Origin of the sequence: Halomonas ventosae, assembly GCF_004361885.1 — a bacterium.
GTDB lineage: Bacteria > Pseudomonadota > Gammaproteobacteria > Pseudomonadales > Halomonadaceae > Halomonas > Halomonas ventosae_C.
Genome location: NZ_SNWH01000010.1, coordinates 1 through 53,896, shown reverse-complemented (window position 1 = coordinate 53,896; position 53,896 = coordinate 1). Strand labels below are relative to the sequence as shown.

Annotated in this window: 53 protein-coding genes and 1 other RNA gene (1 of these 54 cut by a window edge); 24 read left to right on the top strand and 30 right to left on the bottom strand. The window is 66.9% G+C overall.

Features of this window, described 5'->3' with window-relative positions; translation table 11 throughout:
* On the bottom strand, positions 1-2,136 hold the 5' portion of the coding sequence (locus tag DFO68_RS09255) for a malate synthase G (protein WP_133483379.1). It extends 51 nt beyond the left edge of the window; the window shows 2,136 of its 2,187 coding nt (coding positions 1-2,136); it begins with the start codon at positions 2,134-2,136; its stop codon lies off the left edge, out of view.
* 232 nt (positions 2,137-2,368) lie between these two features.
* Between DFO68_RS09255 and DFO68_RS09250 the strand changes: the two genes are divergently transcribed.
* Entirely contained in the window at positions 2,369-3,343 is a 975-nt protein-coding gene (locus tag DFO68_RS09250; protein WP_133483378.1) for an alpha/beta hydrolase, read from the top strand.
* Entirely contained in the window at positions 3,340-3,822 is a 483-nt protein-coding gene (locus DFO68_RS09245) for a hypothetical protein (protein WP_133483377.1), read from the top strand. Before DFO68_RS09250 ends, DFO68_RS09245 begins: the two co-directional genes overlap by 4 nt.
* 10 nt (positions 3,823-3,832) lie before the next feature.
* Here the strand turns inward: DFO68_RS09245 and DFO68_RS09240 are convergent, their stop codons facing one another.
* Positions 3,833-5,335, bottom strand: a complete 1,503-nt coding sequence (locus tag DFO68_RS09240) for a YifB family Mg chelatase-like AAA ATPase (RefSeq protein ID WP_133483376.1) — start codon at positions 5,333-5,335, stop codon at positions 3,833-3,835.
* 71 nt (positions 5,336-5,406) lie between these two features.
* Entirely contained in the window at positions 5,407-5,754 is a 348-nt protein-coding gene (locus tag DFO68_RS09235; protein ID WP_133483375.1) for an accessory factor UbiK family protein, read from the bottom strand.
* A gap of 293 nt (positions 5,755-6,047) precedes the next feature.
* Here DFO68_RS09235 and DFO68_RS09230 point away from each other — a divergent pair, with 293 nt between their 5' ends.
* The 3 genes from DFO68_RS09230 (at position 6,048) to glnK (ending at position 8,176) form a co-directional block, all read left to right on the top strand.
* On the top strand, positions 6,048-6,386 hold the full coding sequence (locus tag DFO68_RS09230; protein WP_133483374.1) for a P-II family nitrogen regulator: 339 nt from the start codon (positions 6,048-6,050) through the stop codon (positions 6,384-6,386).
* A 51-nt stretch (positions 6,387-6,437) separates the two neighbouring features.
* On the top strand, positions 6,438-7,688 hold the full coding sequence (locus DFO68_RS09225) for an ammonium transporter (RefSeq protein ID WP_133483373.1): 1,251 nt from the start codon (positions 6,438-6,440) through the stop codon (positions 7,686-7,688).
* A 149-nt stretch (positions 7,689-7,837) separates the two neighbouring features.
* Entirely contained in the window at positions 7,838-8,176 is a 339-nt protein-coding gene (gene glnK, locus DFO68_RS09220) for a P-II family nitrogen regulator (RefSeq protein ID WP_133483372.1), read from the top strand.
* Positions 8,177-8,237: 61 nt separating this feature from the next.
* On the opposite strand, the gene DFO68_RS09215 is transcribed toward glnK, so the two are convergent.
* The gene (locus tag DFO68_RS09215) at positions 8,238-9,014 is read right to left on the bottom strand and encodes a ferredoxin--NADP reductase (protein ID WP_133483371.1); all 777 of its coding nucleotides are present in this window, start codon (positions 9,012-9,014) and stop codon (positions 8,238-8,240) included.
* 158 nt (positions 9,015-9,172) lie between these two features.
* Here DFO68_RS09215 and DFO68_RS09210 point away from each other — a divergent pair, with 158 nt between their 5' ends.
* The gene (locus DFO68_RS09210; RefSeq protein WP_133483370.1) at positions 9,173-10,099 is read left to right on the top strand and encodes a LysR family transcriptional regulator; all 927 of its coding nucleotides are present in this window, start codon (positions 9,173-9,175) and stop codon (positions 10,097-10,099) included.
* Between the two features lie 59 nt (positions 10,100-10,158).
* On the opposite strand, the gene DFO68_RS09205 is transcribed toward DFO68_RS09210, so the two are convergent.
* The 3 genes from DFO68_RS09205 to hemE all read right to left on the bottom strand — a co-directional run bounded on the left by DFO68_RS09205 (position 10,159) and on the right by hemE (position 12,214).
* Positions 10,159-10,587 carry a host attachment protein gene (locus DFO68_RS09205; protein ID WP_133483369.1) on the bottom strand — a complete coding sequence of 143 codons (429 nt, stop codon included), beginning with the start codon at positions 10,585-10,587 and terminating at the stop codon, positions 10,159-10,161.
* 150 nt (positions 10,588-10,737) lie between these two features.
* Positions 10,738-11,145 (bottom strand): VanZ family protein, encoded by a 408-nt coding sequence (locus tag DFO68_RS09200; protein ID WP_133483368.1) that lies wholly within the window; start codon positions 11,143-11,145, stop codon positions 10,738-10,740.
* Complete coding sequence (gene hemE, locus DFO68_RS09195; protein ID WP_133483367.1) at positions 11,138-12,214, bottom strand: uroporphyrinogen decarboxylase; 1,077 nt, start codon at positions 12,212-12,214, stop codon at positions 11,138-11,140. The genes DFO68_RS09200 and hemE overlap by 8 nt, the downstream gene beginning before the upstream one ends.
* A 154-nt stretch (positions 12,215-12,368) precedes the next feature.
* Here hemE and ribA point away from each other — a divergent pair, with 154 nt between their 5' ends.
* The gene (gene ribA, locus DFO68_RS09190) at positions 12,369-13,004 is read left to right on the top strand and encodes a GTP cyclohydrolase II (protein ID WP_133483366.1); all 636 of its coding nucleotides are present in this window, start codon (positions 12,369-12,371) and stop codon (positions 13,002-13,004) included.
* Positions 13,005-13,052: 48 nt separating this feature from the next.
* On the top strand, positions 13,053-13,724 hold the full coding sequence (gene trhA / locus DFO68_RS09185; RefSeq protein ID WP_133483365.1) for a PAQR family membrane homeostasis protein TrhA: 672 nt from the start codon (positions 13,053-13,055) through the stop codon (positions 13,722-13,724).
* 8 nt (positions 13,725-13,732) lie between these two features.
* On the opposite strand, the gene djlA is transcribed toward trhA, so the two are convergent.
* Genes djlA through DFO68_RS09165 form a run of 4 tightly spaced genes read right to left on the bottom strand, consistent with a single transcriptional unit; the run spans position 13,733 to position 17,614 of the window.
* Positions 13,733-14,491: a co-chaperone DjlA gene (djlA, locus tag DFO68_RS09180; RefSeq protein ID WP_133483364.1), complete on the bottom strand. Its 759-nt coding sequence runs from the start codon at positions 14,489-14,491 to the stop codon at positions 13,733-13,735.
* A gap of 29 nt (positions 14,492-14,520) precedes the next feature.
* Complete coding sequence (dxs, locus tag DFO68_RS09175) at positions 14,521-16,440, bottom strand: 1-deoxy-D-xylulose-5-phosphate synthase (protein WP_133483363.1); 1,920 nt, start codon at positions 16,438-16,440, stop codon at positions 14,521-14,523.
* Between the two features lie 15 nt (positions 16,441-16,455).
* Positions 16,456-17,343 carry a farnesyl diphosphate synthase gene (locus DFO68_RS09170; RefSeq protein ID WP_373190757.1) on the bottom strand — a complete coding sequence of 296 codons (888 nt, stop codon included), beginning with the start codon at positions 17,341-17,343 and terminating at the stop codon, positions 16,456-16,458.
* The gene (locus tag DFO68_RS09165; RefSeq protein WP_133483361.1) at positions 17,330-17,614 is read right to left on the bottom strand and encodes an exodeoxyribonuclease VII small subunit; all 285 of its coding nucleotides are present in this window, start codon (positions 17,612-17,614) and stop codon (positions 17,330-17,332) included. The genes DFO68_RS09170 and DFO68_RS09165 overlap by 14 nt, the downstream gene beginning before the upstream one ends.
* A gap of 272 nt (positions 17,615-17,886) precedes the next feature.
* On the opposite strand from DFO68_RS09165, the gene serA reads away from it, so the two are divergent.
* From serA to pyrB, 3 genes are all read left to right on the top strand, one after another.
* Positions 17,887-19,137, top strand: a complete 1,251-nt coding sequence (serA, locus tag DFO68_RS09160; RefSeq protein ID WP_133483360.1) for a phosphoglycerate dehydrogenase — start codon at positions 17,887-17,889, stop codon at positions 19,135-19,137.
* A 203-nt stretch (positions 19,138-19,340) separates the two neighbouring features.
* Positions 19,341-20,165, top strand: coding sequence for an HTH-type transcriptional regulator BhcR (bhcR, locus tag DFO68_RS09155; protein ID WP_133483359.1), 825 nt, complete (start codon positions 19,341-19,343; stop codon positions 20,163-20,165).
* A 139-nt stretch (positions 20,166-20,304) separates the two neighbouring features.
* On the top strand, positions 20,305-21,333 hold the full coding sequence (pyrB, locus tag DFO68_RS09150) for an aspartate carbamoyltransferase (protein ID WP_133483358.1): 1,029 nt from the start codon (positions 20,305-20,307) through the stop codon (positions 21,331-21,333).
* 139 nt (positions 21,334-21,472) lie between these two features.
* Here the strand turns inward: pyrB and ruvX are convergent, their stop codons facing one another.
* From ruvX to DFO68_RS09110, 8 genes are all read right to left on the bottom strand, one after another.
* Positions 21,473-21,916 (bottom strand): Holliday junction resolvase RuvX, encoded by a 444-nt coding sequence (gene ruvX, locus DFO68_RS09145; RefSeq protein ID WP_133483432.1) that lies wholly within the window; start codon positions 21,914-21,916, stop codon positions 21,473-21,475.
* A gap of 34 nt (positions 21,917-21,950) precedes the next feature.
* Complete coding sequence (locus DFO68_RS09140) at positions 21,951-22,523, bottom strand: YqgE/AlgH family protein (RefSeq protein ID WP_133483357.1); 573 nt, start codon at positions 22,521-22,523, stop codon at positions 21,951-21,953.
* A 17-nt stretch (positions 22,524-22,540) separates the two neighbouring features.
* On the bottom strand, positions 22,541-23,422 hold the full coding sequence (locus tag DFO68_RS09135) for an energy transducer TonB (protein WP_133483356.1): 882 nt from the start codon (positions 23,420-23,422) through the stop codon (positions 22,541-22,543).
* Positions 23,423-23,441: 19 nt separating this feature from the next.
* Complete coding sequence (gshB, locus tag DFO68_RS09130; protein WP_133483355.1) at positions 23,442-24,407, bottom strand: glutathione synthase; 966 nt, start codon at positions 24,405-24,407, stop codon at positions 23,442-23,444.
* A 71-nt stretch (positions 24,408-24,478) separates the two neighbouring features.
* On the bottom strand, positions 24,479-25,216 hold the full coding sequence (locus DFO68_RS09125; protein WP_133483354.1) for a CvfB family protein: 738 nt from the start codon (positions 25,214-25,216) through the stop codon (positions 24,479-24,481).
* Positions 25,217-25,266: 50 nt separating this feature from the next.
* Positions 25,267-25,992, bottom strand: a complete 726-nt coding sequence (locus DFO68_RS09120; protein WP_133483353.1) for a 16S rRNA (uracil(1498)-N(3))-methyltransferase — start codon at positions 25,990-25,992, stop codon at positions 25,267-25,269.
* A 33-nt stretch (positions 25,993-26,025) separates the two neighbouring features.
* Positions 26,026-26,550: a protein-export chaperone SecB gene (gene secB, locus DFO68_RS09115; RefSeq protein ID WP_133483352.1), complete on the bottom strand. Its 525-nt coding sequence runs from the start codon at positions 26,548-26,550 to the stop codon at positions 26,026-26,028.
* 31 nt (positions 26,551-26,581) lie between these two features.
* The gene (locus tag DFO68_RS09110) at positions 26,582-27,004 is read right to left on the bottom strand and encodes a rhodanese-like domain-containing protein (RefSeq protein ID WP_133483351.1); all 423 of its coding nucleotides are present in this window, start codon (positions 27,002-27,004) and stop codon (positions 26,582-26,584) included.
* Between the two features lie 299 nt (positions 27,005-27,303).
* Here DFO68_RS09110 and gpmI point away from each other — a divergent pair, with 299 nt between their 5' ends.
* From gpmI to DFO68_RS09095, 3 genes are all read left to right on the top strand, one after another.
* Positions 27,304-28,878 carry a 2,3-bisphosphoglycerate-independent phosphoglycerate mutase gene (gene gpmI, locus DFO68_RS09105; protein WP_133483350.1) on the top strand — a complete coding sequence of 525 codons (1,575 nt, stop codon included), beginning with the start codon at positions 27,304-27,306 and terminating at the stop codon, positions 28,876-28,878.
* 21 nt (positions 28,879-28,899) lie between these two features.
* The gene (locus tag DFO68_RS09100) at positions 28,900-30,057 is read left to right on the top strand and encodes a murein hydrolase activator EnvC family protein (RefSeq protein WP_133483349.1); all 1,158 of its coding nucleotides are present in this window, start codon (positions 28,900-28,902) and stop codon (positions 30,055-30,057) included.
* A 72-nt stretch (positions 30,058-30,129) separates the two neighbouring features.
* Positions 30,130-31,446 (top strand): S41 family peptidase, encoded by a 1,317-nt coding sequence (locus DFO68_RS09095; RefSeq protein ID WP_133483348.1) that lies wholly within the window; start codon positions 30,130-30,132, stop codon positions 31,444-31,446.
* Here DFO68_RS09095 and DFO68_RS09090 read toward each other — a convergent pair.
* The 4 genes from DFO68_RS09090 to DFO68_RS09075 all read right to left on the bottom strand — a co-directional run bounded on the left by DFO68_RS09090 (position 31,424) and on the right by DFO68_RS09075 (position 36,046).
* Entirely contained in the window at positions 31,424-32,692 is a 1,269-nt protein-coding gene (locus DFO68_RS09090) for a UbiH/UbiF/VisC/COQ6 family ubiquinone biosynthesis hydroxylase (protein ID WP_133483347.1), read from the bottom strand. The genes DFO68_RS09095 and DFO68_RS09090 overlap by 23 nt on opposite strands.
* Before the next feature lie 128 nt (positions 32,693-32,820).
* On the bottom strand, positions 32,821-34,029 hold the full coding sequence (gene ubiH, locus DFO68_RS09085; RefSeq protein WP_133483346.1) for a 2-octaprenyl-6-methoxyphenyl hydroxylase: 1,209 nt from the start codon (positions 34,027-34,029) through the stop codon (positions 32,821-32,823).
* Positions 34,030-34,094: 65 nt separating this feature from the next.
* Complete coding sequence (gene pepP / locus DFO68_RS09080) at positions 34,095-35,432, bottom strand: Xaa-Pro aminopeptidase (protein WP_133483345.1); 1,338 nt, start codon at positions 35,430-35,432, stop codon at positions 34,095-34,097.
* A 35-nt stretch (positions 35,433-35,467) separates the two neighbouring features.
* Entirely contained in the window at positions 35,468-36,046 is a 579-nt protein-coding gene (locus DFO68_RS09075; RefSeq protein ID WP_133483344.1) for a UPF0149 family protein, read from the bottom strand.
* A 159-nt stretch (positions 36,047-36,205) separates the two neighbouring features.
* Between DFO68_RS09075 and DFO68_RS09070 the strand changes: the two genes are divergently transcribed.
* The 3 genes from DFO68_RS09070 (at position 36,206) to DFO68_RS09060 (ending at position 37,380) form a co-directional block, all read left to right on the top strand.
* Positions 36,206-36,505, top strand: a complete 300-nt coding sequence (locus DFO68_RS09070) for a cell division protein ZapA (protein WP_133483343.1) — start codon at positions 36,206-36,208, stop codon at positions 36,503-36,505.
* A gap of 48 nt (positions 36,506-36,553) precedes the next feature.
* A non-coding RNA gene (ssrS, locus tag DFO68_RS09065) (6S RNA) lies at positions 36,554-36,738 on the top strand.
* Between the two features lie 9 nt (positions 36,739-36,747).
* Entirely contained in the window at positions 36,748-37,380 is a 633-nt protein-coding gene (locus DFO68_RS09060) for a 5-formyltetrahydrofolate cyclo-ligase (RefSeq protein WP_133483342.1), read from the top strand.
* A 398-nt stretch (positions 37,381-37,778) separates the two neighbouring features.
* Here DFO68_RS09060 and ilvA read toward each other — a convergent pair whose 3' ends face one another.
* Complete coding sequence (ilvA, locus tag DFO68_RS09055; RefSeq protein WP_133483341.1) at positions 37,779-39,293, bottom strand: threonine ammonia-lyase, biosynthetic; 1,515 nt, start codon at positions 39,291-39,293, stop codon at positions 37,779-37,781.
* Positions 39,294-39,453: 160 nt separating this feature from the next.
* Here ilvA and rpiA point away from each other — a divergent pair, with 160 nt between their 5' ends.
* Complete coding sequence (gene rpiA / locus DFO68_RS09050) at positions 39,454-40,128, top strand: ribose-5-phosphate isomerase RpiA (RefSeq protein ID WP_133483340.1); 675 nt, start codon at positions 39,454-39,456, stop codon at positions 40,126-40,128.
* A gap of 21 nt (positions 40,129-40,149) precedes the next feature.
* Here rpiA and waaA read toward each other — a convergent pair whose 3' ends face one another.
* The 3 genes from waaA to DFO68_RS09035 are packed head-to-tail and all read right to left on the bottom strand — an operon-like array spanning position 40,150 to position 43,968.
* Complete coding sequence (gene waaA, locus DFO68_RS09045) at positions 40,150-41,451, bottom strand: lipid IV(A) 3-deoxy-D-manno-octulosonic acid transferase (RefSeq protein WP_133483339.1); 1,302 nt, start codon at positions 41,449-41,451, stop codon at positions 40,150-40,152.
* Positions 41,451-42,881 carry a bifunctional D-glycero-beta-D-manno-heptose-7-phosphate kinase/D-glycero-beta-D-manno-heptose 1-phosphate adenylyltransferase HldE gene (hldE, locus tag DFO68_RS09040; protein WP_133483338.1) on the bottom strand — a complete coding sequence of 477 codons (1,431 nt, stop codon included), beginning with the start codon at positions 42,879-42,881 and terminating at the stop codon, positions 41,451-41,453. The genes waaA and hldE overlap by 1 nt, the downstream gene beginning before the upstream one ends.
* Positions 42,871-43,968, bottom strand: a complete 1,098-nt coding sequence (locus tag DFO68_RS09035) for a glycosyltransferase family 9 protein (protein ID WP_133483337.1) — start codon at positions 43,966-43,968, stop codon at positions 42,871-42,873. The genes hldE and DFO68_RS09035 overlap by 11 nt, the downstream gene beginning before the upstream one ends.
* Here DFO68_RS09035 and DFO68_RS09030 point away from each other — a divergent pair.
* On the top strand, positions 43,967-44,713 hold the full coding sequence (locus DFO68_RS09030) for a 3-deoxy-D-manno-octulosonic acid kinase (RefSeq protein ID WP_133483336.1): 747 nt from the start codon (positions 43,967-43,969) through the stop codon (positions 44,711-44,713). The two genes, DFO68_RS09035 and DFO68_RS09030, sit on opposite strands and share 2 nt — an antisense overlap.
* On the opposite strand, the gene DFO68_RS09025 is transcribed toward DFO68_RS09030, so the two are convergent.
* Entirely contained in the window at positions 44,683-45,822 is a 1,140-nt protein-coding gene (locus tag DFO68_RS09025; RefSeq protein ID WP_243726473.1) for a glycosyltransferase family 4 protein, read from the bottom strand. The two genes, DFO68_RS09030 and DFO68_RS09025, sit on opposite strands and share 31 nt — an antisense overlap.
* A gap of 41 nt (positions 45,823-45,863) precedes the next feature.
* Between DFO68_RS09025 and DFO68_RS09020 the strand changes: the two genes are divergently transcribed.
* Together DFO68_RS09020 and DFO68_RS09015 are read left to right on the top strand one after the other, a co-directional pair.
* Positions 45,864-46,961, top strand: a complete 1,098-nt coding sequence (locus tag DFO68_RS09020; protein ID WP_133483335.1) for a glycosyltransferase family 9 protein — start codon at positions 45,864-45,866, stop codon at positions 46,959-46,961.
* The gene (locus tag DFO68_RS09015; RefSeq protein WP_133483334.1) at positions 46,958-47,728 is read left to right on the top strand and encodes a glycosyltransferase family 2 protein; all 771 of its coding nucleotides are present in this window, start codon (positions 46,958-46,960) and stop codon (positions 47,726-47,728) included. The genes DFO68_RS09020 and DFO68_RS09015 overlap by 4 nt, the downstream gene beginning before the upstream one ends.
* 152 nt (positions 47,729-47,880) lie before the next feature.
* On the opposite strand, the gene waaF is transcribed toward DFO68_RS09015, so the two are convergent.
* On the bottom strand, positions 47,881-48,921 hold the full coding sequence (gene waaF / locus DFO68_RS09010; RefSeq protein ID WP_133483333.1) for a lipopolysaccharide heptosyltransferase II: 1,041 nt from the start codon (positions 48,919-48,921) through the stop codon (positions 47,881-47,883).
* Positions 48,908-49,870, bottom strand: a complete 963-nt coding sequence (gene rfaD, locus DFO68_RS09005) for an ADP-glyceromanno-heptose 6-epimerase (RefSeq protein ID WP_133483332.1) — start codon at positions 49,868-49,870, stop codon at positions 48,908-48,910. Before rfaD ends, waaF begins: the two co-directional genes overlap by 14 nt.
* Before the next feature lie 96 nt (positions 49,871-49,966).
* On the opposite strand from rfaD, the gene glyQ reads away from it, so the two are divergent.
* From glyQ to gmhB, 3 genes are all read left to right on the top strand, one after another.
* Positions 49,967-50,926 (top strand): glycine--tRNA ligase subunit alpha, encoded by a 960-nt coding sequence (glyQ, locus tag DFO68_RS09000; RefSeq protein ID WP_133483331.1) that lies wholly within the window; start codon positions 49,967-49,969, stop codon positions 50,924-50,926.
* On the top strand, positions 50,926-52,992 hold the full coding sequence (glyS, locus tag DFO68_RS08995; RefSeq protein ID WP_133483330.1) for a glycine--tRNA ligase subunit beta: 2,067 nt from the start codon (positions 50,926-50,928) through the stop codon (positions 52,990-52,992). The genes glyQ and glyS overlap by 1 nt, the downstream gene beginning before the upstream one ends.
* A gap of 197 nt (positions 52,993-53,189) precedes the next feature.
* A complete protein-coding gene (gene gmhB / locus DFO68_RS08990; RefSeq protein WP_133483329.1) occupies positions 53,190-53,801 on the top strand; it encodes a D-glycero-beta-D-manno-heptose 1,7-bisphosphate 7-phosphatase in 612 nt (203 codons plus the stop codon).
* Positions 53,802-53,896: the final 95 nt, after the last annotated feature.

The following is a 53,896-nucleotide window of genomic DNA, read 5'->3' as shown; positions in this document are numbered from 1 at the left end:
GCCGGCCGGTTGCTCGCGGCCCTTGAAGATCAGGTCGCTTGCTGCCTGAAAGGCCGTCGAGGCCTCGAAGTCGGCGCTCATCGGCGTGTAGTCCGGGTCACCGGCGTTCTGCTGATCGACCACCTTGGCCATGCGCTGCAGGGTCTCCTTGACGCGGTCGGCATCGACCACGCCATGGTACAGCCAGTTGGTGATGTGCTGGCTGGAGATCCGCAGGGTGGCGCGATCCTCCATCAGCGCGACGTCATGGATATCGGGCACCTTGGAACAGCCCACGCCATGCTCGACCCAGCGCACCACGTAGCCGAGGATGCCTTGGCAGTTGTTGTCCAGTTCCTGCTGGATCTCCTCGTCGCTCCACTGCGGCGACTCGGCCACCGGCACGGTGAGCAGGTCATCGAGCAGGCCTTCACCAAGCTCGCGTTCGCCGTGCCCTTCCAGCTCGCGCTGGACGTCCGCCACATCCACCTGGTGATAATGCAGGGCGTGAAGGGTGGCGGCGGTGGGCGACGGCACCCAAGCGGTGTTGGCGCCGGCCTTGGGATGGCCGATCTTCTGCTCGAGCATGGCGGCCATCAGGTCCGGCATGGCCCACATGCCCTTGCCGATCTGAGCGCGGCCGCGCAGGCCGCAGGCCAGGCCGACCTGGACATTGTTCTTTTCGTAGGCCTGGATCCAGGCGGAGCTCTTCATGTCGCCCTTGCGGATCATCGGACCCGCCTCCATGGCGGTATGCATCTCGTCGCCGGTGCGGTCGAGGAAGCCGGTATTGATGAATACTACCCGCGAGCTCGCCTCCGCAATGCAGGCCTTGAGGTTGACCGAGGTGCGACGCTCCTCGTCCATGATGCCCATCTTCAGGGTATCGCGGGCCATGCCGAGGATGTCCTCGATGCGCCCGAACAGCGCATTGGAGAAGGCGACCTCCTTGGGGCCGTGCATCTTCGGCTTGACGATGTACATGGAGCCCGTGCGCGAGTTACGCGGCTCGTGCTCGTCCTTTTTCAGGTCATGCAGGGCGATCAGGCTGGTGACGATACCGTCGAGGATGCCCTCCGGCAGCTCGTTGCCCTCGGCATCCAGCACCGCGGGGGTGGTCATCAGGTGGCCGACGTTGCGCACGAACATCAGCGAGCGGCCGGGCAGGGTGAGCGTGCCGCCGTCGGTGTTGTGCCAGGTTCGGTCGGCATGCAGGCGGCGAGTGAGGGTCTTGCCCCCTTTCTCGACCTGCTCCTCCAGGTCGCCCTTCATCAGGCCCAGCCAGCTGGCATACACCCCGACCTTGTCCTCGGCATCCACCGCGGCCACGGAGTCCTCGCAGTCCATGATGGTGGTCAGCGCCGCCTCGACCACCACGTCCTTGACGCCGGCCGGGTCGGTCTTGCCGATCGGGTGGCTCGGGTCGATCTGGATCTCCAGGTGCAGGCCGTGGTTGACCAGCAGCACCGACTCTGGACTCTCGGTCGGGCCGTTGAAGCCCACCAGCTTGTCCGGATCTTTGAGACCGGTCTCGCGACCGCCCTCCAGGGAGACCACTAGGTGGCCGTCACGCAGCGCGTACTTGACGGCATCGTGGTGGGAACCGATGGCCAGCGGCGCAGCGCGGTCGAGCACGCCGCGGGCATAGCCGATCACCTTCTCGCCACGCTTGGGATTGAAGCTAGTGCCCTTCTCGGCGCCGCCCTCCTCGGAAATGACATCGGTACCGTAGAGGGCATCGTAGAGGCTGCCCCAGCGCGCATTACCGGCGTTCAGCGCATAGCGCGGGTTGTTGACCGGCACCACCAGCTGCGGGCCGGCCTGAACGGCGATCTCGCTATCGACATTGACGGTGGTCACGCTGACCTTGGCCGGGGCCTTGACCAGGTAGCCAATCTCCTCGAGGAAGGCCCGATAGGCAGCCACGTCGCGAACGGGGCCGGGGTGCTCGCGATGCCAGGCATCGAGTCTTTCCTGCAGACGATCGCGTTCGGCGAGCAATTCGCGGTTCTGGGGGGTCAGATCATGAAAGAGGGTATCGACGCCGGCCCAAAAGGCCTCGGGGTCGACACCAGTGCCCGGCAGGGCCTGTTCGTTGATGAAGCGGTCCAGCTCGGCGGCCACCTGAAGGCGATGGCGTGTGATGCGATGGGTCATGGGTCGTGCTCCTCATGCTTGGCTGCTCGGTGCCCCTGGCACCGACCGGCCGGACAGGGAATGATAATGGGGGTAAGTTCAATTTTGTGGAAAATTATTCCACATGTAAACCCGTGGCGGCGGCTTGCCGCCCGGCGCTAGACCAAATGATGAGGCCAAGGCCGGCCGCCGAGGCATCGCTGGCCGAGCCGGCGACTGGGCACTAGCATGTACGGGCATTGCGGAGGAACCGATGAGCGACTTCACCCCCCTGCAGGCGCTGGGCCCCCTGGCGCCGGCTGACCTGTCCGGCCACGAGCTCAAGCGCTACTTGGGCCACTACGGCCTGGCGACGCTGCTTGCCGAGCATGTGAGGCTCCATGTGGGATACCTCGAGGCCGGCAACTTCCGTCTTTGGACTCAGGTCTGGCGGCCCCAGGCGCCCATCGGCACGGTCTTCGTCGTACATGGCTACTTCGATCATCTCGGCCTCTACCGCCATCTTCTCGAATGCCTGCTGGCGAGAAAGTGGCAAGTGGTGCTCTGGGATCTGCCCGGCCACGGCCTCTCCAGCGGCCGCCGTGCCTCCATCGACGACTTCAGTGACTATGGCAGTTGCCTGCACCACCTGCAGCAGCAACTCGAGGAAGCGGGGCTGGCCCCCCGCCCTTGGCTGGGGGTCGGCCAGAGCACCGGGGCGGCGATTCTCGCCACCGATGCCCTGACCCGCGGCGATGGCGGCGCCTGGTCTGGCCTGGCGCTGCTGGCGCCGCTGGTGCGCCCTTGGGGCTGGAAGCAGTCGAGCTGGCTGCATCGCCTGGTGGGCCCCTTCGTAGAGTCGATCCCGCGCACATTTCGCGCCAATTCCACGGATGCCGACTTCGCCGACTTCCTGCGCGAAGGCGACCCGCTCCAGGACAACCGCCTGGCGATGGACTGGGTGGACGCCATGCGCCGCTGGATGCCGCAGCTGCTGGCGCTACCACCGAGCCCGGTGCCCACCCTGATCCTGCAGGGGGAGCAGGATCTGACCGTGGACTGGGAATGGAACCTCGAAGTGCTGGCGCGCAAGTTTCCCGCTGCCCAGATTCATCGCCACCCCGAGGCCCGCCATCACCTGGTCAACGAAGCCAAGCCGATTCGCCGCGAGCTCTTCACGGTTCTCGAGCGGTTCATTGCCGGACTGGAACCGACCGATACCCCGCCGCGGGAGACCCTCTCATCATGAAGCGCCGTCTGACCCTGCTGCTGACGAGCCTGGTGCTCGCCGGTTGTGCCGCTGCGCCGCAGGAGTCGACCACACTGCACGAGGCCCTGCTCGGGCTGAGCGAACGCGCCGCCGAGCAGCTCACCGCATCGCCGCCACTGCCTCAGCCCGCGGTCGACCAGGTCCTGCTGCTGGACACGCCGGAGGTCGACCGCCGCTTGGGGGTCGACGAGGAGCGCCTGCTCGAGAGCCTGACCCGTGCCCTACTGGCGGTGCCCGACGGCCCCCAAGTGCTGGGATGGCGATTGGCCATGGCCGAAGGGGGCAGCGACAACCATTGGCGCCTGGCGAGCCGGCTCGAGGCCAACGGGCCTCCGCTGCAGCTCTCCGACCGCGAGCTGCTGCCCTATCGGCTGAGCCTGGAGCTGCGACGCCCAGGGAACGGCGAGCCGGCGTGGCGCAGCGAGATCAGCGGGGCCCTGGATGCCACCGCCCTCTGAGCGGACACCTTCATCCCTTGAGCAGGCGATCGAGCTGTCGATAGCCGATCGCCTCGATTAACTGATCACGTCCGGGACGCGTCTCGCCGGCCAGATCCGCCAGGGTCAGGGCCACCCGCAGCACCCGGTGGTAGGCCCGGGCCGACAGCTTGAGGCGCTCCAGCACACCGGCCAACCAGGCGCGATCCGCCGCCTGCAGGGCGCAGGCCTCCTCCAGCGCCTGCCCGGCCAAGCGCGCATTCAGTGCGCCGCGGCTGGCCTGACGAGCCCGCGCCGCCAGCACCCGCTCGCGGACCACCGCCGATGATTCGCCCGCTTGCCGAGAGGTGAGCTGCTCCGGCGCCAGCGCCGGCACTTCCACCTGCAGGTCGATGCGATCGAGCAGCGGGCCCGAGAGGCGCGCCTGGTAGCGCTGGATCTGGGCTGCCGTGCAGTGACAGGCCTGGCGCGGGTCGCCCAGATGGCCGCAGGGGCAGGGATTCATGGCTGCCACCAGCTGGAAGCCCGCCGGGTAGCGCCGCTCGTGGCTGGCCCGGGCGATATGGATCTGCCCCGACTCCATGGGCTCGCGCATCACCTCGAGAACGTGTCGCGAGAACTCCGGCAGCTCGTCGAGAAACAGCACCCCGTGGTGGGCCAGGGAGATCTCACCGGGCCGCGGCTTCGAACCACCGCCTACCAGGGCCACGGCGCTGGCGGTATGGTGCGGGGCACGGAAGGGACGCACGCCCCACTGCTCGGTATGCGAAAGCCCACTGACCGAGCGGATCGCCGCCACCTCAAGGGCCTCTTCCTCGGAAAGCGGCGGCAGGATCCCCGGCAGGCGGCTGGCCAGCATGGTCTTGCCGGTGCCGGGCGGGCCGGCAAACAGCAGGTTGTGCCCGCCGGCGGCGGCCACCTCCAGGGCGCGCCGGGCCTGGTGCTGGCCTCGCACCTCCGCCAGGTCGGGACCCGCCTCGGGGGTCAGAACGGCAACCGGCGCGCGGTGAGGCGAAATGGACGCCTGGCCCAGCAGGTGGGCCACCACCTCCAGCAGGTGATCCGCCGGCAGCACCTCGAGATCGCCAGCCAGTGCCGCCTCGTCGGCGTTGGCCAACGGCACGATCAATCGCCGGCCGGCGCGACGCGTCGCCATGGCCAGCGGCAGGACGCCAGTCACCGGGCGCAGCCGACCATCCAGGGCCAGTTCGCCGGCGCACTCGACGCCCGCCAGCGCCTCGGGCGGCACCTGGCCGGAGGCCACCAGCAGGCCCAGGGCGATGGGCAGATCGAAGCGCCCCCCCTCCTTGGGCAAGTCAGCAGGCGCCAGGTTGAGGGTGATGCGTCGCAGCGGGAAGTCAAAGCCGGCGTTCACCAGGGCACTGCGCACCCGCTCGCGACTCTCCTTGACAGCGGCTTCCGGCAGCCCCACCAGGGTCATGCCGGGCAGTCCATTGGCCAGGTGTACCTCGACCAACACCTCGGGCGCCTCGAGCCCGAGGCCGGCCCGGGTGTGGATGATTGCCAGTGTCATGCGCGCTCCCTCGCGTGAACGTCATTTCAGGCTAGCCCAGGCCAGCCGGATGCGCCCGGCACCGGCCGGGCTCAGCGGTCGGTCTCACCGGCGCCGGCACCCTCCTCGGGGCCAGGCTCCTCTGGCTCCGGCAGCGCGGCGGGAGGCTCGCTAGGCGTCGCCTCCCGCGAGGCGTTACCGTCCAGCGCCGCCTCCAGGGCCGCCACCTGGGTCTCCAGCGCTTCGACTCGCGCCCGGGTGCGCTGCATGACGTCCATGAGGATGTCGAAATCCTCCCGGGAGACCAGCTCCAGGCGATCGAAGGCGCCCTTTACCACCTGCTGGATGCCCTTCTGCACTTCTTCCGGGGCCTGGGAAGCGCCCTGCAGGCGCTCACCGATCTGCTGGGCCAGGCGACTGATGCGATCATGGCTCACCATGGTGTCTCTCTCCTCAATCGTGATGGGGGCCTCCCCACAGGATACGCAAGGCCCTCGCCCGGTGCATTCTTCAGCGCCGCCCTGTTGTGGGATCTGCGCACCACAACGGTGCGCCACTCCGGGGCAGACCCAGCGCCAGCACCGTTGCCAATGACGAAAAGCCGCCCCCATCCTTTCCTCATGACGCTGATAGCAAAGATTTATTCAGAAAGATGGCACGATTTTCGCTTAATCAAAACAGCCGTCATATCGCGCGGCATCATGCCGTCGAGATCCAGCAGGGGAGAACTGGAATGAAGCTGATCACTGCCATCATCAAGCCGTTCAAGCTCGACGACGTGCGCGAGGCACTCGCCGACAACGGCGTCCAGGGCATCACCGTAACCGAGGTCAAGGGCTTCGGGCGCCAGAAGGGTCACACCGAGCTCTACCGTGGCGCCGAATACATCGTCGATTTCCTGCCCAAGGTCAAGCTCGAGGTCGCGGTGGACGACACGCGGCTGGAGACGGTGCTCGATGCCATCTGCAGTTCCGCCAACAGCGGCAAGATCGGCGATGGCAAGGTCTTTGTCACGCCGCTGGAGGACGTCATCCGTATCCGTACCGGTGAGCGCGGCACCGATGCCGTCTGACCGACACCCTCCTGCTTATTTCCGATCCATTCCTAACGTGGAGAGACCCCCATGGTCGAATTACTGGAGCTGAGTTACGCACTCGATACCTTCTACTTCCTGATCTGCGGCGCCCTGGTGATGTGGATGGCCGCCGGCTTCTCGATGCTCGAGGCGGGCCTGGTGCGCTCCAAGAATACCGCCGAGATCCTGACCAAGAACATCGCGCTGTTCACCATCGCCTGCACCATGTACCTGCTGGTGGGCTACTACCTGATGTACTCCAGCGGCGCGGGCGGCGTCCTGCCGAGTCTCGGCATGCTGATCGGCAGCGAAAACAGTGTCGACGCGGTGTTGGCCGGGGGTGATGACGCCCCCTACTACTCGATGCGCTCGGACTTCTTCTTCCAGGTGGTGTTCGTGGCCACCGCCATGTCGATCGTCTCGGGAGCCGTGGCCGAGCGCATGAAGCTATGGGCCTTCCTGGCCTTCGCGGTGGTCATGACCGGCTTCATCTACCCGGTATCGGGCTACTGGACCTGGGGCGGCGGCTGGCTGGCCGAGGTTGGCTACTCCGACTATGCCGGTTCAGGCATCGTACACCTGGCCGGTGCCTCCGCGGCGATGGCTGGCGTACTGGTGCTCGGCCCCCGCAAGGGCAAGTACGGCAAGGATGGCAGCATCTTCGCCATCCCCGGCGCCAACCTGCCGCTGGCCACCCTGGGCACCTTCATCCTGTGGATGGGCTGGTTCGGCTTCAATGGCGGCTCCGAACTGAAACTGTCCGACGTCGCCTCCGCCAACAACGTGGCCCAGGTGTTCGTCAACACCAACGCGGCCGCCGCCGGGGGCGTGATCGCCGCCCTGGTCCTGGCCAAGCTATGGTTCCGCAAGGCCGACTTGACCATGACCCTCAACGGCGCCCTTGCTGGCCTGGTGGCCATCACCGCCGACCCGCTGTCGCCCAGCGCCTTGGGCTCGGTGCTGATCGGTGCCGTAGGCGGCCTGCTGGTGGTCATCGCCATCGTCACCCTGGACAAGCTGAAGCTGGATGACCCGGTGGGTGCCATCTCCGTGCATGGCGTGGTGGGTATCTGGGGCGTGCTGGCGGTCCCGTTTACCAACGCCGAGGCGGGCTTCGGCCCCCAGATCATCGGCATCCTTGGCATCTTTGGCTGGGTGTTCGTGGCCAGCCTGGTCGTGTGGCTGATCCTCAAGGCCGTGATGGGCATCCGGGTCTCCGAGGAAGAAGAGTACGAAGGCGTCGACCTCACCGAATGCGGCCTGGAGGCTTACCCCGAGTTCAGCGCGTCCAAGAAGTGAGCTTCGCCAAGCGCACTGATGAGTGAGGCTTGGCCCCCTGCAGGGGGCCTTTTTCATTCCTCCCGCACCGGGTGTATGCTCTGGCACAATAAACCCCGCAGGGGTGGCGGCCAACGCCACCGACCAGGCACAGGACGAGGATCAGGATCATGAAACTGGTGAGCGCCATCATCAAGCCGTTCAAGCTCGACGACGTTCGGGAGTCGCTCTCCGAGATCGGCGTCCAGGGCATCACCGTGACCGAGGTCAAGGGCTTCGGGCGCCAGAAGGGCCACACAGAGCTCTATCGCGGCGCCGAGTACGTGGTCGACTTCCTGCCCAAGGTCAAGCTCGAGGTGGCCGTGGATGACGAGATGGCCGAGAAGGTGATCGACGCCATCACCCAGGTCGCCAACACCGGCAAAATCGGTGACGGCAAGATCTTCGTCACCGCCCTGGAGCAGGTGCTCCGTATTCGTACCGGCGAGACGGGAAAGGATGCTGTCTAGAAAAGACGCGGTCTAAAGCTCGAGCTTCCAGGCACGTAGCGGCGCTCTTACCGCTTCTCGCTTACTTTTCGACGAAGGCCCGCTCGATGACGTAGTCCCCCGGCTCGCCCATGCGCGGCGAGATATTGAAGCCGAGCTCGTCGAGCAGAGTGCTGGTGTCATCGAGCATCGCCGGGCTGCCGCAGATCATGGCGCGATCCTGCTTGGGATCGATGGCCGGCAGGCCGGTGTCCTCGGTCAGCTTGCCGCTGCGGATATGGTCGGTCAGACGCCCCATGGTGTGGAAGGTCTCACGGGTCACGGTGGGATAATAGATCAGCTTCTCGCTGATCTCCTCGCCAAGATACTCGTGGACCGGCAGCTCCTTCTGAATGAAGTCGGCATAGGCCAGCTCGCTGACCTTGCGCACGCCATGCACCAGCACCACCTTCTCGAAGCGCTCGTAAACCTCCGGGTCCTGGATCAGGCTCATGAACGGGGCCAGGCCGGTACCGGTGGAGAGCAGGTAGAGGTTGCGCCCCGGCAGTAGATCGTCGATGACCAGGGTGCCGGTGGGCTTGCGGCTAACCATGATCTGGTCGCCCACCTGGAGATGCTGAAGACGTGAGGTCAGGGGGCCATCGGGCACCTTGATGCTGAGGAACTCCAAGTGGTCCTCGTAATTGGGGCTGGCGATAGAGTACGCCCGCATCAGCGGCTTGCCGTTCACCTCGAGGCCGATCATCACGAACTGGCCGTTCTTGAAGCGCAGGCTACGCTCACGGGTGGTCCGGAAACTGAACAGGGTATCGTTCCAGTGGTACACACTCAGAACGTCCTCTAGCGCAAACTTGCTCATGCCGGCTCCTTGATATTCAAAGATAGAATAGATCGGACAGCCAATCTTTGAGTGAAATTCTAAGAGCCAGGAGGGTTATCTGTTAAATGGATTGTACGGATAACCCTTATCTATAATGTAGATATCAACTCTAGATATCAAACCCGTCGAGGAGCGTCATGCGTTACACCCTGCGCCAGCTGGAAGTCTTCGTCGCCGTGGCCCAGCACGAGAGCGTCTCGCGGGCGGCGCGTGCCCTGGCGCTCTCGCAGTCGGCGACCAGCACCGCTCTGGCCGAGCTGGAACGCCAGTTCGACTGCCGGTTGCTCGACCGTATCGGCAAGCGCCTCAAGCTCAATGCCCTGGGCTTCCAGCTGCTGCCCAAGGCGGTGGCCCTGCTCGACCGCGCCGAAGAGGTGGAGGAGTTGCTGCGCGGCCAACAGGGCATCGGCAGCCTGAACGTGGGTGCCACCCTGACCATCGGCAACTACCTGGCGACACTGCTGATCAGCGATTTCATGCAGCGTCACCCGGGCAGCCGGGTGCGTCTCTCGGTGCGCAACACCCGCACCATCATCGATAGCGTTCGTCAGCACGCGCTCGACCTGGGCCTGATCGAGGGACAGTGCGAGGTAGAGGACGTGATCACCCAGCCCTGGGTGGAGGACGAACTGGCGGTATTCTGCTCGCCCCGCCATCCGCTCGCCAGATCCGGCCCGGTGGAACTGGACCGCCTGCTGCGCGAGGCCTGGATCATGCGCGAGCAGGGCTCAGGCACCCGGCTGACCCTGGAACAGGCGGCCCGTCACCGCCGCGGGCGCTTCAACATCCTGCTGGAGCTGGAACATACCGAGGGCATCAAGCGGGCGGTGGAGTCGGGGCTCGGCATCGGCTGCGTCTCCAAGCTGGCGCTTCGCGATGCCTTCCGCCGCGGGAGCCTGGTGCCCATCGCCACTCCAGAGCTGGACCTGAGCCGCCAGTTCACCTTCATCTGGCATCGCCACAAGTACCTGGCCACCGGCATGCGCGAGTTCCTCAAGCTGTGCCGACAGATGACCGAGGGCATCCGACGCAGCGACCAGATTGACCTGCCCCAGGTGCCCTGACGCAACGCGGCCCGGCAACGGGCCGGGGCCGTCGGATTGCGCGGAAACGTCAACGGGCCCTAGCGGAGGTCGCTGACGGCCTCCTGAATATCGGCGCGGGAGGCCTTGGTGAGATCCTTGGCCAAAGTGTGGATCACCAGCTTGGCGGTGGGGCCATCGAGCTTGTCGCGCAGCCGTCCGAGGAAGCGCGGGGGGGCGACCAGGATCAGCTTATCTAGGGTATTATCGACGCGGGCGCGATAGAGCCGCTCGGCGACCTCGCGGGCGAAGATCTCCTCGTGGTGCTGGGTCGCGACATCCTCCCCGCCGGCGCTGCGCGCCGTTGTCGAGGTCGATTCGTGGACATCGCCACCGCGGTCCGTCACCAGGTCCCCCTCGTGCATGCGACCCTCGGCATGGAGGAGGCTGTCCTTCTCGCTGACCTTGAGTCCATTGCGGGTGAACAGCCGAGCCCGCGCCGCATCAGCCACCACGATATAGGTTGTCATAGCCGCTCCTTGATGCTGGTGAGTTGGCGGAAGTCCTCCCGACGGGACAGCCACTTCCGCCTCTCGTTCCACATTGGCAAGCCCGCCCCCATTGGTCAACCTGGCGATACGCGGGCGGACGGAGCCCGACGCCAGCCGGGAGCCGCGCCTCTAGTGGCGCGGCATGCCCCGAGACGGACGGCGCAGGCAGACCCGACGGAAGGCATGCAGCCCCAGTGCCGCCGAAGCGGCGCCCAGGCCGTTGGCCAGGATGTCACGCCAGTCGCCGCCGCTGCGGCCGGGCACCGGAAGCTGGGCAAACTCAATGACGATGCCCAGCAGCAGCGCGGCCAGGAAGGCCAGCGGCAGACGGACGCCGGCGAGCCCGATCAGGCCCGCCAGGCCGGCATAGCCGATGAAGTGACTGGCTTTGTCCCAGGGAAGCCGTGAAGGTAGCTCGCTGGCGGGCGTCAGGCTGCCCCAGGCGACCACCAGCACCGCCAGACAGGCCAGCACCGCCCAGCGGCGGCGCCACTGCCTGTCCTCCCCGGCGGCCAGCCGGTAGAGCCAGTCAGCCATGGGTGATACTGCGATGGTAGGCAGGGCTCAGGTCATGCAGGGCCTCCATGAAGGCCGTGACATGGCCCGGGTCGGTGAATTGATTGATGCCATGCCCCAGGTTGAAGACATGGCCGGGCCCGTGACCGAAGCTGTCCAGGGTGCGCGCCACCTCGGCTCGAATCGCCGAGGGGCGGGCAAACAGCACATTGGGGTCGAGGTTGCCCTGCAGGGCAACGCGATGGCCGACCCGCGCCCGGGCATCGGCAAGCTCGGTGGTCCAGTCCAGGCCCACCGCATCGGCCCCTGTCGCCGCAATATCCTCGAGCCACTGGCCGCCATTCTTGGTGAACAGGATCACCGGCACCCGGCGCCCCTCATGCTCGCGGATCAGGCCGGCGACGATCTGCTCCATGTAGCGCAACGAGAACTCCAGATAGGCCGGGGTGGAGAGCGCGCCTCCCCAGGTATCGAAGATCTGCACCGCCTGGGCACCGGCGCGGATCTGGGCATTGAGGTAGTCGGTGACCGCATGGGCCAGGGTGTCGAGCAGCCGATGCATGGTGTCCGGGGCGTCATAGAGCATCGTCTTGACGTGACGGAAGTCCTTGCTGGAGGCCCCCTCCACCATGTAGGTGGCCAGCGTCCAGGGGCTGCCGGAGAAGCCGATCAGTGGCACCCGACCGTTGAGTTCGCGGCGGATGGTCGCGACCGCCCGCATCACGTAGTCCAGGTCGCGCTCGGCGTCCGGTGCCTGCAGGGCTTCCACCTCGGTTGATGTGCGCACCGGCTTGCGGAATTTCGGGCCCTCGCCGGTCTCGAAGTAGAGCCCCAGCCCCATGGCATCGGGGATGGTCAAGATATCCGAAAAGAGGATGGCCGCATCCAGCGGATAACGCTCCAGCGGCTGCAGGGTGACCTCGCAGGCCAGCTCCTGGTTGCGGCACAGGTCCATGAAGCTGCCGGCATGACCACGCACCTCGCGATACTCCGGCAGATAGCGGCCGGCCTGGCGCATCATCCACACCGGGGTGCGATCGACAGATTGACGCGCCAGCGCGCGCAGAAGACGGTCGTTCTTGAGTTCCATGCGCTCGCTCGTCCACGGAAAATGTGAGCACTATTGTACCCTATCGAGCGGTTCGGGGATGAGCCCAGCGACACAACAATGAGCCGGCTCGGCCTTCCTGATAGAATGGCTCTCTAACCGTCGGCTACGCCGTGGTCTTCCACTGAGGTACACCGTGACGATTCGATTCATCGCCGCCTCCCGGCTACCCACCCCCTGGGCTACCTTCACCATGCATGGCTTCGAGGACGACGCTACCGGCAAGGACCACATTGCCCTGACGCTGGGCGATGTGAGCGATGGAGAGCCGATGCTGGGAAGGGTCCACTCCGAGTGCCTGACCGGCGATGCGCTGTTTTCCATGCGCTGCGACTGCGGCTTCCAGTTGCAGGAAGCGCTCAAGCGCATCGCCGAGCAGGGATGCGGCGTGCTGCTCTACCTGCGTCAGGAAGGCCGTGGCATCGGCCTGCTCAACAAGATCCGCGCCTACCACCTGCAAGACGCCGGTGCCGATACCGTGGAAGCCAACGAACAGCTGGGCTTCGCCGCCGACCTGCGCCGCTACGACCTCTGCGTGCCGATACTCGACCACCTGGGGATCACGGCACTGCGCCTGATGACCAACAACCCGCGCAAGGTCGATGCCCTGACAGAGGCTGGCATAGTGGTGACGGAACGTGTTCCATTGACCACGGGTCTAAACGCTCACAACGAGCAATATCTTACCACCAAGGCCGGCAAGCTGGGCCACATGATGGCGCTGGACGATTTCACCCATGCCAGCGATGTAGATATTGAACGCAAGTCCTGAGCCACCGCCTTCGATCAGTAGGCGGGCTCCCCGGCGTGAGGCGCCCGAATGACCGACCACCGCGCTGATGACCAGACGCCCTTCAGTGATGTTGAAGAATGGCTGCATAGCATCAGCCATGGCATCGGCGCAGCACTCAGCCTCGCCGGGATGGTGGTGCTGCTGGTGCTGGCCAGCCTGGCCACCCGGGTCGATCCCTGGAAGCTGGTCGGGATCAGCCTCTACGGTGCCAGCCTGGTGCTGCTCTACACCGCCTCCACCCTCTACCATGGCGTGCGCCAGCCGCACCTGAAGCGGCTATTCCAGTTACTCGATCATTGCGCGATCTACCTGCTGATCGCCGGCACCTATACCCCCTTCCTGCTGGTCAATCTGCGCGGCCCGACGGGCTGGACGCTGTTCGCTATCGTCTGGACGCTGACCCTGGTCGGCATCGCCTGCAAGCTGATCTGGCCTCAGCGCTTCACCGCACTGCGTATCGCCATCTACCTAGTGATGGGCTGGCTGATCGTCTTCGCCGGCGACGCATTGACGACACGCCTCTCCACGATCGGCCTCGTCCTGCTGATCGCCGGCGGCGTCACCTACACCCTGGGTGTGGCCTTCTATGCCATCAGCGCCATTCCCTTCAACCACGCGATCTGGCACCTGTTCGTCATGGGCGGCAGCATCTGCCACTTCCTGGCGGTCTACACCGCGGTGCTGCCCTTTACGGCCTGAGCGCGGTATCAGGCGGCGCGAGCCTTGCGGATGCGCTCATAGGCGTTGCCGATTTCGCTGGTGCGCTCCTTGGCGACCTCGCGCATACTCTCGGGCAGGCCCTTGGCGGCGAGCTTGTCGGGATGGTTCTCGCTCATCAGTCGGCGGTAGGCCTTCTTGATCTCGGCATCGCTGGCACCCTGGTCGACACCCAGCACCCGATAGGCATCCTCCAGCGAGAGCCCCGGCTCCCCTGCACCCCGTGGGCCACCACGCAACATGGCTTCGACCTGGGCGATCTCGGCCTCGCTGCAGCCCAGGCCCCGTACCACTTGCATCAACATCTCATGCTCAGCGGGATGCAATTCGCCATCGGCGGCGACAGCGGCCAGCTGCACCTGCACGAAGACCTGACGCAGCGCAGGCTGGCGGGCCGCCATGTGGCGAATCCTGGCCAGTTCGGCGTCCAGGTCGAAGTCAGGGTGCTTGCCGCGAGTGAAATCGGCGCGGGCCTGGGCACGCTGGGCTTCGCTGAGCCGCAGTCGTTCCCACAACTGCCGCGAGGCTTCCAGCTCGTCCTCGGAGACTCGGCCATCGGCCTTGCACAGGCAGCCCATCACGGCAAAGGTCGATGCCAGGAACTGCGACTGGACACCGACCAGCTTGTTCAGCAGGCGCTTACGCAGGTATCTGCCCAGCCAGTAGCCCCCGCCACCCCCCACCAGCAGGCCGATAGGGCCGCCGATGGCCAGCCCCAGCAGGGCACCGATCAATATCAGGAACAGCATCACAACCTCGCGGTGAATAATGTCATTTGTCAGGCCAGCCGGGCGCGGATCGAGGCCTCGATGCCATCCGCGTCCAGGCCACACTCGGCGAGCAGTTCGGCAGGCTTGCCGTGCTCGACGAAGGCATCGGGCAGGCCCAGGTTGAGCACCTCCACCTGCACCCCCTCGGCCATCAGCAGCTCGTTGACCCCACTGCCGGCCCCGCCGGCGACCACATTCTCCTCCAGGGTCACCAGCAGATCGTGCTCCTCGGCCGCGGCCAACACGGCGTCACGGTCCAGCGGCTTGATCGAGCGCATGTTGAGATGACTGGCATCGAGGCGCTCGGCCACCTCGGCCGTGGGGCCATTGAGGCTGCCAAAGGCCAGCAGGGCCACCCGCGTCGCCTCGCCGCCGCGCCGCCGCCACTCGGCACGACCGATCGGCAGCGGCTCGAGGTGCTCGGGCGTGGCGACGCCCGGCCCGGTACCACGCGGATAGCGCACCGCCGCGGGGCCAGGGTGGTGATAGGCGGCGCTGAGCATCGCCCGACACTCGGCCTCGTCGGCGGGGGCCAGCACCACCAGCCCCGGCACGCAACGCAGATAGGAGAGATCCAGGCTGCCGTGGTGGGTGGGGCCGTCCTCGCCTACCAGACCGGCGCGGTCAATGGCGAAGGTGACATCGAGCTGCTGCACTGCCACGTCGTGAATCAGCTGGTCATAGCCGCGCTGCAGGAAGGTGGAATAGATCGCCACCACTGGCTTCATGGCCTCACAGGCCAGGCCGGCAGCCAGGGTCACGGCGTGCTGCTCGGCGATAGCCACGTCGTAGTAGCGCTCCGGGAACTCCCGGGAAAAACGCACCAGGTCCGAGCCCTCGCGCATGGCCGGGGTGATGCCGATCAGCCGGGCATCGATGGCGGCCATGTCACACAGCCAGTCGCCGAAAACATTGCAGTACTTCTTTTTCTTGACGACCGGCCCAGCCGGCTTGAGCGGCAGCGGGCTGGCGCCGTTCTTTTTCAGCTCGTTCTTTTCCAGCTTGGTGATGGCGTGGTAACCGATGGGGTCAGCCTCGGCGGGCAAAAAGCCCTTGCCCTTGCAGGTCTTCACATGCAGGAACTGCGGCCCCTCCAGGTCGCGCATGTTGCGCAGGGTCTGCACCAGCAGCGGCAGATCATGACCGTCGATGGGCCCGATGTAGTTGAAGCCCAGCTCCTCGAACAGCGTGGCTGGGCTGATCATGCCCTTCATGTGTTCTTCTGTGCGCCGCGCCAGCTCCAGGGCTCCGGGCAGATGGGAGAGCACCCGCTTGCCGCCCTCGCGCATGCTGGTGTAGGGCTTGCTGGTAAGGATATGCGCCAGGTAGCTGGCCATGCCACCGACATTCTCGGAGATCGACATCTCGTTGTCGTTGAGCACCACCAACAGGTTGGCGTCCACATGGCCGGCATGGGTCAGCGCCTCGAAGGCCATCCCGGCGGTCAGGGCACCGTCGCCGATCACCGCGCAGACCCGGCGCTGCTCGCCGCGGGTGCGCGCGGCCAGGGCCATGCCCAGGGCCGCCGACAGCGAGGTGCTCGAATGGCCTACCCCGAAGGTGTCGTACTCCGACTCGCTGCGGCGCGGGAAGGCGGCCAGGCCGCCATACTGGCGGATGCTGGTCATCGCCTCGCGACGCCCGGTGAGGATCTTGTGGGGATAGGCCTGATGGCCGACGTCCCAGACCAGCCGATCGAAGGGCGTTTCCAACGCCTGGTGCAGGGCCACGGTGAGCTCCACCACCCCCAGGCCGGCGCCGAAATGGCCACCGGAGACGCCCACGCTGTAGAGCAGGTAGGCGCGCAACTCGTCGGCCACCTGCGACAGCTGGCCAGCGTTCATGGCGCGCAGCGCGGCGGGGGTGTCCAGGGTGTCGAGCAGCGGCGTGGCCGGACGCCCGACGGGAATGTCATCGAACAGCTTCATGAGGGCCTTGTCGTGTCAATGGTCACGCTCGATCATGTAGTGGGCCAGGTGGGTCAGCGGCGTTGCGGCCTCGCCCAGCGGCGCCAGGGCTGCCACGGCGGTCTCGACCAGGGCGTCGGCCCGTCGGCGGGCCCCCTCGAGCCCCAGCAGGCTGGGGTAGGTGGGCTTGGCCCGGTCGGCGTCGGCCCCGGAGGTCTTGCCCAGGGTGGCGGTATCACCGGTCACGTCGAGGATATCGTCGTGGATCTGGAAGGCCAGGCCGATGGCGTCGGCGTAGGCGTCCAGGGCGGCCAGCCGGGGGTCGGCCTCGTCGACGGCGATCAGTCCGCCAAGGCGCACCGCGGCACGGATCAGCGCACCGGTCTTGTGGCCATGCATGGCCGCCAGCGCCGCCACATCTGGCTGACTGCCAACGGCGGCGAGGTCCAGCGCCTGGCCGGCGACCATGCCATCGCGCCCGGCCGCCCCGGCCAGGCCGGCGACCAGAGACGCCAGCCGTGGGTGAGCGGCACGCGCCAGCACCTCGAAGGCCAGCGCCTGGAGAGCGTCACCGGCGAGAATCGCGGTGGCCTCGTCATAGGCTCGGTGCAGCGTGGGCTGGCCGCGTCGCAAGTCATCGTCGTCCATCGCCGGCAGGTCATCATGAACCAGCGAGTAGGCGTGGATCAGCTCCAGCGCCATGGCCGGCGCATCCAGATCCTCGTCCGCCGCACCCAGGGCACGACCGGCCGCATAGACCAGCACCGGCCGCAGCCGCTTGCCGCCCACCAGCAGGGCATGGCGCATGGCCGCCTCGAGGCGCGCCGCAGGGGCCTGGCGCACGGCGAAGAGTGCTTCGAGGCGAGCATCGACCCGGGCGCGATCCGCCGCCAGCCGCTCGGCCAGGGCATCAGCGCTCACCATCATCCTCTGCGGGTGTTGCAGTGAAGGGTTGCAGATCGATACCACCGGCCTCGCCCTCGGTCAGGGTGCGCACCCGGAGCTGTGCCTCGTCGAGCCGGCGCTGGGCATCGCGGGTCAGACGAACCCCCTGTTCGAAGGCGGCCAGCGACCCTTCCAGCGACAGCTCGCCGGACTCAAGTCGCTCGACGAGCTGCTCGAGCCGCTCGACGGTGGCGGCGAAGTCGGTCGGTGCCGGCAGATCGTCACTGTCTGGGCTATCGTATTCCGCCATCGCCTCTCTCGCTGGTGGCTGGTTCATGGGCAAACAGTATACACGCTCGCCCCGGGGGGGCGTCTGCCCCATGCCGCCCCGTTCAAGATGATGGCTATTGGATCATGTCGCAGGGCATTTTCATCCTCGCTCATAGCGGCTGTGGTACGCTATGCGCCCTGTTTCGAGCCTGTCCTTGCCCCGGGCGAAGCGTCACCGGCGGGCTCCAGGCTCTTGAGCATCCTCACCGACACATGCATGCGGCACGCGCCGACCAAGGGGTTGAATCGACCATGGCCAAAACGTCCCTGGACAAGAGCAAGATCAAGATCCTGCTGCTCGAGGGCATTCACCAGAGTGCGGTGGACAACCTGCTCAATGCCGGTTACACCAACATCGAGCACCTGCCGACCTCGCTCGACGAGGCGACACTGATCGAGAAGATCCGCGACGTCCACTTCATCGGCATCCGCTCACGCACCCGGCTCGACGAGCGGGTCTTCGACGCGGCCAAGAAACTGGTGGCCGTGGGCTGCTTCTGTATCGGCACCAACCAGGTGGATCTCGATGCTGCCCTGGTGCGCGGTATCCCGGTCTTCAACGCGCCCTTCTCCAATACTCGCTCGGTGGCCGAGCTGGTGTTGGCCGAGGCGATCATGCTGCTGCGCGGCATCCCCGAGAAGAGCGCCCGTGCCCACCAGGGAGGCTGGCTGAAGTCGGCGAAGAATGCCCATGAGGCGCGCGGCAAGACGCTGGGCATCATCGGCTACGGCAGCATCGGTTCCCAGCTCTCGGTGCTCGCCGAGTCGCTGGGCTTCGATGTCATCTACTACGATGTGGTGACCAAGCTGGCGATGGGCAATGCTCGCCAGGTGGCCAGCCTCGAGGAGTTGCTGGCCCGCGCCGACGTCGTCAGCCTGCACGTGCCGGACCTGCCCTCCACCCGCTGGATGATCGGCGAGGCCGAGATCGCCCTGATGAAGCCGGGCAGTATCCTGATCAACGCCTCCCGCGGCAGTGTGGTGGTGATCGACGCCCTGGCTGAGGCACTCGAGGCTGGTCGCCTCAACGGCGCCGCCATCGATGTCTTCCCGGTGGAGCCCAAGAGCAATGATGAGGTATTCGAGAGTCCGCTGCGCGGCCTGACCAACGTCATCCTCACCCCGCACATCGGGGGTTCCACCCTTGAGGCCCAGCAGAATATTGGCATTGAGGTCTCCGAGAAACTCATCACCTACTCCGACAACGGCACCACCGTCAGCTCGGTCAACTTCCCCGAGGTGGCGCTGCCGGCCCACCCGGACAAGCATCGCCTGCTGCATATCCACAAGAACGTGCCCGGCGTCCTCTCCGAGATCAACCGCGTGCTCACCGAGAACGACATCAACATCCTCGGTCAGTATCTGCAGACCAACGAGCGTATCGGCTACGTGGTCATCGACGTGGACAAGGCCTACAGCTCACGGGCCTTAGAAGCCCTTCGCCAGGTGAAGCACACCCTGCGCGTGCGCGTGCTCTACTCGGAGAGCAACTACGCTGACTGAGCCACTGCGCCGTCGGCCATCGCCGTCGTGTCATTGGTGCCGGAGATGTCGGGGTCGCGCATTGCCTGCTGGGGTCAGGGCGGCTAGCCGGCCGATCCCGGGGCACTAGCGAGTTAGATGGAAGCCATTTCCGAAACCGCGACACTGCCCGACCGACACGCTATCCTGGGGCCTCCAGAGACCGTGGCAGGAGGATCATCCGGGTGAGCGAAGGCAAGCGCAGGACAGCGGGGCGGCCCGCCGGGTCGGGCAAGGGTACCAGCGGTCACAGTCAGTCGCTGGTTCGCGGGCTCAATTTGCTCGAACGCCTGGCGGCCAATCCCGGCGGCCTGAGCCTTTCCGAGGTGGCCGAGCAGGCGGAGCTTGCCCCCTCCACCACCCACCGGCTGCTGCAGGCCCTGCAAAGCCAGGGATTCGTCACCCAGGACACCGAGCTAGGCGTATGGAAGATCGACGTCAAGACCTTCCGTATCGGCAACAGCTTCCTCGAGGCTCGCGACTTCGTCGCCACCAGCCGACCTTTCCTGCGTCACCTCACCGCCCAGACCGGCGAAACGGCCAACCTTGGCGTGCGCGACGATGGCACGGCGGTGTTCCTGGCCCAGAGCGAGTCGCCGCAGATGATGCGCATGATCACCCGGCTCGGCTCCCGGGCGCCGCTGCACGCCTCGGGCGTCGGCAAGGCGCTGATGGCCTGGCTGCCGGAAGATGAGCTCCAGCGCATCCTTGACGAACGAGGCCTGGCACGCGTCACCGAGAATACCCTGCATACTCCTGCCTTACTGCGCGAGGGGCTGGCCGAGATCCGCTGGCAGGGCTTCGCCTGTGACCGGGAGGAGCACGCCATCGGCCTGCACTGTGTGGCCGCCTGCATCCACGACGAGCATGGCACCCCGCTGGCCGCCATCTCGGTCTCCGGCCCCAAGGCGCGCATCCCCGAGGCGCGACTGACCGAACTGGGCGCGCTGGTGCGCGATACCGCCGCCGAGATCACCGCGCGGCTGGGCGGCAAGGTGCCGGCGCGCTGACCGTCACGTCTCCCGGCCCCACCTAAACCATCGCCCGGGCCATGGCCGGAAGCTGGCCATTGCGGGGATTGTGCCGTGAAGGCCCTCCTCGGGAGGGTTACACTAGCGCCCGTTCCCCAGCCACCCGCCGAGGCCTGTGATGAGTTCCCACCTGCTCTCCATCGACTCCCTGTCCCGCGACGACATCGATCACCTGGTGCGCGTTGCCGCACGCATGGAACCCATCGCAAGCCGCCGCAAAATCACCCGGGTGCTGGAGGGCGCGGTGCTCGGCAACCTCTTCTTCGAGGCCAGCACCCGCACCCGAGTCAGCTTCCATGCCGCCTTCTCGCGGCTCGGCGGCAGCGTCTGCGACACCACCGGCTTCACCTTCTCCTCCATGGCCAAGGGCGAGTCGCTCTACGACACAAGCCGGGTGATGAGCGGCTACTGCGATGCCATCGTCATGCGCCACCCCGACCAGGGCTCGGTGGCGGAGTTCGCCGCCGCGACGAATGTGCCGGTGATCAACGCCGGTGACGGCCCCGGCGAACACCCCAGCCAGGCGCTGCTGGACTTCTACACCATCGACAAGGAGTTCGCGCTACAAGGCAAGACGCTCAGGGACGCCCACGTGCTGATGACAGGCGATCTGAAATATGGCCGTACCGTGCACTCCCTGATCAAGCTGCTGTCGCGCTATGCGCCGATGCGCATCACCCTGGTGGCGCCGCCCGGCCTCGAGATGCCGAACCAGCTGATCGAGCGAGTCAGCCGCCAGGGACTCGACGTGGCGGTCCGCGAGAGCCTGGCCGGCGACTTCTCCGACGTCGACGTGGTCTACACCACCCGTATCCAGAAGGAACGCTTCACCGCCGAGATGAGCGAGGGCTTCAACCTCTCCCGGGACTTCACCGTGGATCGTGCCTTCCTGGACAGCCGCTGTGGCCCTGCCACCCTCGTCATGCACCCACTGCCCCGCGATAGCCGCCCCGCGGCCAACGACCTCGACATCGACCTCAACGGTGACCCGCGACTGGCGATCTTCCGCCAGACCGACAACGGCATCCCGGTGCGCATGGCGATCTTCGCCACCCTGCTGGGGGTCGAGGAACGCATCGACCAGGACCTGCGCGACGTGCCCTGGTTCGTTCCCGACCGCCTGGGCGTTGACGACGCCAGCTTCTGAGCGCAATGCAGGTCGCGGCCGATCGCCGCTGCTGGAGGGAAACGACAAAAACGATAAGAGAAACGCTTCCGCTGCCCGGCGGATCCTGGCGTTCTTCATCGACCTGGCGTTCTTTATCGAGAGTTCATCTGCCTTCTGCTCAGCGCGACGGCAGGCCCTCGCCCCGCGCGAACCAGCCCTCCAGAATCAGCACCGCGGCGATGCCGTCCACGCCCTGGTCGCGGTAGTTGCCGCGGTGCCCAGCCTCCCGGGCGATCGACTTGGCCTCGCGAGTGGAGCCGCGCTCGTCGACCATCTCGCAGGGGATACCGTAGCGGCCGTAGAGGCGCTTACCGAACTTGCGCGCTCGAGTGCTCATGACCGACTCGCTGCCGTCCATGTTGAGCGGCAGCCCCACCACGAACAGGTCCGGGCGCCATTCGTCCACCCGCCGCGCTACCTGCGCCCAATCGGGGATGCCGTCGCGGGCCGGCAAGGGCGCCAGCTCCCGGGCGCTGGCGAGCAGCTCGTTGCCCACCGCCACACCGATGCGCCGGGTGCCGAAGTCGAAGGCCAGGATCAGTCGTGAGCCGGCATCGACCATCACGCCAGCTCCGTGATCGCCTGCAGCCCCCTCATCAGGAGTGGCCCGCCTCGCGGGTCATCAGGTTCAGGTCGACGCCCAGGATGCCCGCGGCGGCGCCCAGGCGCTGCTCGGGTGGCACCGTGAAGAGGATGTCGGCGCGCCCCTCTACCGTGAGCCAGGCGTTCTCCTTGAGCTCGGCCTCGAGCTGACCCGACTCCCAGCCGGCACAGCCCAGGCAGACCAGGAACTGCTCGGGCCCCTTGCCGTTCGCCAGCGCCTGGAGGATGTCCATCGAGGTGGTCAGGGCGATGTCATCAGCGACCTGGATGCTGGAATCCCAGGCATCGCTGGCCCCGCGATGCAGGATGAAGCCACGATCCTTGTGGGTCGGGCCGCCATAATAGACCGGTGCGTGGCGATGGGGGCTCTCGTCGGCGTCGAGTTCGAGCTGCTCGAAGAGGGCGTTCAGGGTCAGCTCCAGGGGGCGGTTGACGATCACGCCCATAGTGCCCTTCTCGTCATGGTCGCAGAGGTAGCTGAGGCTGCCGGCGAAATTGGGGTCTTCCAGGTGCGGCATCGCCAGCAGGAAGTGGTTTTTCAAGCCGAAGTGTTGCACGGATTGCATGAGACTCCCCGGCGAACCTATTGCACGCCGTAATGATTGCCTTGGCCGAACCGCCAGACCCGGGTGATGGACAGGCTATCCAGATTGCCCATGCCCCGGTCGAAGGGGCGATAGGGCGCGGCACCATGCACGGTATCCAGGGCCGCCTGGTCGAGTTCGGCATGTCCCGAGGATTGTACCACCTCTGCCTGGCGAACCTGACCGTCGCGACCGATCACCACCCGGATGCGCAGCTGACCTTCGAGGTCACGCGGCGCCGGGTGCATCCGATTGCCATAATCCTCAACTCGGCGGGTCCAGTCGTCGATGTAGCGTGCCTCGGCGGCCTGCTGAGCGGCCTGGCGGTCCTCCCCCGGCTGCTTGCCGGCGAACGCCGGGGAGAACCCCCGCTCGCGAATGCTGGAGGTGGCCTGGGCGAGCAGCTCGCGCCCCGAGGCGGAAAGAGCCGCGGCGGTGGGCGTCTCGACCGACTGGGGGGCACTGTCGCGCGGCTCGGGGGTCACCTCGGTCTGGCGGCGGACCTCGGCCGCCGGGGGCTCGGGGGTCGCCGCCGGGGCTTCGTTGGGTTGGTCGGGCTCGGCTGCCTGGCGCTCCGGCGGCAACTCGTCCATGGGCGCGGCTCGGGCCTCTGCCGGGGCCTGCTCCTGGGGCGTGCCGATGGCGCGCTGGGCTACCTCGGCGATGGCCTTGGCCTGCACGGCCTGCGCTGATGGTCTGCTAACCAGCACCACGTCGATGCTGGTGCGCTCGACGGGCGCCGGTGCGAACTGGTGGCTGGCCACCACCACCCCGATGACTCCCAGATGCAGCAGCAGCGCTAGCGACCAGGCCAGCCAGTGCCGATACGCTCGGGTGACCGGGGCATACTGGATGGGGTCGCTGATCGGGCCGCGCGTCATGGGCTCAAGGCCTCCCGCCTCAGCGCCGTTCGTCGAGACGCCGCTGGATGGCGTCCATCAGCTCACCGGCGATATCGGTGCCGCGCTGGTTGTCGATCTCGCGCACGCAAGTGGGGCTCGTGACGTTGATCTCGGTGATGTAGTCGCCGATCACGTCGAGGCCGACGAACATCAGCCCCTTCTCGCGGATCGTCGGCTGGACCTGCTCGATCAGCCAGTGGTCGCGAGCGGTGAGTTCGCGACTAACCCCGGTACCCCCGGCGGCCAGGTTGCCGCGAGTCTCGCCGGCCATGGGCACCCGGGCCAAGCCGAAGGGAATCGGCTCGCCGTCCACCAGCAGGATGCGGGTATCGCCCTCGCTGATCTCGGGGATATAGCGCTGGGCCATGATCTGGCGCCGGCCGCGCTCGCTAAGCGTCTCGATGATGGCACCTAGGTTGCGGCCTTCGGGGCGCACGTGAAAGATCCCGCTGCCGCCCATGCCATCGAGCGGCTTGAAGATCACCTCACCATGCTCGGCATGGAAGGCACGCAACACGGCATCGTTGCAGGAGACCAGGGTCGGCGTGCAGCACTGCGGAAACTGCTGGGCAAAGAGTTTCTCGTTGCACTCCAGCAGTGCCTGGGTGGGGTTGACCACCAGCACGCCCTCGCGTTCGGCAAAGCCCAGCAGGTAGACGGCATTGAGGAAGTAGCCATCGACCGGCGGATCCTTGCGCATCAAGATCACGTCGAGCTCGGCCAGGGGCGCCACCTCGGGCTCACCCAGATCGAACCAGTGGCCGGGGTCGCGATGCACCTCGAGTGGGCGCATATTGCCGAAGGCGCGTCCCTCGCGCAGGAAGAGGTCCTCCTGCTCCAGGTAGTGCAGCGAGGCGCCGCGGTCTCTGGCGGCCCACAGCATGGCCAGGCTGGTGTCCTTCTTGTAGGTAAGGTCGGCGATGGGGTCCATCACCACGCCGATCTTCAGTGCGCGTTCGCTCATGGCGTCGGGTTTCCGGTCGGGGGAGTGAGTGCGGTCAGTATGCCGCAGGCCCCGGGCAACACCAAGGGCGCTCAGCGCTCGGCCGATGCCTCTCCACTCGCCGGCGCAAGCCGGATGCCGCCCGGCTCCAGGAGGATGCGCTGGTGCTTGTAGAGTCGCCCGATGGCCTGCTTGAAGGCGTTCTTGCTCACCCCGAGTCGCGCCTTGATCTCCGCCGCCTCGCTCTTGTCGCCCAGCGGCAGGTAGCCGCCGCTCTCGCGCAGCGCCTTGAGCACCCGCTCGCCCACCACATCGAGCCGCGCTTCTCCCGGAGGCAGCAGCGAAAGATCCAGTCGGCCATCATCACGCAGGCGCTTCACGTAGCCGGTGAGGCGCTGGCCGCGGCGCAGCGGGCGGTTGGCGTCGTCGCGGTAGAGCAAGCCCCAGAAGCGGTGATTCACCACCGCCTTGACCCCCAGGTCGGTCGTCTCGGCGATCACCAGCGACACCGCCTCGCCTGCTTGCAGGCCCGAGGCCTCGTCGGCGATGAAGCGCTCGAGCTTCTGGGAGGCGACCGGCCGGCCCTGCTGGTCCTCGTAGATGATCACCAGCACCCGCTTGCCCACGCTGGGGCGGAAACGCTGCTCGCCGTAGGGCAGCAGCAGGTCGCGAGGGTGGCCCCAGTCGAGGAAGGCGCCGGTGTCATTGACGGTCACCACCTCGAGGTAGGCCACGTCGCCGACTGCCGCCCTGGGGGCGCGATAGTGGCGCTTGCCGGCGGAGCGAGACGCGGGGGACGGCGGTGGGCGACGGTCACGGGAATCGGGCATGAGAACCTCCAGCGAGAGGAGAGGCGCAAGGCGTCAGGGTGAGTCAGCGCTCACAGATCTCCGAAGCGGAATTGCAACAGCGACAGCGCCACCACCGGCGCAGTCTCAGTGCGCAGCACGCGCGGCCCGAGGGCAAGAGGCGTGAAGCCGACGCCCCGGGCCGCCTCGACCTCGGCCTCGGCGAGGCCCCCTTCGGGGCCGATCAGCAGGGCGACCGAGGCCGGCGCCTCCCGCGGCTCCAGGGCCCCGGCCGCGCCGGGATGCAGCACCAGGCGTAGCGCCTCGTCGCGGTCCGTCAGCCAGTCAGCCAGACCGACAGGGGGGTAAACGGGCGGCAGGGTGGCGCGGCCGCACTGCTCACAGGCGCTGACCACCACGGCTTGCCAGTGAGCGAGCTTTCTGGCCGCGCGTTCGCCCTTGAGGCGCACGTCGCCACGCTCGGTGTAGAGCGGGGTGATCGCTGCCACACCGAGTTCGACCGCTTTCTGGATGGCGTAGTCCATGCGCTCACCCTTGGAAATCGCCTGCCCCAGATGCACCGCGAGCGGCGACTCGCCAGAGCCGGCAGCCACGGCCTCGATACACACCACCACCCGCTTGCGGGAAGCCTCGGTGATCACCGCCCGCGCCTCCCGACCGACGCCGTCGAAAAGCTCCAGCGACGCGCCCTCGGCCAGGCGCAGTACCCGGGCCACATGGTGGGCCGGCCCCTCAGACAGAACGACATCGTCGCCGACGGCATAGTCGGCGGCGACATGGATGCGCGGAGCCTTCATGGCAGAACCGTCACTGGCATGGGCTACTCACCCTTACTGGGTCGCCTGCTCGCCCGACTGCTGGGCCTGTTCGGCCTCGCGCTTCTTCTTCTGAGCGTAGATCGCCTCGAAATTGACCGGCGCCAGCATCAGCGGCGGGAAGCCACCCCGGTTGACCAGGTTGTCGATGCACTCGCGGGCATAGGGAAAAAGCATGTTGGGGCAGAAGGCCCCCAGGGTGTGGTCGAGTTGCTGGCCCTCGATGCCGCTGATGCGGAACAGGCCGGCCTGTTCGACCTCGGCCAGGAAGGAGGTGGTGCCCTCCTCGCTGTGGGTGACCTGGGCGGTGACCTTGACGACCACCTCGTAGAGCCCCTCCCCGACCTGATGGCTGGTGGTGTTCAAGTCCAGGCCGACCTTGGGCTTGAACGGCTGCTGGAAGACCGTCGGTGAATTGGGCGCCTCGAAGGAGATGTCCTTGACGTAGATACGCTGCAGGGCGAACTGCAGCTGGGGCTTGTCCTGCTGGCCGGCCGCTTGACCGTTGGCGCCGGCGTTCTGGTTGTTGTCTTCCGCCATAGGAAAGGTCCTTTGATTCGATGAACTAAATTTACTTCTTGACGACCGGCAGGCCATCGGCCTGCCACTGGGTCATGCCGCCCTTGAGCTTGAACACTCGCTCGAAGCCTGCCTTGGCCAGCTTGGCCTGGGCGACACCGGCACTCTGACCATGCTTGCAGGCCACGATGATCGGCTTGCCCTTGACCTTGTCGAGCTCGCGCATGCGCTCGTCGAGCTTGCTCTGGGGAATGTTGCGAGCCCCGGCGATATGACCGGACTTGTACTCGCCGGCCTCGCGCAAATCCACCACCACGGCGTCCTCGCGATTGATCAGCTGGGTCGCCTCGCTGGAGCTCACGCCTGAGCTGCCGCTGCTGCGGATCTCGTAGGCAACCCAGGCGGCCAATACCAGCAGGAAGGCCCCCAACAATAGTGGGTGATTCTGCACGAATTCGAACAGCTGATCGATCATGGGTTAGGCTAACTCTTGTCTCGGATGCACGGTGAAGGGGCCGGCCAGTCGCGGCGCCGCCCAGTATACATGAAGCCACGCCAGGACTGTGGCCTGCGGGCAGGGCAATCGCGGTTACCTGAAACGTGAGGCGCCGGGGACAGCCTCGAGCGTAACGTCCTATAGCGCTCAGGCCGGTGGCCGCTCCAATGACGTCCGGCGCTGCCCTGCGATATGATGCCGCAAGCAGATGCAAGTCGCGACCCCGGTGAGCGCCCGCGCGCCTGCCGGGGCTGACTAAGGACAAAGAGGCCCTCCCCATGACCGAACCCCGCACCCCCACCCCGCGTCCGGTGGCGCTGATCATCCTCGACGGCTATGGCTACAACGAGGATGCTCGGGATAACGCCGTGCTCGCCGCCCGCACCCCGGTGATGGATCGCCTGTGGCAGCAGCAGCCACACACCTTGATCCATACCGACGGCCGCCACGTGGGGCTGCCGGAGGGCCAGATGGGCAATTCCGAGGTCGGCCACATGAACCTGGGCGCCGGGCGCATCGTCTACCAGGACTTCACGCGCATCACCAAGGCTATCGAGGATGGCGAGCTGGACGCCATCGAGGCCCTCACCGCGCCGATCGATGCCGCCGTGGCCGCCGGCAAGGCGGTGCATCTGCTGGGCCTGCTCTCGCCGGGCGGCGTGCATAGCCACGAGGCGCATTTTCTGGCGATGGCCGAAATGGCCGCACGCCGGGGGGCACAGCGGATCTACATCCACGCCTTCCTCGACGGTCGCGACACGCCGCCCAAGAGCGCCATGGCCTCGCTTGCGCGTGCTAACGCGCGTCTCGCCGAGCTGGTCGGTCCTGACAACGGCTGCGTGGCCTCGATCATCGGTCGCTACTTCGCCATGGACCGCGACAACCGCTGGGAGCGCGTTGAGAAGGCCTACCGCCTGCTCACCGAGGGCGAGGGCGAATTCGTGGCGAACAGCGCCGAGGAAGGTCTTCGCCAAGCCTACGAGCGCGGCGAGACCGACGAGTTCGTCACCGCCACCAGCATTCGCCCAAGCGACTCGCCGGCGGCCCTGGTCGACGGTGATGCCGCCATCTTCATGAACTTCCGTGCCGACCGCGCCCGGGAGCTGACCCGCGCCCTCGTCGATGAGGACTTCAGTGGCTTCGCGCGCCGCGTGCGGCCCAGGCTCGCCGCCGACGGCCTGGTGACGCTGACCCAGTATGCCGCCGACATCCCGGCCCCGGCGGCCTTCCCACCGACGGAACTCGTCAACACCCTGGGCGAGGTGATGGAGAAGCGCGGCCTCACCCAGCTGCGCATCGCCGAGACCGAGAAGTATGCCCACGTCACCTTCTTCTTCTCCGGCGGCCGCGAGGCGGAGTACCAAGGCGAGACCCGGGTGCTGGTGCCCTCCCCCCAGGAGGTCAAGACCTACGACGAGAAGCCCGAGATGAGCGCCGCGGAGGTCACCGACCGCCTGGTGGAGGCGATCGACAGCGGCAGATTCGACCTGATCGTGTGCAACTACGCCAACGGCGACATGGTGGGCCACAGCGGCGACTTCGCGGCGGCGGTCAAGGCCATCGAGACGGTGGATGCCTGCGTCGGCCGAGTGGTGGAGGCGATCCAGCGTGTCGGCGGGGCCTGCCTGGTCACCGCCGACCATGGCAACGCCGAGCAGATGGTCCATCCCGAGACTGGAGCCCCCCAGACTGCCCACACCACTTTCGAGGTGCCGCTGATCTACGTCGGCGAGCGCCCGGCGCGACTGCTGGACGACGGCAGCCTGTGCGACATCGCCCCGACCCTGCTGACGATGATGGACCAGCCGATCCCCGCGGAGATGACCGGGCGCGTGCTGATCGAGCGTGACTGAGCCGCTCGGGGAGGCCAGGGCATGGCGAGAGGCGGTGCGACATTCGGCGCCTGGGTGGCGGGGCTAGCCCTGCTGTTGGGCCTGGCATCGCCGCTTGCCGCCCAGCCCTCCGAGCGCGAGGCGCAGGCGCGCCTCGATGCCCTCGGCGAGGCGCTGCGAGAAGCGTCGGCGCAGCTCTCCACTACCCGGGAGGCCCGGGACGAGGCCAGTGAGGCCCTGCGCGAGGTGGAGACGGCACTGGCCGAGACCCACCGTCGCCTGGATGCCCTGCAGGCCGAACGGCGCGCCCTCGGCGACCAGATCGCCACCCTCGAGACACGTCTCGAGCAGCTGGCCGCCGAGCGCGCCGAGCAGGTAGCGGCCCTCTCGGCGCAGCTCGATGCCCTCTACCGGCTCGGTCGCACTCCCCAGCTCAAGCTGCTGCTCAACCAGGATGATCCGGCGCGGCTCGACCGCCTGCAGACCTACCTCAATCGCCTGGCCCGCGCGCGCAATAAGCGCCTCGATGCGCTGGCGAGGCTCGATGCCAAACTGATGGAAAATCACCGGGCGCTGGCGGCGCGCAACGAACGCCTCGAGGCCGTGGCCGAGGAGCTTGCCGAACGCAGCGCTAGACTGGCCGAGCAGATGTCACAGCGTGCCGCCCTGCTGGCGAGGCTCGATGAGCGTTTCGCCAGCGAACAGGCCCGCCTGGCCACACTCGCCCAGGACCGTGCCCATGCCGAGCGCACCCTGCGCGAGATACAGGAGCGGCTGGCGCGCCTCGAGCGACCGCCGCCCTCCACCGCTATCGAGCAGACCCGCGGCGAACTGCCCTGGCCGGTGCAGGGGAGCATCGTCTCCGCCTTCCATGAAGATGCGGGGGTGCATCGCAACGGCCTGCTGATCCAGGCCGCCGCAGGCACACCCGTGCGGGCCGTGCATGCCGGTCGGGTGGTGTTCGCCGACTGGATGCGCGGCTTTGGCAACCTGCTGATCGTCGACCACGGCGACCGGGTCATGACCCTGTATGCCCATCTGCAGCATTTCACCGCGCCTGTCGGCGCCGCCGTCTCGCGGGGTGATACCCTGGGCGCGGTGGGCGACAGCGGCGGGCAACCGCGGCCGGGGCTCTACTTCGAGGTACGTCGCGGCGGCGACCCCATCGACCCGCGCCGCTGGATCGTCCGCCATCCCTGAAGCCCGGCTATTCCATAGACGGCCGGCCACGGGCTATGCTGAGCCGTCGTCTTCGCCACCGCGAGAATCTGCATGCCCTCATGTCCTGCCGCTCTGTTCACCGTGACGCGCCGCCTGGTGCCGGCGCTGTTGCCGCTCGCCCTGCTGGGGCTAACATCGCTGCCTATCGCCGCCCAAGATCAGCGCCAGAGCCCAGGTCTGGAGGATGACCTGCCGGTTGCCGAGATCCAGGCCTTTGCCGAGATATTCGAACGCATCAAGCGTGGCTACGTGGAGGAGGTCGAGGATGCCGAGCTGCTGCGCAATGCCATGCGCGGCATGCTCAGCGAGCTCGATCCGCACTCCGCCTATCTAGACAGCGAGGCATTCGAGAGCCTGCGCGAGTCCACCCAGGGCGAGTTCGGCGGCGTGGGCATCGAGGTCGGTATGGAGGATGGCCAGCTGATGGTGATCACCCCTATCGACGATACACCGGCCTCCGCCGCGGGCCTGCAGGCGCGTGACAAGATCCTGCGCATCGACGACACCCCTACCGACCGGCTTTCATTGCAGGAAGCGGTCAACCTCATGCGCGGCGACCCCGGAACCCAGATCCGCCTGACCATCCTGCGTCAGGGCGATAGCGCTCCCCTGGAGGTCACCCTGACGCGCAAGATCATCCGCACCCAGAGCGTCAAGAGCGAACTGCTGGAGGCGGGCTACGGCTACCTGAGGGTCAGCCAGTTCCAGACGCGTACCGGCGAGCAGGTCAGCAGCGCCATCCGCCACCTAAAGCGCGACGGGCCACTCAAGGGGCTGGTGCTCGACCTGCGCAACAACCCTGGCGGAGTGCTGCAATCCGCGGTGGACGTGGCCGATGCCTTCCTCGACAGCGGGCTGATCGTCTATACCGAAGGGCGCCTGCGGGACAGCGAGATGCGCTTCTCGGCCGGTCGCGAGACGGCGGCGGCCGACGTGCCTCTGGTGGTGCTGATCAACGGCGGCAGCGCCTCGGCGGCGGAGATCGTTGCCGGCGCCCTGCAGGATCAGCGCCGCGGCGTGGTGATGGGCACCGAGAGCTTCGGCAAGGGCTCAGTGCAGCAGATCATGCCGCTGGGCAATGGCGAGGGGCTCAAGCTGACCACGGCGCTCTACTTCACGCCCAATGGCCGCTCCATCCAGGCCCAGGGCATCGAGCCCGACGTGAAGGTGATCCGCGGCCGTCTCCAAGTGGCCGAAGGCAATGGCCTGGACGTGCGTGAGTCAGACCTGCAGGGCCATCTGAGCGCGCCGGACACCCAGCGCAGCCGCGGCCAGACGAGCGAGCGCCTGCGCGACGACTACCAGCTCGGCGAGGCCCTCAACCTGCTCAAGGCTCTCGACGTGCTCAGCCAGCGTCGCGGCGACTGAGAGCGCGACAGGTGCGCGGCAGGCGGCCGCGATATCCCGTCGCCTGCTGCATCAGCAAGCGCTTGAGCGGCCCCAACCGGTCGACCCCCGAAAGCCCCAGATTACGCGCCAAGGTGAGCGCCGGGTGGCGCGCCCCGAACAGCACGCGAAAGCCATCCATCAGCGCCAGCATGGCGGCGTTGTCGCCGCGTCGCCGCCGCGCATAGCGCCCCAGCAGCGCCACATCGCCCAGCGACAGCCCACGCTGCCGACCCCTGACCAGCTCCTCGGCGAGTACCGCAGCGTCCATCAGCCCCAGGTTCACCCCCTGGCCCGCCAGCGGGTGGATGCTGTGCGCTGCGTCCCCCACCAGGGCCAGGCCCGGCAGCACATAGCGCTCGGCATGGCGCTGGGTGAGCGGCATCGCCAGTGCTCGGTCCGTCACCGTCACCTCGCCCAGTCGGCGGTCAATGGCAGCCGCCAGCTCAGTGCCCAGCGCCTCCCGGGGCAGTGCCACCAAGCGCTCGGCTTCCCCGGGGGTGGTGGACCAGACGATGGAGCAGTGATGATCGCCGCCCTCGATGCGCAGCGGCAGGAAGGCCAGCGGCCCCGTGGGGAGGAAGACCTGGCGCGCCACGCTGCCATGGCCGAGGCGGGTACGCACCGTGGTGACCACGGCCACCTGGCCGGTATCACAAGCACGGACGCCGATGCCGGCCATCTCGCGCAGTGGTGAGCGGGCGCCATCCGCGGCCACCACCAGGGGGGCCGTCAGCCGGCTGTCATCCTCCAGCCGTACCGCCCGCCCGTCGTCGCCTGCCTCGAGCCCGACCACCCGAGCATTGATGCGCATCTGGACGCTAGGCCGCTCGGCCAGGCATGCCTCCAGCGCCGCCAGGGTGACGTCGTTCTCGACGATGTGCCCCAGCACCGGCACCCCAGCCTGCTCTGCGGAGAAGTTCACCTCGCCGCTGCCCTCGCCATCCCAGACCTGCATGAAGCGGTAGGGGCTCACTCGGCGCGAGGCCATCCACGTCCAGGCCCCCAGCCCCTCCAGCAACTGACGCGATACCGGGGTCAGGGCACTGACACGCATCGAGGGGGGCCCGCTGCCCACCGCCTCTCGTTCAAGTGGCGTCTCGCGGGCATCCAGCACCGCCACTTCCAGCCCGGCCCGCCCCAGCAGGCAGGCCAGCGCCGTGCCCACCATGCCGCCACCGACGATGATCACCTCGAATGACGACGCGCCTTGCTGTGCCGTGTTCATGACCTCTCCTCCTCGAGTTCGGCTCGCTGGCCATGCCGTGTGTTGGCCGCCTCGCTAGCCACGGTTCCTGGCCAATGCTTCCACGCTATGTGATTACAGCGACTGGCGACTCGCTTTCTGTGCCACGGCTACCGCTCCAGCCCCATGGCTCGGCGGGCCAGGCCGCGCCGCAATGGCCCCACCAGGTTTAATCCTGCCAGGCCGGCACCACGCGCCTGACCGAGCAGGGGCAGGTCGAGCCCGAACAGGCGAATCAGACCGTCGCTGAAGCGAACGACGTTGTCACGGTCGGCGTCGCGGCGCACCTCGAAGTCCTGCAGCACCGCCGGAGTCCCGGGGCGCTCGCCCCGCTCGATGCCGGTCTCGATGGCGGCCACCAGGTCCATCACCCCACGCAGCGCCAGGTTGAAGCCCTGGCCCGCCACCGGATGCAGGGCATGGGCGGCATTGCCCAGCACTGCCAGGCCGGGGCGCGCGGTCTCGCCGGCGGTGATCAGCGACAGCGGGTAGGCATGGCGGCGACCCACGCGACGGAAGTGCCCCGCCCGGTCACCGAAGGCTTGCTGCAGCTCGGCCAGGAAGTCTCCATCGGAAAGTGCCAGGCGGCGCTCCTCGTCGCCCCGCGCGTGGGTCCAGACCAGCTCCATGGCCTGGCCGCGCAGGGGCAGCAGGGCGATGGGCCCCGCCAACGTAAAGCGCTCGTAGGCGACGCCCGCGTGGGGGCGGCTGACCTCGACGCTGGCGATCAGCGCCACCTGGTCGTAGGGCCGCTCCTGGCTCTTGATCCCCAGTCGCTCCTTGAGCCCTGAGCGGCCCCCATCGGCGAGCACCGTCAGCCCGGCCTGCAGCGTCCCGCCATCCGACAGCTGCAGCCGATACCCCTCGTCGTGGGGGTGGATCGTCTCAACCTTGGCCGGACAGTGCCAGGCCAGCGGCAGCTCGGCCAGTCGACCATGCAGCACGCGCCCCATCCACGCATTGGGGATCACATGTCCCAGCGCCTCGACGCCCAGTTCCGCGGCGCGCAGCCGTGTCACGCCCAGCCGGCCCCGCTCGCTGACATGAATGGTGCGGATCGGCGCGGCCATCTCGGCCAGGGCGTCCCAGACCCCGAGGCCCGTGAAGTGCCGCGCGGAACCCGCGGCGATGGCGCTCGCCCGGGCATCGAAGCTGGGTTGCCAGGGCTCGTCGCGCGGCGGCAGTGGCGCCGCTTCGATCACCGCCACCCGAAGTCCCGCCCGCTCGACCAGCGCAGCCAGGGCACAGCCCAAGCTGGCGCCTACCAGGCCACCGCCGATGATGGCGATATCCACCCAGGGTGCGCGCAGCGAGCTCATGGGCTCCTCCTGGCGATTTCATAACGTACATTACATAAAGGCATTTCCAGATGCTCCTCAGCGGGTCAATCCCTGGCCATCAGGGCTTCGATTTCTTCCACCCGCTTGGGCACATCCGCGGTCAGCACCTCGTGGCCATCCTGTGTCACCACCACGTCATCCTCGATGCGGATGCCGAGGCCGCAGAAGGCCTCCGGCAGGTCGTCGTCGGTGGGCACATAGAGGCCAGGCTCCACGGTGAGCACCATGCCGGGCGCCAGGGCGCGCGGCTGGTCCGCATGACGGTAGGCCCCCACGTCATGCACGTCGAGTCCCAGCCAGTGGGAGGTCGAGTGCAGGTAGAAGCGCTTGTAGCTGCCATCGTCGATGCGCGCCTGGACGTCCCCCTCCAGCAGCCCGAGCGCAATAAGACCGGCGGTGAGGTCATGCACCACGCCCGCGTGGATCGTCGCCAGGGTCACGCCGGGGCGAACTGCGGCGACGGCGCGTTCCTGGGCGGCCAGCACCACCTCGTAGAGGGTCCGCTGGGGCTCGGAGAAGCGCCCGTTGACCGGGAAGGTGCGCGTGATATCGCCAGCATAGAGGTCGAACTCGGCGCCGGCATCGATCAGCACCAGCGCGCCCTCCTCTAGGGGAGCGTGATTCTCGATGTAGTGCAGGACACAAGCATTGACGCCACCACCGACGATGCTGGCATAGGCCGGTCCACTGCCGCCCTGCCAGCGAAACTCGTGCTCAAGCTCGGCCTGCAGTTGCCACTCCATGAGCCCTGGGCGGGCTGCGCGCATGGCCCGCACATGGGCCCGAGCGGAGATCGCCCCGGCGTGGCGCATCAGCGCCAGCTCCGCCTTGCTCTTGCGAAGGCGCTGCTCGTGGATCAGCTCGCTGACGTCGGCGAAGGCCGATGGCGCCACCACTCCGCGGCGTGAACGGCCGGCCAGCTTGCCGCGCAGCTGCTCGGCAAGCGACAGCGCCTCGCCATCGCCCAACGGTAGGTAGAGCACGTGACGCCCGTCGAGCAGCTCGACCAAGCGCGCCTCGCGCTCGACATTCTCGAAGGCCTGGTCGATGGCATGTGCGCAAACAGCGCCCTCGGCGCCCAGGCGGATGCCGGTCCAGGCCTCCAGGGTTGGGTCGCGGTCCTGGCAGAACAGCACGCTCTCGCCGGCCGCACGGCCCGGCAGCAGCAGCAGCAGGGCGTCAGGTTCGGCAAAACCGGTCAGGTAGTGGAAGTCGCTGTCCTGACGGAAGGGAAACTCGCTGTCCCGCGAGCGGGTAACCAACGAGCCCCCCGGGAGCAGCACGGCGCTATCGCCAGGCAACCGATCCATTAGCGCCCGGCGGCGGGCACAATACTCGTCGTTGGTGATCGGGGCGGGGCGGGGTAACATCTCAGGGTGCATCACGGCTCCTGGAAGGGTGGGTTCGGTGTCCGCTTTCAGTGATGGGTCGGTGTGTCGAGCTGTTCGACCTGGGGCTTGCCGGGGTGCTGCTCGGTGTAGAGCAGCATGGCGGCCATGCGCGCGTGCTCGGTGAGCGCAAAGAGGTCGTTCTCGTTCTCCGGGCTGTCCTCGATATCGGTTTCGATGCTCGCGAAGCCCTCGAGATCATCGAGGGCTTCGCGCAAGGCCGGCGACCAGGCTCCGCACGGCGCCTCCCCGGCATCGGCGACCACCTCCAGGAAGCCCAGCGTCCACTCCTGCAGGCCCAGGGCGCGCTCGGCCAGGGAGAAGAGCTCGTCAGGCAGCAGCGGCTCGAAGTTGAGCTCGGCGGCGGAGAGGGCCTCGAGGGTCTGGCGACGCCAGCCCAGCAGCCGCTCGGCGCTTGCCTCGTCGCGGGGCTGATCGACCCCGAGGCTCAGGCAGACCTCTTCCAACCAGGCCTCGGCGCTCAGGTCGTGCAGCGCAAGCTCGGCACACAGGCGTCCGTCAAGGAAGGCCGGCGATTGCATGCTGCCGTGAAGCAAAAAAGTATCGGCAATGGTCGAGAAGTCTTGGCGTTCGTTGATCAGTGACATGGCGTGATCCGCTGGTGGAGCCCCCGGACGCGTTGACCGCCCGCGAACGGCTCTCTTATAGTGACTGGCATTCAACTCCGGCCTCGATGTTAACGCATCGGCTCGCTGTGACGCGCACTCGGTGTGCGATCCTTCCTCTGGCCCTTTACGGAGCCTGCCATGACCGAGCCCAAGCGGCCCACCACCGAGATCACCCTCCTGGAGCGCAGCTATGCCATCGCCTGCCCCCCGGATGAGCAGGACAAGCTCGAGCGCGCTGCCCGCTACCTCGACCGCGCCATGCAGGGCATCCACTCCCGCGGACGCGTGGTCGACCGCGAAAAGATCGCCATCATGGCAGCCCTCAACATCGCCCACGAACTGCTCGAGACACTCGACGATCAACGTGCCGGCGAGCGCAGCCTCAACAAGCTCAATAAACGCCTCGATAAGGCGCTGGATGCCATGCCCGAGCGCTGAGATAGAATCATCTCTTTGGCCCTGCCCGGGCCTCTGGTAGGATGCAGGGGTTCCCTGGGGTGTTTGCCAGTCGTTATCGTCCCTCGAGCCTATGCGCAGTACCCAGGGGGCCAAATGCTAGCCGAACCCGTGTGCATGTCCGTGCGTCGGAAAGCCTGACGGTTCGGCTGCGGCCACCCACCTTGAACCACTGGGTTCAAGGGCCAGAACGACAGCGGCACTCTGGGGAACCCTGATCCGACATGACCCACGTGCAGGAGACCGCCGCGCCCGCCCTGACCGACGACACCCGTCGCCGGCTGAGACGTGAATTGCGCCTGCGCCGACGCGAGCTGAGCGCCATACAACGACGTGAGGCCGCCAAACGCCTCTGCCGACACCTCCGACAGCTGCCCGAGATTCAACGAGCCCGTCGCGTGGCCCTCTACCTGCCCAATGACGGCGAGATCGACCCCACCCCCCTGATTCCCTGGCTCGAGCGCCGCGGCACCCGCGTCTACCTGCCGGTTGTCAAGCCGCTGAGTGCCAATCAGCTGTGGTTCGTACACTACCATTCGGGGACGCCCATGCTGGCCAACCGTTTCGGCATCCCGGAGCCCGAGAGCCGCTTTGGGGCCCACCGTGCCCGGCGCACGCCGGCCTGGGCCCTCGATGCTATCCTGCTGCCGCTGGTGGGCTTCGACGACCAAGGGCAGCGCTTGGGCATGGGCGGCGGCTTCTATGACCGCACCCTGGCCTTCACCCACCGCCCCGGGCCGCGCCCTCGCCTGATCGGTCTGGCCCACGAGTGCCAGCGGGTCGAGCGCCTCCCCGCAGCTCCCTGGGACGTGCCACTAGACGCCATCGTCAGTGATGCCCGGGTGATTCGTCCCTGAGACGGCCTTGCCACCCCACGAAGACGGCCGATGCAGATCTATCGGCCGTCTTCGTGGGGTGCTTGCATAGGGGTGGGCTCTACCCGGCGAGTAGGGGCTCAACCGCCCACCAGCGCCTGGGCATAGCCGGTCGCCACAACGCTGATGCCGAAGACCAGCACCAATGCCATGACCAGATCGGGCTTGCGCTTCATTGTCGACTCCGTGGAAGGCAGGACCGCATGGGTCTCGGGTTCGATGTTGTTATGTGCCACCCTGATGATGCGATGGCGCAGAGACTATAGGGCTTTCTGCCGACATATGACAACCGGCATTATCATGAATGGCATTTCAAGCACTCGAACCGCCAGGCTGCGCGGTGAGTCAGTACTCACTCGGCATGCCGATGATTGCCGACATCAGGCCATGAACAGCCGGTAGGCCGGATTGTCACTCTCCTTCCAGTAGCGATAGCCGATATCGTCGAAATACTCCTCGACATGGGTGCGGTCGCCGTTGGGCACCTGCATGCCCACCAGCACCCGGCCATAGGCGGCCCCATGGTTACGGTAGTGGAACAGCGAGATATTCCAGTCGTGGGGCAGGTGAGTGAGAAAATTCATCAGTGCCCCGGGCCGCTCCGGAAACTCGAAACGATACACTTCCTCGTCGAAGCGCTCTTTCGGCCGGCCGCCGCCGAGGTGGCGAATATGCAGCTTGGCCAGCTCATTGTCGGTGAGATCCTCCACCGGATAGTCGGCACCACGGAGCTTGTCGATCACCGCCTGTCGGTCCTCGCCACCAGGCTTCACCTGGACACCGACGAAGATATGGGCCTGCTGCGGGTCGGCGTAGCGATAGTTGAACTCGGTGACCATGCGCTTGCCGATGGTGCGACAGAACCTCTTGAAGCTGCCGGGTTTCTCAGGGATGGTCACGGCGAGAATCGCCTCGCGCTGCTCGCCAAGCTCGGTACGCTCAGCGATGTGCTGCAGACGGTCGAAGTTGGTATTGGCCCCGGAATTGATGCAGACCAGCGTCTGCTGCTCGGCACCGGTCTGCTGGATGTACTTCTTGAGGCCCGCCAGCGACAGCGCACCGGAAGTCTCGGAGACCGCCCGGGTATCCTCGAAGATGTCCTTCACCGCGGCACACATCTCATCGGTATTGACGGTGATGACCTCGTCGATCAGATCGCGAAGGATGGAGAAGGGCACCTCGCCGATCTGCGCCACGGCCACCCCCTCGGCGAAGACACCGACCTGATCCAGCACCACCCGCTCGCCTGCCGCCAGCGCGGCCTTGAGGCAGGCACTGTCCTCGGATTCCACGCCGATCACCTTGATCTCCGGCCGCAGGTACTTGACGTAGGCGGCCACGCCGGCGATCAGGCCGCCACCGCCCACCGGCACGAAGATGGCATCGATGGCACCGCCATGCTGGCGCAGTATCTCCACGGCAATGGTGCCCTGGCCGGCGATGACGTCGATATCGTCGAAGGGCGGGATGTAGGTGTAGCCATGCTCGGCGATCAGCTCCTGGGCATGGGCCGCCGCCTCGGCGAAGGCATCGCCCTTGAGTACCACCCTGGCACCGCGGGCCCGCACTGCTTGGACCTTGATCTCCGGCGTGATGCGCGGCATCACGATCACTGCCTTAACGCCCATCAGCTTGGCTGCCATCGCCAGCCCCTGGGCGTGGTTACCTGCCGAGGCGGCAATCACGCCGTTGGCCTTCTGTGCCTCGCTGAGCTGAGCCATCTTGTTGTAGGCGCCGCGAATCTTGAAGGAGTAGACCGGCTGCAGATCCTCGCGCTTGATCAGGATCTGATTGTTGAAACGGCGGGAGAGAAAGAGGGCTGGTGAGATGGGGGTTTCCCAGGCAGCTTCGTAGACCCGAGCCTGGAGAATCTTCTTGACGGTAGCTTCAAGCATCCTGAAATCCCAAAAGTGACGCAAAGCGACAGCTCTTGCTGCGCTGCAAAGAACGCCTATTGGTAGCATTGCGGCGGCCATGACGTCCAGCATCCAGGGGCGCCATGACTTATAATGGCGCGGCATTCGCCACCCTTTACAAGTTACAAGCGAGCACGACATGACCCAAGACGAGCTCAAGGACGCCGTGGCCGCGGCCGCCATCGACGAGATCCGCCCGCATCTCGGCAACGATATCGTCATCGGCGTTGGCACCGGCTCCACCGCGAATCGCTTCATCGACCGGCTGGCCGAACTGCGCGGCGACTTTCGCGGCGCCGTGGCCAGTTCCATGGCCAGCGCCGAGCGTCTGCGCCGCCATGGCATCGACCTCTTCGAACTCAACGAGACCGGCAGCTTGCCCCTCTATATCGATGGCGCAGATGAAGTGAACGCTCACCTTCAGATGATCAAGGGGGGCGGAGGGGCCCTGACGCGCGAGAAGATTGTCGCCGCCTGCGCCGAGCGCTTCATCTGCATCGCCGATGCCTCGAAGAAGGTCGAGCGGCTGGGCAACTTCCCGCTGCCGGTGGAAGTGATCCCCATGGCCCGCTCCTACGTGGCCCGCGAGCTGGTCAAGCTGGGCGCCGATCCGGTCTACCGCCAGGGGGTGGTCACCGACAACGGCAACCAGATCATCGACTGCTTCGAGTTCGTGATCGACGACCCGCTAACCATGGAGGCACGCCTCAATGCCATCGTCGGCGTGGTTACCAACGGCCTGTTCGCGGCCCGCGGTGCCGATGTGCTGCTGCTGGGCACCGCGCAGGGCGTGGAGCGCCTGCTGCCCGCTTGACCCGCATGCAGAAGCGAGCACTCACTCCGCCTGCACGAGCGCTTCCAGGACCGCCAGGGTGCGAGCCAGGGCGCCCCGGTTGGCCGTGACCACGCTGCGGCCAGCCTCGGCAAGACGGTGCCGCGCCTGCCGGTTGTCGAACAGGCGCAACAGCTGGTTGGCTAGCGACTCGGCGTCCACGACCTCCACCAGGGCGCCGGCCTCGCGCATGGCCTCGGCCACGTCCTCGAAGTTGACCAGCGCCGGCCCGGTGAGCACCGGCGTGCCCAGGGCGGCCGGCTCCAGCAGGTTATGCCCACCGATGGGCACCAGGCTGCCGCCGACGAAGGCGAGGTCCGCCGCGCCATAGAGCGCCAGCAGTTCCCCCATGGTGTCGCCCAGGTAGACCGCCGTGTCGTCCCCGGGCCACTCGTCGCGGGAACGGCGCGCCAGCGTCAGGCCCGCCTGGCGGCACAGCGCGGCCACGTCGTCGAAGCGGTGGGGGTGGCGGGGCACCAGGACCAGCAAGGCATCGGGAAGCCGCTCGTGCAGGCGGACATGGGCGGCCAGCACCTGCTCGTCCTCGCCGGGGTGGGTAGAGCCGGCCACCCAGACCGGCCGATTGCCCAGCCGGGTACGCAAGCGCTCACTCACCTGTCGAGTCTCGTTGCTGGTGTCGATATCGAACTTCAGCGAACCCACCACCGTGGTGCGCTCCGGCGCCATGCCCAGCTCAAGGTAGCGCCGGGCATCGGCGTCGGACTTGGCCGCCAGCCAGGCCACATGGCTCAGGGCCTCCTCCATCAGCGGACGCAGGCGGCGATAGCCACGCCAGGCGCGCGGCGACAGGCGGCCGTTGACCACCGCCACCGGCACCCCCGCCCGGTCACAGGCGGCCAGCAGGTTGGGCCAGAGTTCGGTCTCGAAGAAGATGGCGAGGTCGGGCTGCAGCCGGGCGACGAAGCGGCGCGCGGCGCCGGGGAAGTCCAGCGGCACGAAGTGATGGCTCACTTCGGCTCCGGCCCCTGAAGCCTGGCGATTCCTTGCCAGCACCAGCACCCGTTCCGCCCCGGTCGCGGTCATGGTGGTGACGACCAAGCGGTGACCGGGCCAGCGCTGCCCGAGCGCCTCGATCAAGGGCCGGGCGGCCTGCACCTCGCCCACCGAGGCGCAGTGCAGCCAGAGGGTGCGCTCGCCCTCGCCGGCGGGCGGGATCAGGCCCAGCCGCTCGCGTCGCGGCCGCCCGGGCAGCTGCTCGCGCCAGACGCGTCGCCAGATCAGCGGCGCGAGGAGGTAGAGCGCCGCCGCATAGCCCCGACGGACCCAGGGATGAGGCGCAGCCATCAGGTCTCGCGGTCGAGGATGGTGGCGATCATCGCGGTGGTGGAGACGCCATCCTCGAAGCCCAGCACCCTGACCTCGCCACCCGCCTCGCGGACGGCCGCGCCGCCGGCGATCTCCTCGGGACGATAGTCTCCGCCCTTGACCAGCACGTCCGGCAGCACCGCCTCGATCAGCCGCTGGGGGGTGTCCTCGGCGAAGGGCACCACCCAGTCGACGGCCCCCAGGCCGGCCAGTACCTGCATGCGCCGCGCCAGGGGATTGATGGGCCGCTTGGGGCCCTTGAGGCGGCCGATGGAGGCATCGTCGTTGACCGCTACCACCAGCCGGTCACCGAGGCGGCGCGCCTGCTCCAGATAGGCGACGTGGCCGGCATGCAGGATGTCGAAGCAGCCATTGGTCATCACTACCCGTTCGCCACGCGACTGGGCGGCACGCACCGCCTCGATCAGCGCAGGCTCCTCGATCACCCCGAACTCGGCCAGTTTGTCACCGTGCAAGGCGGTATACAGCTCGGCAATCGAGAGGGTCGCGGTGCCGGGCTTGGCCACCACCAGCCCGGCGGCCAGATTGGCCAGGGTCATCGCCTCTGGGTAACCGTGCCCGGCCGCCAGCGCCAGGCCCAACACGCCGATCACCGTGTCGCCGGCACCGGTGACATCGAAGACCTCCCGGGCCCGGGTCGGCAGGTGCAGCGGCTCGTGTCCCTCGCGGATCAGTGTCATCCCCTTCTCGCTGCGGGTGATCAGCAGCGCCTCCAGTTGCAGTTCGGCGCGCAGCGTCTCCCCGCGCTCGGCGAGCTCGGCGTCGTTCCGGCAGTGGCCCACCACGGCCTCGAACTCGCCCAGGTTGGGGGTGATCAGGCTGGCCCCGTGGTAGCGGTGAAAGTCGCTACCCTTGGGATCCACCAGTACCTGCTTGCCGGCGGCCTTGACCAGCCGGATTAGCGCCTCGATGCGATTCAGGGTGCCCTTGCCATAGTCGGAGATAATCACCAGGTCGCAGTCGGGTAGAGCCGCCTCGACTTGCCCCAGCAATCCGCTGGTATCGACATCGCCGAGGCCCTCCTCGAAGTCCAGACGGATCAGCTGCTGATTGCGGCTCATCACCCTGAGCTTGGTGATGGTTGGGATGCCCGGGCTGCGCTCGAAGTGAGTGCCTACTCCGGCATCCTCGAGCCGCGCGATCAGCCGGTCGGCATTGTCATCGTCGCCCACCAGGCCGGCCAGCGCGGCGTAAGCACCCAATGAGGCGATGTTGAGGGCCACGTTGGCGGCACCACCAGGGCGGTCTTCGGCCTCGTCGACTCGCACCACCGGCACCGGCGCCTCCGGGGAGATGCGCGAAGTGCCGCCATGCCAGTAGCGGTCGAGCATCACATCGCCCACCACCAACAGGCGGGAGTGCTCCAGGGCGGTCAGATCAAGCTTCATCAGAGGGCTCCGTAGCCGGTGATATCTCGGGAAGCGCCAGCACTGCCTCAAGGCGCTCGATTACCTCGTCGGCACGAATCAGGGACATGGCGTCGGGATGACGAACTCGCCGACCCCAGGGGAGTTCTGTGGGCTCCCTGTGCAGGAAGGTACGAACGGCGTGCGGATAGCGGTCGACCACGAAGTCACGCCAGCAGTAGGGGCCGGCACGGTCAGGATTGGTGGTGGCGTAGAGTCCGACGACGGGGGTGCCAAGGGCATTGGCCATATGCACGGGCCCGGAGTCGGGAGCGATCACCAACCGAGCCTCGCGAATCAATGCCAAAAGGCCCTTGAGGGGCGTCTGGCCAATAGCATCAGTCACTATCTCCTGGGGACAGAGGGCTTTGATGCGCTCGCCGAGCTGGCGCTCCTGGGTGCTGCCCCCGCCGGTAAGCACCGTCTTCAGGCCATGTTGGCGCCAGGCATGCTCGATCACCGCCGCATAGCCCTCGGCGGACCAGTTGCGAAAATTGCGCAGCCGTATACTGCTGCAGGGACTGACCAGCAGGTAGGGTGCGCTCCCCGTGAGCTGCCTTGCCTCCTTCACGGCCAGTGCCGGTATCGGCAGATCCCACTCCAGGGACAGGTCATCCACTCCGAGGAGCCGGGCGAAGTCCAGAAAGGACTCCAGCACATGGGCTCGGGGATGGGGCGCCAGGTGGCGCTGGGTGAACCAGTGCTGGGCATCCTTGGCACGGGCCTTGTCGTAGCCCACCCGCACGGCGGCCTTGAGGCCCAGGGAGAGCACGCTGGCGCGCAGCGCCTGCTGCATGTGCAGCAACACGTCGAAGCGGGTATCGGCCAGCTCGCGCCACAGGGCGCGCATGCCGGCGAGCCCCGTCGCCTTGTCGTAGACGACGAATTCGACCCCTGAGAGGCCCGCCAGTAGACTGCGCTCGCCCTGGCCGATGATCCAGGTGATTCTCGCCTCGGGCCACTGGCGCTGCAGGGCACGCACCGTCGGCACCAGGTTACAGACATCGCCCAGGGCGGAGAGCCGCAGTACACAGATATGCCGGGGGTCGGCGGGCAGAGGAGGCTTCATGCGGTTGGCAACGTATCGCGCGGGAAAGATTTTCATTCTATATGATGCGGACAGTTTATGTGACGCCGACCGGGCGTCACAAACGGCGCCGCCCCTCCCCCCTCAAGGCTTCGATCCCGCCTGGTGGCGCGACGCCGGCCGGGTGGTCGGCGAGGCCCCCGGCCGTGGCGCCAGCCTCTTCGTGGATGCCGGCGACTTCGAGCCGGGCGCCCAATGGGTGCTCAGGCCCTACCGGCGCGGCGGCCTCATCGCCCGGCTCAGCGACGACCGCTACCTGTGGACCGGCCTGGAGGGAACCCGGGCCTTTCGCGAGATGCGCCTGACCGCCGCGTTGCATGCGCGCGGCCTGCCCGTGCCACGCCCGGTTGCCGCGCGGGTGACGCGCCACGGGCTCAGCTACCGGGCGGCGCTGATCACCGAGCGCATCCCTGGCGCCCGCGCCCTGGCAGAGCTCCTGCAGCAGGATGAAACCGACCCCGCCCTGCTTAAACGCGTCGGCACGACCCTGCGGCGCTTTCACGACGCCGGCCTGGATCACGTGGACCTCAATGCACGCAACCTGCTGGTCGACCCGCACGGCGAGGTGTGGCTGATCGACCTCGACCGCTGCCGGCTGCGGCCCCAGGGCGCCTGGCAGGCGGGCAACCTGGCACGTCTCGAACGCTCGCTGGCGAAGTTCGGTGCCCGCGGCGCCATGCTGGCCATCCGCGAGGCCTACGACGCCCCCACCAAGGCATCGGCATAAGCCTCCACCAGGCCCTGCACGTGGGCCGCCAGGGTGAAGTGAGCATTCACTTTCTTTTGAGCCGCCTCCCCCAGGCGCAGCCTCAGTGTGGCGTCCCCGGCCAGCTCCCCCATGGCGTCACGCCAGGCCAGGGGATCATCGGGCGCGGCAAGGCGGCCCGTCTCGCCGTCGATGAGCTCGGGAATGGCCCCGCTGTCGGCGCCGACCACGGCCTTGCCTGCGGCCATGGCCTCGATCACCGTCAGGCCGAAGGCCTCGTTGCGCGACGGCACGCAGACGATGTCCAGGGCCTCGAACAGCCTCGGCAGGTCACTCCGGAAGCCGGCGAAGGTCAGTCGCTCGCCCAGGCCGAGTTCGGCCACGCGGTCGCGTAGCTCGGCCACGAAGGCCTCGCTGCTGCCCTCCGCGGCGCTCAGCCCGCCGATCAGCACCCCGTGCCAGGTCAGTGCCGGATAGTGCTCGCTGAGCCCGGCCAGTGCCTCGACCCAGACGGCCTGGCCCTTGCCTGGCGTCAGCCGCCCCGGCACGCCGATGACCACCCCCCCCGGCGGGATACCGAGCGCGTCGCGCAGCGCCCGTCGCTCGGTCTCGGTGAGGCGCGGCACATAGGGTGCCGGGTCGATGCCCAGGTAGAGCCGGCGGATGCGCCCGGGCGGCAACGGGAAGGCCGCCAGGTTACGTTGCCGTGTCGCCTCGCTGATGGAAAAGAGGCGCGTCACCTTGCCGTAGGCCCAGCGATGGTAGGGATCCTTCTTGGGACGCGTGACGCCCATGTGGTCGGTGAAGCAGAGCCGCAGCGAGGGACGCAGGGTCACCAGCAGGGCCGCCAGGCGAAGGTCGCTGGACTTGTGGCAGTGGAGTATCCGGATATCGTGGGCCTTCAGGTATCGGAGCAGGCGCCCCACCCTCAGCAGGGCCTGGCCACGGGAGGCCACGGTCAGCGGCGTGATGCCGGCCTCGACCAGACTCGCGGCGACCCGAGACCCCGCCAGCCCCAGGCCATGGGCCTCCCACCCCTGCCGTCTCAGCTCGGGTATAATGCGCGACGGATACATTTCCAGTCCGCCCCAGCCGTTCGAGAGGCAGATATGCATGACCTTGCGGGACAAGGGGGTCTCCTTTGCGGTGTTGGGGCTCGGGAGCCCGGATGATGACACAATGCCCTGAGGGTGATGGGGGCGAGCCTCGCCTGCTGGTCGTGCGCAACGACAAGATCGGCGATTTCATGCTCGCCTGGCCGGCACTTGCCTGCCTCAAGGCGGCCGCTTCGGCGCCCCGTGTCAGCGTGCTGGTTCCTGCCTATACCGCGCCGCTGGCCAGGCAGTGCCCCTGGATCGACGAAGTGCTGATCGACCCGGGTAACGCCAGCGGCCGAGCGGGGTGCCGAACGCTGCTCCAGCGCCTGCGCGAGGCGCGCTTCGACGCCCTGCTGACGCTCTTCTCCACCCCGCGCATCGGCTGGCTGGGCTGGCGGGCCGGCATTCCGCTGCGCCTGGCCCCGGCCACCCAGTGGGCCCAGCTATTCTATAATCGACGCATCGTGCAGCGCAGGTCGCGTTCCGAGAAGCCCGAATACGTCTACAACCTGGAGCTCGCCGAGGCGCTGCTGGTGGAACTCGGACTCGCGGTGCCACCACGCCCCGAGCCGCCCTACTGGCCACTACCCGAAGGTACCCGCGCGGTGCAGCGGGAGCGTATCACCGATGAGCTGGGCCTGGACGGCTCGCGCCGCTGGCTGTTCCTGCATCCCGGCAGCGGCGGTTCGGCCGTGAACCTCTCCCTCGAGCGCTATGCGAGCCTGGTGCTGAACATACAAGCGCGACTGGCCGGGGCGAGCGCGCGCGCGCCAGCCTGGGTGCTCACCGCCGGCCCGGGCGAGGAAGCCGCGGCCGATAGTCTTCGCGAGCGCCTGGCCGGCGAGGGGATAACGGCCGTCCTGCTGCCACCTCGCCACGGGCTCGATGACTTCGCCCTTAGCCTGTCGGCTTGCGACCTGTTGATTGCCGGCTCTACCGGCCCCTTGCACATCGCCGGTTGCCTGGACCGGCCCACTGCGGGCTTCTATCCATCACGGCGCTCTGCCACCCCACTGCGCTGGCGGACCTGCAATGCCGAGGCCCACCGGTTGGCCTTCTGCCCCCCCCCCGGGGCCGGCGAGCACAACATGGACAGCATCGACCTGGAAGCCGCGGCGAGCCGCATCGCCGATCTCCTGCGTCACCTCCCGAGCCACGAGACGATCTCATGACACCGATCACCGGCATCATCATCACCCTCGACGAGGCGGAGAATATCGCCGACTGCATCGCCTCGCTGCGCCCCGTCTGTGACGAGGTGATCGTCGTCGACTCGGGGAGCCGTGACGATACCGTGGCGATCGCCGAGCGCGAGGGGGCCCAGGTCATCCATCAGCCCTACCTCGGTGACGGCCCCCAGAAGGCCTTTGCGGTGCCCCGGGCGCGAAATGACTGGATCCTGGCCCTGGATGCCGACGAGCGACTCGAGGAGGATGCCATCGCCGCCATCCGCTCACTGGCGCTGGATGATCCCCACATCGCCTATCGCTTCAAGCGCCGCAACTTCGCCGGCCACCACTGGATCAAGGCCGCCGGCTTCTATCCAGACCCCGTGACACGACTCTACAATCGCACCACCTCGGGGTACCTGCCAAAGAGGGCCCACTCTTCCATAAAGGCCCCCCAGGTCCTGGACACGGGGGGCCATATCCGGCACTTCACCTACCGCGACCTCTCCCACTGGATCGTTCGCATCGACCAGCTCTCGAGCCGGGATGCCTGGGCGATGAAGCAGCGAGGAAAGGGACCCTCCCGCTGCCGCCCAACCTGGCATGCACTGAGCGCCATGCTGCGAAAGCTGATCCTCAAGGGCGGCCTGCTCCAGGGCGCAGACGGGATGACGGTAGCCGTGACCACCGCCTTTCATGCCTACATGAAGTACGCCAAGCTCAACGAACTCCACGAGAAGGAAAGAGCGGACCAGGTGAGGCTGGGCTGACGCAGTGGCACATTCGGCTTCCGGCCCTGGGCATGGTCGGATCTCGGTGCGTGTGTTTCCACCTGCAGACGGGGATACAGGAGCATGGCGGTGGTGAGCGTATCGCTAGGCTCCGATGAGCCGACCCTGATCGAAGCGCACGAGAAACTGGCCTAACTCGCCAGTATCGAACGCAGGATGCGCTCGGGCATCAGATGATTGAGGCAGTTGGTATGGCCCAGTGGGCAGGTGCGCTGGAAACAGGGCGAACAGTCAAGGCCGAGATAGTGTACCTCGGCATTCTCGGTCAAGGGTGGCGTATAGGCGGGCGAGGAAGACCCGTAGATGGCCTGCACACGAGTCCCCACCGCGGCCGCCACATGCATCAGCCCGGAATCGTTGGTCACCACCTGCTCGCAGTCACCGAGCAGGTCGACGGCATCCGCCAGCCGCGTCCTGCCACACAGGTTGTGGGTATGGGGAAGATCATCGGCGATCGCCTCGCCGGCCTCCACCTCCTTGGGTCCGCCCAGCACGCGGACCTCGTAACCCTCCACCACCAGCCCTCTTGCCAGCTCCCGGAAATAGCCAAGCGGCCACTGCTTGGCCGGGCCGTATTCGGCCCCCGGCATCATGCCGATGGCCGGACGGGAGGAAAGCCCCAGTTCGACGCGGCACTCGACCAGGTTCTCGGTATCCAGCCGCAACCGCGGCCGCGGAATGGGGAAATCCCCGCGTGCCGATTCCTCCGCCGGCAGGCCCAGGGCCACGAAGCGCTTGACGGTCTGGTCCAGCACCATCTTGTCGAGGCGTCGGCGGTCATTGAGCAGCCACAGCCGCTGCTCGCCGGTGAAGCCGGTGCGCCACGGGATGCGCGCCAGGAAGGGCACCAGTGCCGACTTCCAGGAACGCGGCAACACGATGGCCTGATCGAAGTGTCCCCGCAGGGCGTGAGCGAGTCGCCGTCGGATGGCCAAGCCGAACTGGCCATGCCCCACCTCGAGGTTGGCGACCTCGTCGACCTCGTCCATGCGCTCGAGGATCGACCGTGACCAGGCGGGGGCCACCACGGTGATCCGGCTGTCCGGCTGCCTCGCCTTCAGGGTCTTGAAGAGGCTCTGCGCCATGACCATATCGCCGACCCAGGAAGGCCCCACCACCAGGATGCGCTCCCCCTCCCCGCCGCCGTGCCATCCGGGCTCATCCCTTCCCATTCAGCCACTCCAGGTACTCGCGCACCCCCTGGGCCACGCTACGGAACTCGCCATCGTAGCCGGCCTCGCGTAGGCGGCTGATGTCGGCCCGCGTGTAGCTCTGGTAGCGACCCTTGAGTTCCTCGGGGAAGTCGATGTACTCGATCCTGCCGCGGCCATAGTAGTCGACCACGGTCTCGCCGATGGCCTTGAAGGGCTCGGCACTGCCGGTGCCCAGGTTGAAGATGCCGGAGGCCTCGGGATGATCCAGGAACCAGAGGTTGACATCCACCACGTCCCCCACATAGACGAAGTCGCGGCTCTGCATGCCGGCCTCATAGCCCTCCCAGGCACCGAACAGCTTCACATTCTGGCCGGCGCTGATCTGGGTGTGGTGGTGGTAGGCGACGCTGGCCATCTTGCCCTTGTGCTGCTCCCGGGGCCCGTAGACGTTGAAGTAGCGCAAGCCCACCACCTGGCTGATGAAGTCGTCGTGGCGGGCACGCACGTACTGGTCGAACAGCAGCTTGGAGTAGCCGTAGACGTTGAGCGGCTTCTCGTGCTCGGGGGCCTCGAAGAACACCTCGCTGCCCCCGTAGATGGCCGCCGAGGAGGCATAGATGAAGGGAATGCCCTGGCGCTGGCAGAAGTTCAGCAGTACTTTGGAATACTCGAAGTTGTTCTCAAGCATGAAGCGCCCGTTCCACTCGGTGGTGTCCGAGCAGGCGCCCTCGTGGAAGATCGCCTCGATGGGCGGCAGGTGCGACGCCTCCCCATTCAGCGCCGCTTTCACCCGGGCGAGGAACTCCTCCTTGTCCAGATAATCGCCGAGCGTGCAGTCTGCAAGGTTGACGAACTTGGTCCCGTCGCTGAGGTCGTCGACCACCAGCACCTCGTCATGGCCACGGGCATTGAGTGCCTTGACCAGGTTCGAGCCGATGAAGCCGGCCCCGCCTGTCACTACAATCATGGGAATCCTCTTGTCTCCGGGCCTGCGCCTATAACCGATCTTCCGGTGATTGTATACTTGACGGCTCGTGAATTCATGGCCAACGGTGCTTCCGCAATGACTCTCTCGACACCTTCGTCGACAGCAGACGTGACAACCTTCCAGGGTCTGATCCTGGCCTTGCAGCAGTACTGGGCCGAACAGGGCTGCGTGATCCTCCAGCCTCTGGACATGGAGGTGGGCGCCGGCACCTTCCATACCGCCACCTTCCTGCGCTCCATCGGCCCCGAGACCTGGAACGCAGCCTATGTGCAGCCTTCCCGTCGCCCCACCGATGGCCGCTACGGCGAGAACCCCAACCGCCTGCAGCACTACTACCAGTTCCAGGTGGTGATGAAGCCCTCCCCTGCCGACCTGCAGGAACGCTATCTGGGATCGCTGAAGCACCTGGGGCTTGACCCGCTGGTGCATGACATCCGCTTCGTCGAGGACAACTGGGAATCCCCCACCCTCGGCGCCTGGGGCCTGGGCTGGGAAGTCTGGCTCAACGGGATGGAAGTGACCCAGTTCACCTACTTCCAGCAGGCCGGCGGCCTGGAGTGCTACCCGGTCACCGGCGAGCTCACCTACGGCCTGGAGCGGATCGCCATGTACCTGCAGGATGTCGACAGCGTCTACGACCTGGTCTGGACGCTGGCGCCAGATGGCAGCCGCGTCACCTACGGCGACGTCTACCTGCAGAACGAACGCGAACAGTCGGCCTACAACTTCGAGCACGCCGACGTCGACTTTCTCTTCACCTCCTTCGACCACCAGGAGCGCGAGTGCAGCAAGCTGCTGGATGCCAGCCTGCCGCTGCCCGCCTACGAGCAGGTGCTCAAGGCCTCACACACCTTCAACCTGCTGGATGCCCGCCACGCCATCTCGGTGACCGAACGCCAGCGCTACATCCTGCGCGTGCGCACCATGGCCCGTGACGTGGCCCAGGCCTACTTTGACTCGCGCAAGGCCGCCGGCTTCCCGCTGGCCCCCGTGGCCCTGCGCCGCGAACTGCTTGCCGAACAGGGAGATGCATGATGGCTGCCAATACCCTTCTGGTTGAACTGGGTGTCGAGGAACTGCCCCCGAATGCCATCGATGATCTCTCCGACGCGCTTGCCGAGGGCATCCGCCGGGGGCTCGCCGAAGCCGACATCGACTTAGGCGAGGTTCTCGCCCATGGCAGCCCGCGCCGCCTGGCTGTCCAGATCCGCGAGCTGGCCGACAAGCAGCCCGACCGCGAGGTCGAGCGCCGTGGCCCGGCCCTGGCCGCCGCCTTCAAGGAGGGCCAGCCGACCAAGGCCGCTGAAGGCTTCGCCCGCTCCTGCGGGGTCGCGGTGGATGAGCTGATTCAGCTCGAGACCGACAAGGGCACCTGGCTCGGTTACCGCGAACAGCAGGAGGGTGAGGCCACCACAGCGCTGCTTCCCGGCATCGTCGAGAAGGCCATCAGCGCCCTGCCAGTACCCAGGAACATGCGTTGGGGTGCGTCGCGGGTGGAGTTCTCGCGCCCGGTGCATTGGCTGGTCATGCTCTACGGTAGCGAGGTTGTCGAGGCCAGTGCCCTGGGCCTGCAGGCAGGACGCACCACCCGCGGCCACCGCTTTCACGCGCCGGCGCCCATCGAACTGGCCCATGCCGATGACTACCTCGGCGCCCTGGAGCAAGCCTGGGTGCTGGCCGATCGCGCCAGCCGCCGCGAGCGCATCCGCGAGCAGGTACTGGCCGAGGCCGAGGTGCAGGACGCCACGGCCGTGATTGATGAAGCGCTGCTCGTCGAGGTTAGCGGCCTGGTGGAGTGGCCCGTGGCCCTGACCGGCAGCTTCGACGAGCGCTTCCTTGAAGTACCCGCCGAATGCCTGATCTCCTCCATGAAGGCCAACCAGAAATACTTTCACCTGCTGGGGCATGAAGGCCAGCTCAAGCCGCTGTTTATCACCATCGCCAACATCGACAGCCTCGATCCGGCACAGGTGATCCACGGTAACGAGAAGGTGATCCGCCCGCGCCTGGCCGATGCCGCCTTCTTCTACGATACCGATCGGCGTCGCCCATTGGCGGACCGGGCCCCCGAACTGGCCGGCGTGGTGTTTCAACAGAAACTCGGCACCCTGGCAGACAAGGCACATCGCAACGCCGCCGTGGCGGCCTTCATCGCGGGTCGCATCGACGCCGACGTGACGCAAGCGCGTCGTGCCGCTGAGCTGGGAAAATGCGATCTGGTCACCGAGATGGTCCTCGAGTTCCCTGAGCTCCAGGGCATTATGGGCCGCTACTATGCCGTCAACGACGGCGAACCAGCCGAGGTAGCGCAGGCTCTCGAGGAGCAGTATTTACCCCGCTTCGCCAGCGATGTCATCCCCCAGACTCGCACCGGCCTGGCGCTGGCGCTGGCCGATCGCCTCGACACCCTCACCGGGATCTTCGGTATCGGCCAGCGTCCCAGCGGTACCAAGGACCCCTTCGCCTTGCGCCGCGCCGCCATCGGCGTGATCAATATCCTGGTCGAGGGCCAGCTGGCCCTCGACCTGCGTGAGTTGCTCGAACTGGCTGCAGCACAGCATCAGGAGTTGCCCTACGCCGAAGGGCTGGTGGACGAGGTACTCACCTATATGCTCGACCGCTTCCGCGCCTGGGCCCATGACGAGGGCATCGATACCGAGGTCTACCTGGCCGTGCGTGCTCGTCCGGTAACCCAGCCACTCGACTTCGCGCGTCGTCTGCGTGCCGTCCAGGGTTTCTCCCATCGCGAGGAAGCCTCCGCCCTGGCCGCCGCTAACAAGCGGGTCTCCAACATCCTGAGCAAGCAGCAGCATGATGGCACCACCGAAGTCGACGCTGGCCTGCTTCAGGAATCCGCCGAGAAGGCGCTCTACGAGGCACTGGCATCGTGTCGTCATACGGTAATGCCACTCTTCTCTGCGGCTCACTACAGCGAGGCTCTAGACGCACTGGCCGGCCTGCGAGAGCCGGTGGACACCTTCTTCGATCAGGTCATGGTGATGGCCGAGGATCCCGAGATACGTCGCAATCGTCTGGCATTGCTTGCCAGCCTTCAGGCCCTCTTCCTGGAAGTGGCGGATATCGCCTTGCTGCAGCAGTAGCACCCCTCTTGACGTCCCTGAGGCCGGCGATGGTGTTCGCCGGCCTTTTTCATGCGTTATTCGATTGTTTCACGTGGAACATTCGAGATGCGAGCAGGACTCAAACAGACTAGCTCTGACCACTTGACCGCTTGGAAGGCAATGTTCCACGTGAAACACTCCGGTGATTGAGCATCAAGCCGGCAAGGAGACTCCCCATGCCCTTACCTGACCGTCTCGTGATCCTCGACCGTGACGGCGTCATCAACCACGACTCCGACAATTACGTGAAGTCCCTGAAAGAATGGACCCCCTATCCCTCCTCCATAACCGCCATCGCTAGGCTCAGCCGCGCCGGTTGGACAGTGGCTGTTGCCACCAACCAATCTGGCATTGCCCGTGGTTATTATGATGAGGAAGCCTTGAAGGCCATCCATGCACGCCTCCATGAGCTGGTTCGCGAAGCGGGTGGGGAGATTGCCCATATCGCTTACTGCCCGCATGGACCTGAGGACGGCTGCAGATGTCGCAAACCCTTGCCAGGCATGCTGGAAGAGATTAGGCGCGCATTGGGGATGAAGAACCTTGAGAGCAGCTGGATGGTCGGAGATAGTCAGCGCGACCTGAAGGCCGGCAAGATCATGGGCTGTCGGACAGTACTGGTTCGCACTGGCAAGGGCCTTCGAACGGAGCAACAGAGCATGGAGCAACAGGGGAAGAGGCTAGAGGGGGCGAAGGTGTTCGATGACCTGGCCACCTTCGTGGATTGGCTGCTGGCCCGGGGAGACAGCGACGAGCAAAGCTGCCCAGCCAGGCAGACAGCATACTGAATCGAGTAGGAGGGGGAGTCGCCTCCCCCGTCCTCTCACACCACCGGGCATACGGTTCCGTACCACGGCGGTTCACGAAGAACGATTAAGCCCTC

What these genes read in the sequence shown, in the direction of transcription:
- DFO68_RS09250 (WP_133483378.1), top strand. Translation starts at nt 2,369, where the DNA reads ATGAGCGACTTCACCCCCCTGCAGGCGCTGGGCCCCCTGGCGCCGGCT.
- DFO68_RS09245 (WP_133483377.1), top strand. Translation starts at nt 3,340, where the DNA reads ATGAAGCGCCGTCTGACCCTGCTGCTGACGAGCCTGGTGCTCGCCGGT.
- DFO68_RS09240 (WP_133483376.1), bottom strand. Translation starts at nt 5,335, where the DNA reads ATGACACTGGCAATCATCCACACCCGGGCCGGCCTCGGGCTCGAGGCG.
- DFO68_RS09235 (WP_133483375.1), bottom strand. Translation starts at nt 5,754, where the DNA reads ATGGTGAGCCATGATCGCATCAGTCGCCTGGCCCAGCAGATCGGTGAG.
- DFO68_RS09230 (WP_133483374.1), top strand. Translation starts at nt 6,048, where the DNA reads ATGAAGCTGATCACTGCCATCATCAAGCCGTTCAAGCTCGACGACGTG.
- DFO68_RS09225 (WP_133483373.1), top strand. Translation starts at nt 6,438, where the DNA reads ATGGTCGAATTACTGGAGCTGAGTTACGCACTCGATACCTTCTACTTC.
- glnK (WP_133483372.1), top strand. Translation starts at nt 7,838, where the DNA reads ATGAAACTGGTGAGCGCCATCATCAAGCCGTTCAAGCTCGACGACGTT.
- DFO68_RS09215 (WP_133483371.1), bottom strand. Translation starts at nt 9,014, where the DNA reads ATGAGCAAGTTTGCGCTAGAGGACGTTCTGAGTGTGTACCACTGGAAC.
- DFO68_RS09210 (WP_133483370.1), top strand. Translation starts at nt 9,173, where the DNA reads ATGCGTTACACCCTGCGCCAGCTGGAAGTCTTCGTCGCCGTGGCCCAG.
- DFO68_RS09205 (WP_133483369.1), bottom strand. Translation starts at nt 10,587, where the DNA reads ATGACAACCTATATCGTGGTGGCTGATGCGGCGCGGGCTCGGCTGTTC.
- DFO68_RS09200 (WP_133483368.1), bottom strand. Translation starts at nt 11,145, where the DNA reads ATGGCTGACTGGCTCTACCGGCTGGCCGCCGGGGAGGACAGGCAGTGG.
- hemE (WP_133483367.1), bottom strand. Translation starts at nt 12,214, where the DNA reads ATGGAACTCAAGAACGACCGTCTTCTGCGCGCGCTGGCGCGTCAATCT.
- trhA (WP_133483365.1), top strand. Translation starts at nt 13,053, where the DNA reads ATGACCGACCACCGCGCTGATGACCAGACGCCCTTCAGTGATGTTGAA.
- djlA (WP_133483364.1), bottom strand. Translation starts at nt 14,491, where the DNA reads ATGCTGTTCCTGATATTGATCGGTGCCCTGCTGGGGCTGGCCATCGGC.
- dxs (WP_133483363.1), bottom strand. Translation starts at nt 16,440, where the DNA reads ATGAAGCTGTTCGATGACATTCCCGTCGGGCGTCCGGCCACGCCGCTG.
- DFO68_RS09170 (WP_373190757.1), bottom strand. Translation starts at nt 17,343, where the DNA reads ATGGTGAGCGCTGATGCCCTGGCCGAGCGGCTGGCGGCGGATCGCGCC.
- DFO68_RS09165 (WP_133483361.1), bottom strand. Translation starts at nt 17,614, where the DNA reads ATGGCGGAATACGATAGCCCAGACAGTGACGATCTGCCGGCACCGACC.
- serA (WP_133483360.1), top strand. Translation starts at nt 17,887, where the DNA reads ATGGCCAAAACGTCCCTGGACAAGAGCAAGATCAAGATCCTGCTGCTC.
- pyrB (WP_133483358.1), top strand. Translation starts at nt 20,305, where the DNA reads ATGAGTTCCCACCTGCTCTCCATCGACTCCCTGTCCCGCGACGACATC.
- ruvX (WP_133483432.1), bottom strand. Translation starts at nt 21,916, where the DNA reads ATGGTCGATGCCGGCTCACGACTGATCCTGGCCTTCGACTTCGGCACC.
- DFO68_RS09140 (WP_133483357.1), bottom strand. Translation starts at nt 22,523, where the DNA reads ATGCAATCCGTGCAACACTTCGGCTTGAAAAACCACTTCCTGCTGGCG.
- DFO68_RS09135 (WP_133483356.1), bottom strand. Translation starts at nt 23,422, where the DNA reads ATGACGCGCGGCCCGATCAGCGACCCCATCCAGTATGCCCCGGTCACC.
- gshB (WP_133483355.1), bottom strand. Translation starts at nt 24,407, where the DNA reads ATGAGCGAACGCGCACTGAAGATCGGCGTGGTGATGGACCCCATCGCC.
- DFO68_RS09125 (WP_133483354.1), bottom strand. Translation starts at nt 25,216, where the DNA reads ATGCCCGATTCCCGTGACCGTCGCCCACCGCCGTCCCCCGCGTCTCGC.
- DFO68_RS09120 (WP_133483353.1), bottom strand. Translation starts at nt 25,992, where the DNA reads ATGAAGGCTCCGCGCATCCATGTCGCCGCCGACTATGCCGTCGGCGAC.
- secB (WP_133483352.1), bottom strand. Translation starts at nt 26,550, where the DNA reads ATGGCGGAAGACAACAACCAGAACGCCGGCGCCAACGGTCAAGCGGCC.
- DFO68_RS09110 (WP_133483351.1), bottom strand. Translation starts at nt 27,004, where the DNA reads ATGATCGATCAGCTGTTCGAATTCGTGCAGAATCACCCACTATTGTTG.
- gpmI (WP_133483350.1), top strand. Translation starts at nt 27,304, where the DNA reads ATGACCGAACCCCGCACCCCCACCCCGCGTCCGGTGGCGCTGATCATC.
- DFO68_RS09100 (WP_133483349.1), top strand. Translation starts at nt 28,900, where the DNA reads ATGGCGAGAGGCGGTGCGACATTCGGCGCCTGGGTGGCGGGGCTAGCC.
- DFO68_RS09095 (WP_133483348.1), top strand. Translation starts at nt 30,130, where the DNA reads ATGCCCTCATGTCCTGCCGCTCTGTTCACCGTGACGCGCCGCCTGGTG.
- DFO68_RS09090 (WP_133483347.1), bottom strand. Translation starts at nt 32,692, where the DNA reads ATGAACACGGCACAGCAAGGCGCGTCGTCATTCGAGGTGATCATCGTC.
- ubiH (WP_133483346.1), bottom strand. Translation starts at nt 34,029, where the DNA reads ATGAGCTCGCTGCGCGCACCCTGGGTGGATATCGCCATCATCGGCGGT.
- pepP (WP_133483345.1), bottom strand. Translation starts at nt 35,432, where the DNA reads ATGCACCCTGAGATGTTACCCCGCCCCGCCCCGATCACCAACGACGAG.
- DFO68_RS09075 (WP_133483344.1), bottom strand. Translation starts at nt 36,046, where the DNA reads ATGTCACTGATCAACGAACGCCAAGACTTCTCGACCATTGCCGATACT.
- DFO68_RS09070 (WP_133483343.1), top strand. Translation starts at nt 36,206, where the DNA reads ATGACCGAGCCCAAGCGGCCCACCACCGAGATCACCCTCCTGGAGCGC.
- DFO68_RS09060 (WP_133483342.1), top strand. Translation starts at nt 36,748, where the DNA reads ATGACCCACGTGCAGGAGACCGCCGCGCCCGCCCTGACCGACGACACC.
- ilvA (WP_133483341.1), bottom strand. Translation starts at nt 39,293, where the DNA reads ATGCTTGAAGCTACCGTCAAGAAGATTCTCCAGGCTCGGGTCTACGAA.
- rpiA (WP_133483340.1), top strand. Translation starts at nt 39,454, where the DNA reads ATGACCCAAGACGAGCTCAAGGACGCCGTGGCCGCGGCCGCCATCGAC.
- waaA (WP_133483339.1), bottom strand. Translation starts at nt 41,451, where the DNA reads ATGGCTGCGCCTCATCCCTGGGTCCGTCGGGGCTATGCGGCGGCGCTC.
- hldE (WP_133483338.1), bottom strand. Translation starts at nt 42,881, where the DNA reads ATGAAGCTTGATCTGACCGCCCTGGAGCACTCCCGCCTGTTGGTGGTG.
- DFO68_RS09030 (WP_133483336.1), top strand. Translation starts at nt 43,967, where the DNA reads ATGCGGTTGGCAACGTATCGCGCGGGAAAGATTTTCATTCTATATGAT.
- DFO68_RS09035 (WP_133483337.1), bottom strand. Translation starts at nt 43,968, where the DNA reads ATGAAGCCTCCTCTGCCCGCCGACCCCCGGCATATCTGTGTACTGCGG.
- DFO68_RS09020 (WP_133483335.1), top strand. Translation starts at nt 45,864, where the DNA reads ATGACACAATGCCCTGAGGGTGATGGGGGCGAGCCTCGCCTGCTGGTC.
- DFO68_RS09015 (WP_133483334.1), top strand. Translation starts at nt 46,958, where the DNA reads ATGACACCGATCACCGGCATCATCATCACCCTCGACGAGGCGGAGAAT.
- waaF (WP_133483333.1), bottom strand. Translation starts at nt 48,921, where the DNA reads ATGGGAAGGGATGAGCCCGGATGGCACGGCGGCGGGGAGGGGGAGCGC.
- rfaD (WP_133483332.1), bottom strand. Translation starts at nt 49,870, where the DNA reads ATGATTGTAGTGACAGGCGGGGCCGGCTTCATCGGCTCGAACCTGGTC.
- glyQ (WP_133483331.1), top strand. Translation starts at nt 49,967, where the DNA reads ATGACTCTCTCGACACCTTCGTCGACAGCAGACGTGACAACCTTCCAG.
- glyS (WP_133483330.1), top strand. Translation starts at nt 50,926, where the DNA reads ATGGCTGCCAATACCCTTCTGGTTGAACTGGGTGTCGAGGAACTGCCC.
- gmhB (WP_133483329.1), top strand. Translation starts at nt 53,190, where the DNA reads ATGCCCTTACCTGACCGTCTCGTGATCCTCGACCGTGACGGCGTCATC.